The organism is Pseudomonas sp. 91RF (genome assembly GCF_003576265.1).
Taxonomy (GTDB): Bacteria; Pseudomonadota; Gammaproteobacteria; order Pseudomonadales; family Pseudomonadaceae; genus Aquipseudomonas; species Aquipseudomonas kribbensis.
Map to the genome: position 1 here is coordinate 115,344 of NZ_QWFC01000032.1, position 57,085 is coordinate 172,428.

General features: G+C 61.0%; 51 protein-coding genes (2 of these 51 only partly in view). 28 read left to right on the forward strand and 23 right to left on the reverse strand.

The window, feature by feature from the left end; genetic code table 11:
• Positions 1-643 carry the 3' portion of a type II toxin-antitoxin system HipA family toxin gene (locus tag DXT77_RS17555; RefSeq protein ID WP_119428573.1) on the forward strand. It extends 581 nt beyond the left edge of the window, so the window shows 643 of its 1,224 coding nt (coding positions 582-1,224); its start codon lies off the left edge, out of view; it ends in the stop codon at positions 641-643.
• Between the two features lie 15 nt (positions 644-658).
• Here the strand turns inward: DXT77_RS17555 and DXT77_RS17560 are convergent, their stop codons facing one another.
• A complete protein-coding gene (locus tag DXT77_RS17560; protein ID WP_085733379.1) occupies positions 659-1,663 on the reverse strand; it encodes an AraC family transcriptional regulator in 1,005 nt (334 codons plus the stop codon).
• A gap of 100 nt (positions 1,664-1,763) precedes the next feature.
• On the opposite strand from DXT77_RS17560, the gene DXT77_RS17565 reads away from it, so the two are divergent.
• Complete coding sequence (locus DXT77_RS17565) at positions 1,764-2,837, forward strand: fatty acid desaturase (protein ID WP_119428574.1); 1,074 nt, start codon at positions 1,764-1,766, stop codon at positions 2,835-2,837.
• A 53-nt stretch (positions 2,838-2,890) separates the two neighbouring features.
• Here DXT77_RS17565 and DXT77_RS17570 read toward each other — a convergent pair whose 3' ends face one another.
• Genes DXT77_RS17570 through DXT77_RS17580 form a run of 3 tightly spaced genes read right to left on the reverse strand, consistent with a single transcriptional unit; the run spans position 2,891 to position 6,926 of the window.
• A complete protein-coding gene (locus tag DXT77_RS17570; protein WP_119428575.1) occupies positions 2,891-4,501 on the reverse strand; it encodes an arylsulfatase in 1,611 nt (536 codons plus the stop codon).
• A gap of 14 nt (positions 4,502-4,515) precedes the next feature.
• Positions 4,516-5,331 carry an ABC transporter ATP-binding protein gene (locus DXT77_RS17575; RefSeq protein ID WP_119428576.1) on the reverse strand — a complete coding sequence of 272 codons (816 nt, stop codon included), beginning with the start codon at positions 5,329-5,331 and terminating at the stop codon, positions 4,516-4,518.
• Positions 5,328-6,926: an ABC transporter permease gene (locus DXT77_RS17580; RefSeq protein ID WP_119428577.1), complete on the reverse strand. Its 1,599-nt coding sequence runs from the start codon at positions 6,924-6,926 to the stop codon at positions 5,328-5,330. Before DXT77_RS17580 ends, DXT77_RS17575 begins: the two co-directional genes overlap by 4 nt.
• 304 nt (positions 6,927-7,230) lie before the next feature.
• Here DXT77_RS17580 and DXT77_RS17585 point away from each other — a divergent pair, with 304 nt between their 5' ends.
• Positions 7,231-8,244: an ABC transporter substrate-binding protein gene (locus tag DXT77_RS17585; RefSeq protein ID WP_119428578.1), complete on the forward strand. Its 1,014-nt coding sequence runs from the start codon at positions 7,231-7,233 to the stop codon at positions 8,242-8,244.
• Positions 8,245-8,340: 96 nt separating this feature from the next.
• Here DXT77_RS17585 and DXT77_RS17590 read toward each other — a convergent pair whose 3' ends face one another.
• The gene (locus tag DXT77_RS17590) at positions 8,341-9,261 is read right to left on the reverse strand and encodes a LysR family transcriptional regulator (RefSeq protein WP_039764497.1); all 921 of its coding nucleotides are present in this window, start codon (positions 9,259-9,261) and stop codon (positions 8,341-8,343) included.
• A 180-nt stretch (positions 9,262-9,441) separates the two neighbouring features.
• Between DXT77_RS17590 and DXT77_RS17595 the strand changes: the two genes are divergently transcribed.
• Positions 9,442-10,362 carry a TauD/TfdA family dioxygenase gene (locus DXT77_RS17595; protein ID WP_085712666.1) on the forward strand — a complete coding sequence of 307 codons (921 nt, stop codon included), beginning with the start codon at positions 9,442-9,444 and terminating at the stop codon, positions 10,360-10,362.
• A gap of 87 nt (positions 10,363-10,449) precedes the next feature.
• Here the strand turns inward: DXT77_RS17595 and DXT77_RS17600 are convergent, their stop codons facing one another.
• Both DXT77_RS17600 and DXT77_RS17605 read right to left on the reverse strand, forming a co-directional pair.
• On the reverse strand, positions 10,450-12,060 hold the full coding sequence (locus DXT77_RS17600) for an alkaline phosphatase family protein (RefSeq protein ID WP_119428579.1): 1,611 nt from the start codon (positions 12,058-12,060) through the stop codon (positions 10,450-10,452).
• A gap of 101 nt (positions 12,061-12,161) precedes the next feature.
• Entirely contained in the window at positions 12,162-13,106 is a 945-nt protein-coding gene (locus DXT77_RS17605) for a LysR family transcriptional regulator (RefSeq protein WP_039764502.1), read from the reverse strand.
• A gap of 165 nt (positions 13,107-13,271) precedes the next feature.
• Between DXT77_RS17605 and DXT77_RS17610 the strand changes: the two genes are divergently transcribed.
• The 13 genes from DXT77_RS17610 (at position 13,272) to DXT77_RS17670 (ending at position 26,024) form a co-directional block, all read left to right on the forward strand.
• On the forward strand, positions 13,272-15,632 hold the full coding sequence (locus DXT77_RS17610; RefSeq protein ID WP_119428580.1) for a TonB-dependent receptor: 2,361 nt from the start codon (positions 13,272-13,274) through the stop codon (positions 15,630-15,632).
• 23 nt (positions 15,633-15,655) lie between these two features.
• A complete protein-coding gene (locus tag DXT77_RS17615) occupies positions 15,656-16,999 on the forward strand; it encodes an aryl-sulfate sulfotransferase (RefSeq protein ID WP_119428581.1) in 1,344 nt (447 codons plus the stop codon).
• Between the two features lie 181 nt (positions 17,000-17,180).
• Positions 17,181-17,507 carry a hypothetical protein gene (locus DXT77_RS17620; protein WP_007952780.1) on the forward strand — a complete coding sequence of 109 codons (327 nt, stop codon included), beginning with the start codon at positions 17,181-17,183 and terminating at the stop codon, positions 17,505-17,507.
• A gap of 380 nt (positions 17,508-17,887) precedes the next feature.
• Positions 17,888-18,700 carry an energy transducer TonB gene (locus DXT77_RS17625; RefSeq protein ID WP_119428582.1) on the forward strand — a complete coding sequence of 271 codons (813 nt, stop codon included), beginning with the start codon at positions 17,888-17,890 and terminating at the stop codon, positions 18,698-18,700.
• Positions 18,701-18,745: 45 nt separating this feature from the next.
• The gene (locus DXT77_RS17630; protein ID WP_011331927.1) at positions 18,746-19,471 is read left to right on the forward strand and encodes a MotA/TolQ/ExbB proton channel family protein; all 726 of its coding nucleotides are present in this window, start codon (positions 18,746-18,748) and stop codon (positions 19,469-19,471) included.
• Between the two features lies 1 nt (position 19,472).
• Positions 19,473-19,874, forward strand: coding sequence for a biopolymer transporter ExbD (locus tag DXT77_RS17635; RefSeq protein WP_003220570.1), 402 nt, complete (start codon positions 19,473-19,475; stop codon positions 19,872-19,874).
• Positions 19,875-20,041: 167 nt separating this feature from the next.
• Entirely contained in the window at positions 20,042-20,623 is a 582-nt protein-coding gene (locus DXT77_RS17640) for an alpha/beta hydrolase (RefSeq protein ID WP_119428583.1), read from the forward strand.
• Positions 20,624-20,680: 57 nt separating this feature from the next.
• Positions 20,681-21,613, forward strand: a complete 933-nt coding sequence (locus DXT77_RS17645; RefSeq protein WP_119428584.1) for a sigma 54-interacting transcriptional regulator — start codon at positions 20,681-20,683, stop codon at positions 21,611-21,613.
• A 167-nt stretch (positions 21,614-21,780) separates the two neighbouring features.
• Entirely contained in the window at positions 21,781-22,578 is a 798-nt protein-coding gene (locus DXT77_RS17650; protein WP_007952772.1) for a MetQ/NlpA family ABC transporter substrate-binding protein, read from the forward strand.
• Positions 22,579-23,049: 471 nt separating this feature from the next.
• Positions 23,050-23,715 (forward strand): amino acid ABC transporter permease, encoded by a 666-nt coding sequence (locus tag DXT77_RS17655; protein ID WP_119428585.1) that lies wholly within the window; start codon positions 23,050-23,052, stop codon positions 23,713-23,715.
• Complete coding sequence (locus DXT77_RS17660) at positions 23,696-24,355, forward strand: amino acid ABC transporter permease (protein WP_119428586.1); 660 nt, start codon at positions 23,696-23,698, stop codon at positions 24,353-24,355. The genes DXT77_RS17655 and DXT77_RS17660 overlap by 20 nt, the downstream gene beginning before the upstream one ends.
• Positions 24,352-25,149, forward strand: coding sequence for an amino acid ABC transporter ATP-binding protein (locus tag DXT77_RS17665; RefSeq protein WP_119428587.1), 798 nt, complete (start codon positions 24,352-24,354; stop codon positions 25,147-25,149). The genes DXT77_RS17660 and DXT77_RS17665 overlap by 4 nt, the downstream gene beginning before the upstream one ends.
• Complete coding sequence (locus tag DXT77_RS17670) at positions 25,146-26,024, forward strand: transporter substrate-binding domain-containing protein (RefSeq protein ID WP_085733361.1); 879 nt, start codon at positions 25,146-25,148, stop codon at positions 26,022-26,024. Before DXT77_RS17665 ends, DXT77_RS17670 begins: the two co-directional genes overlap by 4 nt.
• Here DXT77_RS17670 and DXT77_RS17675 read toward each other — a convergent pair.
• Entirely contained in the window at positions 26,021-27,181 is a 1,161-nt protein-coding gene (locus DXT77_RS17675; RefSeq protein ID WP_119428588.1) for an AAA family ATPase, read from the reverse strand. The genes DXT77_RS17670 and DXT77_RS17675 overlap by 4 nt on opposite strands.
• A 144-nt stretch (positions 27,182-27,325) precedes the next feature.
• Between DXT77_RS17675 and DXT77_RS17680 the strand changes: the two genes are divergently transcribed.
• The 3 genes from DXT77_RS17680 to DXT77_RS17690 are packed head-to-tail and all read left to right on the forward strand — an operon-like array spanning position 27,326 to position 32,534.
• Positions 27,326-28,429, forward strand: coding sequence for an efflux RND transporter periplasmic adaptor subunit (locus DXT77_RS17680; RefSeq protein ID WP_119428589.1), 1,104 nt, complete (start codon positions 27,326-27,328; stop codon positions 28,427-28,429).
• The gene (locus DXT77_RS17685) at positions 28,426-29,490 is read left to right on the forward strand and encodes an efflux RND transporter periplasmic adaptor subunit (protein ID WP_119428590.1); all 1,065 of its coding nucleotides are present in this window, start codon (positions 28,426-28,428) and stop codon (positions 29,488-29,490) included. The genes DXT77_RS17680 and DXT77_RS17685 overlap by 4 nt, the downstream gene beginning before the upstream one ends.
• Positions 29,487-32,534: an efflux RND transporter permease subunit gene (locus DXT77_RS17690; protein WP_119428591.1), complete on the forward strand. Its 3,048-nt coding sequence runs from the start codon at positions 29,487-29,489 to the stop codon at positions 32,532-32,534. Before DXT77_RS17685 ends, DXT77_RS17690 begins: the two co-directional genes overlap by 4 nt.
• A gap of 33 nt (positions 32,535-32,567) precedes the next feature.
• Here DXT77_RS17690 and DXT77_RS17695 read toward each other — a convergent pair whose 3' ends face one another.
• On the reverse strand, positions 32,568-33,194 hold the full coding sequence (locus DXT77_RS17695; protein WP_119428592.1) for a bifunctional 2-polyprenyl-6-hydroxyphenol methylase/3-demethylubiquinol 3-O-methyltransferase UbiG: 627 nt from the start codon (positions 33,192-33,194) through the stop codon (positions 32,568-32,570).
• A gap of 274 nt (positions 33,195-33,468) precedes the next feature.
• On the opposite strand from DXT77_RS17695, the gene DXT77_RS17700 reads away from it, so the two are divergent.
• Positions 33,469-34,788 carry a hypothetical protein gene (locus DXT77_RS17700; protein ID WP_147407013.1) on the forward strand — a complete coding sequence of 440 codons (1,320 nt, stop codon included), beginning with the start codon at positions 33,469-33,471 and terminating at the stop codon, positions 34,786-34,788.
• 12 nt (positions 34,789-34,800) lie between these two features.
• Here the strand turns inward: DXT77_RS17700 and DXT77_RS17705 are convergent, their stop codons facing one another.
• From DXT77_RS17705 to DXT77_RS17755, 11 genes are all read right to left on the reverse strand, one after another.
• The gene (locus DXT77_RS17705; protein WP_065261159.1) at positions 34,801-35,445 is read right to left on the reverse strand and encodes a methionine ABC transporter permease; all 645 of its coding nucleotides are present in this window, start codon (positions 35,443-35,445) and stop codon (positions 34,801-34,803) included.
• The gene (locus tag DXT77_RS17710; protein ID WP_119428594.1) at positions 35,435-36,559 is read right to left on the reverse strand and encodes a methionine ABC transporter ATP-binding protein; all 1,125 of its coding nucleotides are present in this window, start codon (positions 36,557-36,559) and stop codon (positions 35,435-35,437) included. The genes DXT77_RS17705 and DXT77_RS17710 overlap by 11 nt, the downstream gene beginning before the upstream one ends.
• A 2-nt stretch (positions 36,560-36,561) precedes the next feature.
• Complete coding sequence (locus DXT77_RS17715; RefSeq protein ID WP_119428595.1) at positions 36,562-37,371, reverse strand: MetQ/NlpA family ABC transporter substrate-binding protein; 810 nt, start codon at positions 37,369-37,371, stop codon at positions 36,562-36,564.
• A gap of 13 nt (positions 37,372-37,384) precedes the next feature.
• The gene (locus DXT77_RS17720) at positions 37,385-38,749 is read right to left on the reverse strand and encodes an LLM class flavin-dependent oxidoreductase (protein WP_119428596.1); all 1,365 of its coding nucleotides are present in this window, start codon (positions 38,747-38,749) and stop codon (positions 37,385-37,387) included.
• Entirely contained in the window at positions 38,749-39,942 is a 1,194-nt protein-coding gene (locus DXT77_RS17725) for an SfnB family sulfur acquisition oxidoreductase (RefSeq protein WP_119428597.1), read from the reverse strand. The genes DXT77_RS17720 and DXT77_RS17725 overlap by 1 nt, the downstream gene beginning before the upstream one ends.
• Before the next feature lie 38 nt (positions 39,943-39,980).
• On the reverse strand, positions 39,981-41,222 hold the full coding sequence (locus DXT77_RS17730) for an SfnB family sulfur acquisition oxidoreductase (RefSeq protein WP_119428598.1): 1,242 nt from the start codon (positions 41,220-41,222) through the stop codon (positions 39,981-39,983).
• Positions 41,223-41,431: 209 nt separating this feature from the next.
• Positions 41,432-42,196: a hypothetical protein gene (locus DXT77_RS17735; protein ID WP_119428599.1), complete on the reverse strand. Its 765-nt coding sequence runs from the start codon at positions 42,194-42,196 to the stop codon at positions 41,432-41,434.
• Between the two features lie 475 nt (positions 42,197-42,671).
• Complete coding sequence (gene tcyN / locus DXT77_RS17740; protein ID WP_114881002.1) at positions 42,672-43,421, reverse strand: L-cystine ABC transporter ATP-binding protein TcyN; 750 nt, start codon at positions 43,419-43,421, stop codon at positions 42,672-42,674.
• Positions 43,422-43,425: 4 nt separating this feature from the next.
• Entirely contained in the window at positions 43,426-44,091 is a 666-nt protein-coding gene (gene tcyL / locus DXT77_RS17745) for a cystine ABC transporter permease (protein WP_119428600.1), read from the reverse strand.
• Positions 44,091-44,891, reverse strand: coding sequence for a cystine ABC transporter substrate-binding protein (tcyJ, locus tag DXT77_RS17750; RefSeq protein WP_119428601.1), 801 nt, complete (start codon positions 44,889-44,891; stop codon positions 44,091-44,093). Before tcyJ ends, tcyL begins: the two co-directional genes overlap by 1 nt.
• A gap of 246 nt (positions 44,892-45,137) precedes the next feature.
• On the reverse strand, positions 45,138-46,142 hold the full coding sequence (locus DXT77_RS17755; protein ID WP_119428602.1) for a D-cysteine desulfhydrase: 1,005 nt from the start codon (positions 46,140-46,142) through the stop codon (positions 45,138-45,140).
• Between the two features lie 190 nt (positions 46,143-46,332).
• On the opposite strand from DXT77_RS17755, the gene epsC reads away from it, so the two are divergent.
• Both epsC and betT read left to right on the forward strand, forming a co-directional pair.
• On the forward strand, positions 46,333-47,259 hold the full coding sequence (epsC, locus tag DXT77_RS17760; protein ID WP_085712695.1) for a serine O-acetyltransferase EpsC: 927 nt from the start codon (positions 46,333-46,335) through the stop codon (positions 47,257-47,259).
• 377 nt (positions 47,260-47,636) lie between these two features.
• Entirely contained in the window at positions 47,637-49,598 is a 1,962-nt protein-coding gene (gene betT, locus DXT77_RS17765) for a choline transporter BetT (protein ID WP_170931615.1), read from the forward strand.
• Between the two features lie 24 nt (positions 49,599-49,622).
• Here betT and DXT77_RS17770 read toward each other — a convergent pair whose 3' ends face one another.
• Positions 49,623-49,883, reverse strand: coding sequence for a hypothetical protein (locus tag DXT77_RS17770; RefSeq protein WP_114881008.1), 261 nt, complete (start codon positions 49,881-49,883; stop codon positions 49,623-49,625).
• Positions 49,884-50,151: 268 nt separating this feature from the next.
• Between DXT77_RS17770 and DXT77_RS17775 the strand changes: the two genes are divergently transcribed.
• Positions 50,152-50,334 (forward strand): type II toxin-antitoxin system HicA family toxin, encoded by a 183-nt coding sequence (locus tag DXT77_RS17775; RefSeq protein WP_065261145.1) that lies wholly within the window; start codon positions 50,152-50,154, stop codon positions 50,332-50,334.
• A gap of 59 nt (positions 50,335-50,393) precedes the next feature.
• Positions 50,394-50,795, forward strand: coding sequence for a type II toxin-antitoxin system HicB family antitoxin (locus DXT77_RS17780; RefSeq protein WP_085684410.1), 402 nt, complete (start codon positions 50,394-50,396; stop codon positions 50,793-50,795).
• A gap of 22 nt (positions 50,796-50,817) precedes the next feature.
• On the opposite strand, the gene DXT77_RS17785 is transcribed toward DXT77_RS17780, so the two are convergent.
• Positions 50,818-51,855, reverse strand: a complete 1,038-nt coding sequence (locus DXT77_RS17785) for a LacI family DNA-binding transcriptional regulator (RefSeq protein WP_119428603.1) — start codon at positions 51,853-51,855, stop codon at positions 50,818-50,820.
• Between the two features lie 206 nt (positions 51,856-52,061).
• On the opposite strand from DXT77_RS17785, the gene DXT77_RS17790 reads away from it, so the two are divergent.
• The 3 genes from DXT77_RS17790 (at position 52,062) to mgrA (ending at position 56,777) form a co-directional block, all read left to right on the forward strand.
• Positions 52,062-54,287 (forward strand): TonB-dependent receptor, encoded by a 2,226-nt coding sequence (locus DXT77_RS17790; protein WP_119428604.1) that lies wholly within the window; start codon positions 52,062-52,064, stop codon positions 54,285-54,287.
• Position 54,288: 1 nt separating this feature from the next.
• Positions 54,289-55,608, forward strand: coding sequence for an LLM class flavin-dependent oxidoreductase (locus tag DXT77_RS17795; protein ID WP_119428605.1), 1,320 nt, complete (start codon positions 54,289-54,291; stop codon positions 55,606-55,608).
• A gap of 131 nt (positions 55,609-55,739) precedes the next feature.
• On the forward strand, positions 55,740-56,777 hold the full coding sequence (gene mgrA / locus DXT77_RS17800) for an L-glyceraldehyde 3-phosphate reductase (RefSeq protein ID WP_119428606.1): 1,038 nt from the start codon (positions 55,740-55,742) through the stop codon (positions 56,775-56,777).
• A 48-nt stretch (positions 56,778-56,825) separates the two neighbouring features.
• Here the strand turns inward: mgrA and tauD are convergent, their stop codons facing one another.
• Positions 56,826-57,085, reverse strand: partial view of a taurine dioxygenase gene (tauD, locus tag DXT77_RS17805; protein ID WP_119428607.1) — the final stretch only. 583 nt of this gene lie beyond the right edge of the window; the window shows 260 of its 843 coding nt (coding positions 584-843); its start codon lies beyond the right edge, outside the window; its stop codon occupies positions 56,826-56,828.

Consider the following 57,085-nt stretch of genomic DNA (forward strand, 5'->3'; position numbering starts at 1 on the left):
GCGCGCCGCGGCGCTTAGCGGACTTGAAGTACCAAAGTTTGAATTGAGTGAGCGGGGCAAGTTTCTGGTGGTCGAGCGTTTTGACCTGTTTGAGCACGGCTATCTGGGTTTCGAAGACTTTTGTGTACTCAACGGCTGGCCTTCCAGAGCCAAATACGATGGTTCTTACGAAGGTGCTGCCCGACAGATCAAAGCCTTTGTTTCACCTGCGCTGTTGAGTCAGGCGCTGGAGGCTTTTTTCAAGATCGTGGCGCTGTCAGCGGGACTGAAAAACGGCGATGCGCACCTGAAGAACTTCGGTGTGCTGTATGACCATTGCGGTGCGCAGGCCTCGATCCGGCTCGCCCCGGCTTACGACATCATCACCACATCGGTTTACATCAGGAACGACAGCCTGGCGTTGCTGTTGGGCGGGTCGAAGGCATGGCCCAAGTACAAGGCACTCATCCGCTTCGGCCGTACGGCGTGCAATCTGACGGAAGGCCGGTGCAATGAACTGCTGCAGCAGGTTGTTCATGGCATGCAGGCGGCAATGGCGGAAATGCTTGAGCATTGCCGAACCCATGAGTCGTTCGCCGAGGTGGGTACGGCAATGATCGAGCAATGGAAGTCCGGGATTGAACGCAGCCTGACCAAGGGTTGAGCGCCCCCTGTGCGCTCAACGCAACTGATCCCGAAACTGCCCCGGCGTCATCCCCGTCCAGCGTTTGAACGCGCGGCTGAAACTGCTCGTGTCAGCAAAGCCCAGCAGATAACTGACCTCGCTCAGCGAGCATTGCGGATCGCGCAGGTGCAGCAGCGCGAGGTTCTCGCGGCTTTCATTCAGCAGCGTATCGAAGCGACAACCCTCGTCCGCCAGATGCCGTTGCAGGCTGCGCAGGCTCAGGTGCAGGGCCTGGGCGATGCGTTCGGCGCTGGGTTCGCCTTCGGGCAGTTGTTCTTCGATGGCGTCGCGTACCTTGCGCTCCCAGGTCAGCGGCTTGAGCTGGGCGAGGGTGCGTTTGAGCACGGCTTCGTTGTGCTCGGCCAGTTCCGGGTTGGCGTCGTCGAGATGGCTGTCGAAGTCGGTGAGGGCGAACTCGATGCGGTCTTCTTCGGCGGAAAAATGCACAGGCGAGCGGAACACCTTGTGCCATTGATGCGCATCGGCCGGTTCCGGGCGACGCAGGTACACCGCCAGCGGCGCGTAGTCGCGGCCCAGGCGATTGCGGCAGGTGCGCACGTAGATCGCGGCGAAGGCGTCGATGGCTTCGAAGGCCGGGGCCGGGTTGTCGGCCGGGATTTTCAGGCGAAACCGGTAGCGGTCTTCGCTGCGGGTCAGCTCCAGCTCCAGCGCGTCGCTGACCACCTGGTGATAACGCACGATCCGCTCGAACACTTCCCGCAGGCTGCCGCTGGCCACCAACGCATATCCCAACGCGTGAAACGTCGTGGGGCTGACGAACCGCGACACCCGCAAACCGATCGCCGGATCACCGCTGACCTGCACCGCGATTTCCCACAGGCGTGTGGTCGCGGACAACGGATAGCGCGCATTCGGGTCGTCCATCAGTTGCGGATCGAGCCCGGCCTGCTGGCACAGGGCAGTGCTGTCCAGCCCAAGCGCGTCGAGTTGCTTGCGCAGGGCACGGGTCCAGCTGGCGAGAGAAGTCGGTTCCTTCATGCTGATTGGCGCTTCCGGTCAACAGGTTGGCGTTCTCGGCTACCGCGTCCGGACCCTGCGGGGGACAGGATGCGAACATCAATAACCAGAGGATGGAAGCATGGACCGTACTTCTGCAAGTCCCCAGCGACACAATGCTGCCCAGCGATCAGCGCATATTCGCGAAGTAGTGCTGGCCAAAGGCGTCGAGCTGCGCGAGCGCTACCCGATTCTCAACCATCAGGACGCCCTCGGCGCGGGGATTCTGGCGTTTGCACTGGCCGGGATGATCGGTTCGGCGGCGCTCTACATCACCGGGCACATGGCGTGGTGGGCGTGCCTGTTGCTCAACGCGTTTTTTGCCTCGCTGACCCATGAGCTCGAACACGACCTGATTCACAGCATGTATTTCCGCAAACAGCGCGTGCCGCACAACCTGATGATGGGCCTGGTGTGGCTGGCGCGGCCGAGCACCATCAACCCGTGGATCCGCCGCCATCTGCACCTCAACCACCACAAAGTGTCCGGTACTGAAACGGACATGGAAGAACGGGCGATCACCAACGGTGAACCCTGGGGTTTTGCGCGGTTGCTGATGGTCGGCGACAACGTGATGTCGGCATTCATCCGCATGCTTCGGGCCAAGACCTGGGCGCACAAGTTCAGCATCATCAAGCGTTCGTTGAAGGTCTACGCGCCGCTGGCGCTGGTGCATTGGGGCGCGTGGTATGTGTTCCTCGGGTTCCATGCGGCCAACGGCATCGCTTACCTGATGGGCTCGCCGATTGAATGGTCAGCGACCACGTTGTCGGTGATGCAAGTGATCGACATAGCCGCTGTGGTCATCATCGGGCCGAACGTGCTGCGCACCTTTTGCCTGCACTTCATCAGCTCGAACATGCATTACTACGGGGATGTGGAGCCGGGCAATGTGCTTCAGCAGTGCCAGGTGTTGAATCCATGGTGGTTGTGGCCGTTGCAGGCGTTCTGCTTCAACTTCGGCAGCAGTCACGGGATTCATCATTTTGTGGTGAAGGAGCCGTTCTACATTCGCCAGCTGACGGTGCCGGTGGCGCACAAGGTGATGCGGGAGATGGGGGTTCGGTTCAATGATTTCGGGACGTTCGGGCGGGCGAACAGGTTTGTTCGCAAGGAAGAAGTTTTGCAGAAAGAAGTGCAGACGGCTCAGGCTTGAAGGTATCCGAAGCTATCGCCGGCTGACCGGCGATAGCCCTGCATCAGCCACCCTCAATCCGGCTGAAACGGCGACTCACTCAAAATTACCCCGGTCTCTTCCACATACTTCTGCCAGTGCCCGATCAAGGTGTTGAGCTTGTCCGGCTGACTCGACGCCAGGTCATGAATCTCCCCCGGATCACTCCCCAGATCATAAAGCTGCCAGGTCGCCGGCCCCACCGGACCGGGGATCCACACCGCCTTCCACTGCCCCTGCCGAATCGCCCGGCGCCCGAACAACTCCCAGCCAGTGACGGTATGTTCGTCATGCACCTGCGCCGTCTCGCCGGACAAGAACCCCAGCCACGATTTACCGCGCAACGGCGCCACCGGTTTGCCGTGCCACTGTTTGCCCGGATGCCGCACGCCGGCCAGATCGAGGATGGTCGGCGTGATGTCCATCACCGTGCCGAAACCATGACTGATCTGCCCTTTCAGCGACAGCTGCGGATAGTGCAGCAGCGCCGGAACGCGAATCCCGCCCTCGGTGGTGAACGCCTTGAACAGGCGTGACGGCGCGGTCGCCACCTGCGCCCAGTTCGGCCCGTACCAGACGTAGGAATTGGCGCGGCCGATGTTGTCGAGGCTGTTGTCGTAATGCTGGCTCAGATACGTCACCAGCTCCGGGCCGAATTTCGGGAAGGCCTCCAACAGCGCGCCTTCGGCACCGTTGTCGGACATGAACAGGATGAAGGTGTTGTCGAGCTGGCCCTGCTGGCGCAGATAGTCGACGACGCGGCCGATGTTCCAGTCCATGCGCTCGACCATTGCCGCGTAGACCTCCATCGCCCGGGCGGAGATCCGCTTTTGCTCATCGCTCAGCGCGCCCCATTGCGCGGTCAACTGGATCAGCGGATGCGGTTCGACATCCGGCTCGATCAGGCCCAATTCCTTGAGTTTTTCCAGACGCTCAAGGCGCAGCACTTCCGGCCCCGCGTCGTAGCGGCCGCGGTATTTTTCGACGATGTCGGCGGGCGCCTGCAACGGCCAGTGCGGCGCGGAAAACGGCAAGTAGGCGAAGAATGGCCGGCTCTGATCGCGCTCCTTGAGGTACTGCAACAGCTTGTCGCCGAACGCGTCGGAGGAATAGAAATCCTTCGGTAACTCGTCGATGAACGTGTCGTCCTCGATGTACAGCGCCGGGGTGGATTTCAGCAGGCCGGGCGTGTGTTCATCGTAGGTCGGTTCGAATCCGTAGTGGTTCGCCGCGCCGGGCAACAGCGAGAACGAACGCTCGAAGCCACGGGCGTGGGGCGCCAGTTCGGCGGTCAGGCCCAGGTGCCATTTGCCGCTCATCAAGGTCTGATAACCGGCCTCGCGCAGCAACTCCGGCAACGCGACGACACGGTCGTTGAGGTAACCCTCGTAACCCGGTTTGCCGATCAGCTCCGGGGTCAGGGTTTCGGCCATGGTGCCGATGCCGGCGATGTGGTGATCGGTGCCGGTGAGCAGCATCGAGCGGGTCGGCGAGCAGGTCGGTGCGGTGTGAAAGTCGGTCAGTCGCAGACCGTTGTTGGCCAGGGCATCGAGGTTTGGCGTGGCGATTTCGCCGCCGAAGGCACCGATGTCGGAGAAGCCGAGATCATCGGCCAGAATCACCAGAAAATTGGGACGTTGCGGCATCAACAGGCTCCTGTTCAGCAGGCAATGAACGACAACGGCAGATCACGGATCTGTACCGGCACGCTCGGTTGGTAATGGTCATCACTGGTCAATTCGTGCAGCAGTTCTTCGCGCAACTGGTGGAAGTCGAAACTGCTGCGCTGGCGCGGATGGGGCAGGGCAATGTCCACCACCTGTTTGATCCGGCCGGGACGCGGTTCCATGACCACCACGCGGTCGGCGAGGAAAATCGCTTCCTCGACATCGTGGGTGACCAGGATTGTGGTGATCTTTGCCCGCTCACGGATCGCCAGCAGTTCGTCCTGCATCTGCTGGCGGGTCAGCGCGTCGAGGGCGCCGAAGGGTTCGTCGAGCAACAGGATGCGTGGGCTCGCCACCAGTCCGCGAGCAATCGCCACACGCTGGGCCATGCCGCCGGAGAGTTGATGCGGGTAGGCGCGGGTGAAGTCGCGCAGGCCCACCAGTTCGATGAAATCGTTGACGCGCTGCTGCTTTTCAGCGGCCGTCAGCGGCTCGTTGACCAGGCCCAGACCGATGTTGTCGGCCACCGTCAACCACGGGAACAAACGGTGTTCCTGAAACACGATGCCGCGCTCGCCGCCAATGCCGCTGACAGCTTTGCCATCGACTGTGATCTGCCCGCGAAACTCCGTATCGAGCCCCACCAGCAAGCGCAGCAAGGTGGATTTGCCGCAGCCGCTGGAGCCGACGATGGCGACAAATTCGCCCTCGGCGATGTCGAGGTTGAATTCGCGGATCGCCTCCAGTTCGAAACCGTCGACGTCGAAGGATTTGCCTACGTGGGTGAAGCTGACAATCGGTGCGTTCATGCGTGTCTCCAGCGGGTGGCGCGGATTTCCAGGCGTTGGCCAATGAGGTTGAGCAGGGCGCCGGTGAGGCCGACCAGCAGCATCCCGGCCATGATCAGGTCCATGCGCAGCAGTTGTTGGGCGCCGATCATCTGGCTGCCGATGCCGCCGTTGGACGGCATGAAATATTCGGCGCCGATGGTGCCGAGCCAGGCGTAGATCAGGCTCAATCTGAGGCCGGCGAAAATCCCCGGCGCAGCGCCCGGCAACACCAGTCGACGCAGGCGTTGAACGAGGTTCAGGCGCAGCACCTGCGCGGCTTCGTTGAGTTGTGGCGAGAGGTTGGCGACGCTGCGTTGGGTGGCGACGAACAGCGGGAAAAACGCTGCAAGGGCGACGAACACCCATTTGGCCAGTTCGCCCAGACCGAACCACGCGGTGAGCAGCGGCACCCAGGCGAAAATCGCGATCTGCCGCAGGGCGGCGAGGGTCGGGCCGAGCACGCGTTCGCTGGTACGCGACAGCCCCAGCAGCAAGCCCAGCACGAGGCCGAGGCCGCCACCAATCAACAGGCCGCCGAGTGTGCGGCCGAGGCTCAGGGCCATCCCCGAAATCAACGTGCCGTCGAGCAATCCGTTTTTCGTCGCCTCAAGCACCACCCACGGGCTGACCAGAATGTTGGCATCGATCCATTGCTGATCGACCGCCAGTTGCCACAACGCAAACAACCCCAACGGCAACAGCCACGGCTGCACGCGCTGCCAGCCTTCGTAGCGCGGTCCGCGACGAATTTCTGCCGTGGCCGGATGCGGCCAGTGCACCAGTTTCCTGTCCAGCAGACCGATGCCGCGATCCATCGCCACGCCGATCAGGCCGATCACCACGATGCACACAAAGACGATGTCGAGCATGAACAGCTGACGCGCCCAGACCATCAGGTAACCGATGCCTTCGCTGGAGGCCAGCAGCTCGACGGCGAGCAACGAAGTCCAGCCAGCGGCCAATGCCAGACGCACACCGGCCATGAACGCCGGGAGCGCGGCGGGCAGCACCAATCGGCGGATCAACAGGCGTGGCGGCAGACGTAAAACAGCGGCGGCTTCACGCAGTTTCGGTTGCGCATCGCGCACGCCGACCAGGGTGTGCAGGGTCACCGGCACCACGATGGCCTTGACCAGTACCACCAGTTTCAGCGTTTCGCCGATGCCGAAAAACACCATGAACAGCGGAATCCACGCCAGCGTCGGCACCTGGGCCAGGCCGGCGAAAGTCGGGAAGATCAGGCGTTCGAGACGACGGCTGAAACCCAGCGCCGCACCGAGTACCGCGCCGGCGGTAACGCCCGCCAACAGGCCCCAGAACAACCGTTGCAGACTGATCCACAAATGACTCCACAACTCGCCCTGGGACAGCTCGATTGCGCTGTTCCACACCAGCGACGGCGCGGGAAGGATCTGCTCGCTCATCCATTGATTGCGCGCTGCCAGCCACCACAGGGCGAACAGTCCGAGCGGCAATATCCAGGGTAAAACGCGGTGGCTCAGGCTTGGCCAGGTGCGCCGGTTTTTCAACGGCGGTGCGGCCAGTGGCAGGCTGAGCAGGGATTCACGGGCCATGGGTGACCTCCGTTGTCGGGTTGGATCGTGTCAGCGGAATTAGCGGTGAACTTATCGTTATAAGTGAATTAAAAAATAATCATTTTGGAGATAAGCAGCGCCATTTAAGGCCTCCAGCCCTGCACGCATCCAATGCATTCGAAGAATATTTTCGATGCTCTCCATGCATATCGCTCTGCATGTCCCGACTTTGCTGGCTTAGCTTGAAAAGCTATAAAAATGTGCTTTTTAAGTATTTAAGTGCTGCTACGGATTGCGCCTACTTTCGGCTCCTCAATGCCCGTCGTGATCAGGAGCCGCACCCATGAACCTTCCCTTCAAACGTGTCATCAGTCTGTTTGCCGCGCCGGCACTGGCGGGTCTGCTGGCGTTCTCTGTCCAGGCCGACGAGCTCAAGGAAATCAGGATTGCCGTGCCTGATCTGAGCGCCGGCACCCAGCACAGCGGCGGGGGCATCGTGGACGTGCTGCGCGATCAGCAGATCTTCGAAAAGGCCTTCGCCGATCAGGGCATCAAGATTCAGTGGAGCTTCTTCAAGGGCGCCGGCCCGGTGATCAACGAGGCGTTCGCCAACGGCCAGGTGGATCTGGCTTATCTGGGGGATCTGGCGGCCATCATCGGCAAGTCCAACGGGTTGGATACGCGCTTGCTCAGCGCCAGCGCCCGGGGTGTGAAGCAATACTTGGGCGTGGTGCCGGGTTCGGGGATCAAGACGTTGCAGGATCTCAAAGGCAAGCGCGTGGCGATCTTCCGGGGCACCGCGACCCAGTTGTCGTTTGATGCCGCGCTGGCCAGCGTGGGCCTGAGCGAAAAGGACGTGAAAGTGATCAACCTCGATTTCAACGCAGCGGTTGCCGCGCTGGCGGCGAAGCAGATCGATGCATCATGGGGCAGCTCCGGGCTGACCGCCTTGCAGGCCAAAGGTCTGGCCGAGTTGCCTCTGAATACCAAGGACCTCGGTGGCGCCGGCAGTGTGCAGTCGGTGCTGGTGGGTACCGGCAAGTTTGTCGACGGGCATCCGGAAGCCGTGGCGAAGCTGCTCAAGGCGCAGCAACAGGCGGTGGAGTGGTTGACTCAGGACAGCAACAAGGACGCTTACGTGCAGTTGGTTTCTGGGCTGGCGAGTTATCCACCGGTGATTCTCACCCAGGATCTGAAGGATCAGAACCTGAGTGAAGTCTTCCCGTCGACTCTGGATCCGCTGTTCCTCGAAAACCTGCAGGGCAAGGTCGATCTGGCGGCGCAGCAGAAGCTGATCCGCAAGCCGTTCAAGGTGAACGAGTGGGTGGCGCCTGAACTGGCGGCTGCGAAGCTCTGAATTTTTAGCGTCAGAACAGACCTCATCGCCAGCAGGCTGGCTCCCACATTTGGAATGCATTTTCCTGTGTGAGCCAGCCTGCTGGCGATGACGACTTCAAACCGCGACACTGATTTCCTGTTTATCCACCGCCACCAACGTCTCGATCATCGCCCGCGCCGCCGGTGACAGCCTGAACCCCGTACGGCTCACAATCCCGCACCGCGCATTCATGCTCTCCAGGTTCTGCGGCAGGTTGCGCCAGTGCAGCAGCGCCAGCGAGCCCTGGGCGATGTCTTCGACAAACGCCTCTTCAGTGCCTACACCAATCGCGTTGGATTGCAGTACCACTTTCACCAGCGCGGGGAAATGCTCGGTCTCGATGGTCGGGGAAAAATCGATCCGCCCGCTGAGGTTCGCCAGCAGTTTGCGAATACCCGGCGGGATCAGCGTGGTCGCCAGCGGGTAGTCAAACATGTCGTTGGTCGACAGGCTTTCCTTGGCCAGCAGCGGATGCCCCGGCCGGCAGAAAAACACCCCGCGCTTGGGCGTCAGCGGCTGGGTCTGGAAGTTCGGGTCGGATTCGAAATGGCGGATGTCGGCGATGAAGAATTCGATCTCCTCGCGGCTCAGCGCGCGGCTGAGTTTTTCCCAGTTATCCACCTGAAAGCAGGTGCGCACTTTCGGGTGCGCGTTGATGAATTGCGCCACCGCGTCCGGCACCAGTTTCACCGCCGGCGCCGGGCCGCAACCGAAGTGCAGTTCGCCGGCGTCGAGCTTGGTCATCTGGGTCACTTCGGCGCTGAGCAATGCCGCGCCCTGCACCAGGGTCAGGGCGTGCTGGAGCACCACCTGACCTTCTGGAGTGGGGCGCAGATCCTTGTTGCCGCGATCCACCAGCACACAGCCGAACTCCTGCTCCAGCCCTTGAATGCTGCGGCTGAACGCCGGTTGAGTGATGCCCATGGCGTCGGCCGCGCGGACAAAACTGCGGTGTTCGTTGAGGGCGATGAAGTAGCGCAACTGGCGAAGATCCATATGCTTTTCCGGCATCCTAAAAATAGCTCGAAGGCATTTGCGACGAGGTTGCTTGAGGTTTTAAATGCAAGCTCTTATTCCGTCAACGAAGCATGTGAATATCTATTAGATGTAAATGGAATATAGATAGAGCGTTGTTTCGCTGCCGTCCAACCGCAAGCAGTCGATGAGGGTCTACCCATGAGCAATGCCGCACTCGCTGTAAAACCCGCTGTCCACGCGCTGGACATTCATCCGGTGGCCGGCCGTATCGGTGCCGAAATCCGTGGCGTGCACCTGTCCGGTGAACTGGATGCCGCAACGGTTGAAGCCATTCAACAGGCGCTGGTGCAGTACAAGGTCGTGTTCTTTCGCGAGCAGACCCAGCTCGACGATCAACGTCAGGAAGCCTTCGCCCATCTGCTCGGCGAACCGGTGGCGCACCCGACCGTGCCGTCCCGCGAGGGCACCCGGTACCTGCTGGAACTGGACGGCGCCGAAGGGCAGCGCGCCAACTCCTGGCACACCGACGTGACCTTCGTCGATGCCTACCCAAAGGCCTCGATCCTGCGTTCGGTGGTGGCCCCGGCATTCGGTGGCGACACGCTGTGGGCGAACACCGCGACCGCGTACAACGAACTGCCGACCGAGCTGCGTGAGCTGGCGGACAAACTGGTGGCCGTGCACAGCAACGAATACGACTACGCCGGGGCGAAGCCGGACGTCTCGGCGGAGAAGCTTGAGCGCTATCGCAAGATCTTTACCTCGACCGTCTACGAGACCGAACACCCGGTGGTCCGCGTACACCCGATCAGCGGCGAAAAAAGCTTGCTGCTGGGGCATTTCGTCAAACGCATCAAGGGTTACTCCCAGGCTGATTCGGCGCACCTGTTCGGCTTGTTGCAGAGTCATGTGATTCGTCAGGAAAACACCGTGCGCTGGCGCTGGAAGGCCGGTGATGTGGCGATCTGGGATAACCGTTCGACGCAGCATTATGCGATTGATGATTACGGCACTCAGGATCGGGTGGTGCGTCGGGTGACGCTGAAAGGGGAGGTGCCGGTCGGGGCGAATGGGCAGCGTAGTCAGACCATCAAAGGCGCCGAAATCGTCGGTGTCTGATCGGGCCTTATCGCGAGCAAGCTCGCTCCCACAGGTTTGCGGTGTACACAAATCCTGTGGGATCTGGCTTGCCAGCGATGCTTCAAATCACCACACGCCGATCTGCACCATCTTCTCCGTCTCCGGCTCCCCATAACGAAACCGCTGCCCACGCAAATCAATCTCCTGATGACTGATGGTCGTGCGCCGCTTCAAACCGCGCACCCACTCGAACAGATAGCCCGCATGCTCCTCGCGCACCGCCGCATATGCCGGGTCCGCGCCCAGATCCTGCAGCTCCTGCGGATCATTCAACAGATCGAAAAGCTGCGGCCGAAAGCCGTCGTACGCCAGGTATTTCCAACGCTCGCTACGCACCATGGTCATGCGGCAACGGTCGATCGGCTGGCCCAGTCGCTCCCGCGCCGGGGCCTGGAAGGCGTAGTCGTATTCGCTGATTGCATAGCGGCGCCATTCGGGATTCTCGCCGTGCAGCAGTGGAATCAGCGAGCGGCCTTCAAGTCGATGTTCGGCGCCCGTCACGCCCAGCGCTTCGAGAAAGGTCGGCATGCCGTCGATGGTTTCCGCCAGGCGCTCGTCCACCGTTCCCCGCGTGACATCCGCCGCCGCACGCGGGTCGCGCACGATCAACGGGACGCCCACCGCTTGCTCCAGCAAGAACTCCTTCTCTCCCAGCCAGTGATCGCCCAGAAAGTCGCCGTGATCGCTGGTGAACACGATCAGCGTGTCCTCCCAGCGGCCGTTGCTTTGCAGGAAATCGAACAGCCGCCCCAACTGATCATCGACCTGTTTGACCAGGCCCATGTACGTCGGGATCACGTTCAGTCGTACCGGGTCTTTGGAGAAGTTCAGGCTTTCCTCATGCTGGCGAAAGGCCTGATAGACCGGATGGTCGCTTGGAGAGGCATTACGTACCGGTTCGAGAATCGATTTCGTACTGTACAAAGTGTGGTACGGCGCCGGTACGATGTAGGGCCAGTGGGGTTTGATATAGGACAGGTGTAAAAACCACGGTTTTTCACCTTGCTCACCGATGAAGTCGATGGCTCGATTTGTAGTGTAGACAGTCTCTGAATGTTGCTCGGGAATTCGCGCCGGCAGATGGGCGTTGCGCATTTTCCAGCCGCTGAGGATTTCGCCGTTGTCGCCTTCAGCGGCGTTGGCCCAGTCGTGCCAGGGGTTTCGCCCTTCGAAACCCTGCTCGCGCAGGTAATGGGTATACGGCGCGGATTCGCGTTTGTCATCGAACAGCGGGTCGTCGGGGAAGATGCCGTCGTGACGAAAGTACGGCTCGAAGCCGACTTCGTTCAGCACTTCGGCCTGGGCGCTTTCAGGGTTGATCGCCAGCCGCTGCAAGGCATCCACGTTGGCCGTGGCGTGGGTCTTGCCGACCAGCGCAGTACGAATGCCGTGGGGCCGCAGGTAATCGCCGATGGTCAGTTCTTCCAGCGGCAGCGGCACGGCGTTCCATGCCACTTGATGGCTGCTGACATAACGCCCGGTGTAGGCCGACATCCGCGACGGTCCGCAGATCGTGCCCTGGGTGTAGGCGCGACTGAAGCGCACGCCGGTGGCGGCCAGGCGATCAATGTTCGGAGTGTGCAGATGCGGGTGGCCGTAGCACGACAGGTAATCGCGGCGCAGTTGATCGCACATGATGTACAGCACGTTGCGCACGGGGTTTTGCGGGTTGGACATGGGGTTCACCAGTCAGAAAGACAGGCGAGGTTTTTCGCTTTCGGCGAGGGTGTTCGGCAAGTGCATTCGGGGAATGCTTGTGATGCATGAAACGCATGGGCTCAGACGGCCAGGTTTGCCAGCGAGCACACCTCCTCATCCACCGCATCAATCGCCTTGATCTGCTCGATCATCGCCTCGGCCAACGGTGACAACCGATACCCGGCGCGGCTGACAATTCCGTAACGGGTGTAAAGCTCCTCCAGATCATCCGCCAACCCTTCTACCTTCAAACACACCAGCTCACCCCGGGCCTGATGCAGTGCATCCGAATAGGCGCCAACGATGCCGATCGCATCGGAGCGCAGCACCACGCCGAGCAGGCTGGCGCTGTTTTCACATTCCACATTCGGGACGAAATCCGGCCGGCCACTAAGGTCGACGATGACCTTGCGCAGGTTCGGCGGACGAATGCTCACGGCCAGTGGATAACTCATCAATTGCTCGGCCGTGACCCGATCCGATGCGGCCAGCGGATGCCCGGCGCGACAGCAGAAATGCCATTTGCGTGGCCGCAAACGGTGGGTCAGATAATCCGGATCCGCCTCGAAGTGACGGGTGTCGGCGACAAAGAATTCGAACTCTTCGCTCAGCAGTCGCTTGCTCAGGCTCTGCCAGTCATCGACCTGGTAATGCACCCGCGCTTTCGGGTAGCGGCCGATGAAGCTGCCGATCGCTCGCGGGATCAATCCTGCCGCCGGCGCCGGGCCGCAACCGAAGCGCAATTCCCCCGCCTCAAGCCCGTTGAACTGGCTGATCTCGTTGGCCATCTGCTGCGCACCGCTGACCAGCCGCCGCGCGTGCTCAAGCAGCACCTGACCCTGTTTGGTCGGCGGCAATTCCTTGCGCCCGCGATCCACCAACTGGCAACCGACGCTGTGCTCCAGCGCCTGAATGCTGCGGCTGAACGCCGACTGCGACAGGTTCACCGCCTGCGCGCCCGCGACGAAGCTGCGTTGTTCGGCGAGGGCGATGAAGTGTCTGAGCTGGCGCAAATCGATATGCATTTTTCACATAAAAAATATCCGGGAAATGCATTGGATATGCATTAGGTCGACTCCTTATAAAGGCAATCTCTTATGCAGTAAATCTTTGTAAAAACATAAATAAATAACTTAAAAGAATATGCGGCGTGAAAGATGTCTGCGTGTTTTTTGACCAGGAGCAGCCCCATGAGTCCGTTGAACCTCGCTTCACCGCCGCCGCCACGACGGCTCAAACGTCTGCCTCTGGCCCTGCTGCTGGCGGGGAGTGCCAGTTGGACCCACGGCAACGCCGCTGAAACGGAAACCCCTGTGCCGGCACCGGCAGGCAAGACCGCGACCGCCACTTCACAACTGGAAACCGTGACCGTCACTACCCGCCGTCGCGAAGAAAGTTCGCAGGATGTTCCAACGCCGATGAGCGTGGTCAGCGGTCAGACCCTGGAGACGCAACGGGTCTATCGCATCCAGGATCTGCAGCAGTTGGTGCCCAGCGTCAACGTCGCCTACATGCATGCGCGCCAGTCCAGCGTGTCGATTCGCGGCCTGGGTAACAACCCGGCCAGTGATGGCCTGGAAGGTAGCGTCGGCCTGTACATCGACAACGTTTATCTGGGCCGTCCGGGGATGGCGGTGTTCGACCTGATGGACATCGAACAGCTTGAAGTCCTGCGCGGTCCGCAGGGGACATTATTCGGCAAGAACACCACCGCCGGGGTGATCAACATCAGCACCCGCCCGCCGAGTTTTACCCCGGAGCACAGCATCGAAACCTCGGTCGGCGAGGACGGTTATTTCCAGACCAAGGGCACGCTTTCCGGGCCGCTCAACGATCAACTGGCCGGGCGAATTTCCGCCTATCGCACCCGCAGCGATGGCGACATCAAAAACGAATTCAACGGTCATGACCTGAACGGCGGTTCCCGCGACGGCTTCCGGGCACAGCTGTTGTTCAAGCCCAACGAGAATTTCAATCTGCGCTGGATCGGTGATTACAACGAAGAGGATTCCAGCGCCGGCACCCGCGTGCTGTACAACACCGGGCCGACCATCAATGGCGTCAACCTCTATCAGTCCCGGGCCAACGCCGCCGGCGCGACGCTGGTCAACGGCTCGCACCGCAAGGTCAATCTGGACAACGACCAGCACGTCACGGTGCATCAGGGCGGCACATCGGTGGAGGCCAACTGGACGTTGCCGAGCGACTTCACCCTGACCTCGATCAGCTCCTATCGCTACTGGAATTTCACCCCGGCCAACGATGATGGTCTCAACGTTGCGGCAACCTACAACGCCGGGGTTTCTGTCGAGGACAAACAGTATTCGCAGGAATTTCGTCTGGCGTCGCCCAAGGGCGAGTCCTTCGATTACGTGCTCGGCGCGTACTACTTTGGCTCGGACCTGGACAACAAGTCCTTCGCCTATTACGGCCCCCAGGCCGACATCTGGAACGGCACGCCACGGGGCGCATTGGCCAACGTCGGCAGTGTCGGTCGCGGCCACATCCAGACCGACAGTTTTGCGCTGTTCGCCCAAGGCACCTGGCACCTCACACCACGCCTGGATTTCACCGCCGGAGTGCGCGGCACCTATGAAGAGAAGAACGCCTGGGTCACTCGCGATGCACCGGTCGGCGGTGCCGCTGTCACCGGCGCAGCGGCCACTGCACGACGCGGACGTACCGGCGCTTACGATTCTGGCGATCTCAATCAGTACAGCTCCAGCCCATCCGGATTGCTCAACCTCAGTTATCGCATCACCGATGATCTGCTCGGTTACGCCACGCTGTCCCACGGCGAGAAATCCGGAGGGGTCAACCTTGTGGTCGGCTCGGCGCCGACCGCTGGCGCCGACTCGTTGCTGATCGGCACCGAACGCGCCAACAACGCTGAACTCGGCTTCAAGAGCACCCTGTGGGATCGGCGTTTGCAGCTCAACGCCAACGTGTTCTGGACGCAGGTCAACGCTTACCAGACCAACGCCTACGACGACGTCAACCGGGTGCAATACCTGACCAACGCCGGCTCAGTGCGCTCACGTGGCGTGGAATTCGAAAGCACCGTGATCCCGTTGCGCGGCTTGACGCTGAACTTCAACGGCTCGTTCAACGACGTCAGTTACCTCTCCTACAAAGATGCTCCGTGCCCACCTGAAGTCAGCCTTGCACCGCGTGCTCCGGCCTCTTGCGACCTCAGCGGTCACCAGGTTGTCGGCGCCTCGAAATGGATCGGCAACGCCAACGGCAAATACGAATGGAATCTGGCCAACGGGCTGCAACCCTATGTCACCGGCAGCTATGCATTCCGCTCCAAAGCGGTGGGTACGGTCGAGGATTCCGACTACGGCCAGATCCCGAGTTACGCGGTGGTCAATCTCTCCACCGGCCTGCGCGGCGATTTCAATCAGGGCCAGTGGGACGTCTCGCTGTGGCTGAAAAACGCCTTCGACAAAACCTACTACACGACCCTGTGGACCGGCGGCAACGGCGGTTATGAAGGCCTGCTCGGTACGCCGCGCACCCTCGGCGTCACCGGTCGCTACGACTTCTGATCGATCCTTCAAGGAGCTGCATCATGTTGCGCATCAAAACCGCTTTACCGGTGTTGTTGTCCGGCGCAGTGCTCAGTGCCGGAGCGCTCGCCGCGCCCAGCGTCTATCCCACCGGTGTCACCCGATACGACCCGGCCAAGGCCTTCAACCAATATGTGATCTTCAGCGGTGCCGACAAGCAGACGCACCTGATCGACATGAACGGCAACGAAGTGAAGAGCTGGCCTCAGGCCGGCTTCCCGTCAGCGATCATCGACCCGAAACTGGTCGGTGGTGAGCGTGGCCATGTGTTGCTGCAACTGAGCGAAAAGGATCCGGGCAAGCTCGGTTCTGCCGGCAACGGCCTGGGCAATCAGAGTGTCGGCGAGCTGGACTGGAACGGCAAAGTCGTCTGGCAGTGGGGCGACAAGGCACCCGGTGGCGCTGCGCAACAGCATCACGACCAGCGTCGCCTGAGCAACGGCAACACCGTGGTGCTGGCGAACAAGGTGCACAAGGTCAAAGGCTTCAAAGTGCCCGAGGTGATCGACGATGCGATCTACGAAGTCAGCTCTACGGGCGAGGTGAAATGGCAGTGGCTGGCGTCGGATCACTTGAACGAGTTCGGTTTCACCGCCGAACAATTGAAGCTGGTGCGGGCCAGTGAAAATCCGGATTACCTGCACATCAACAACCTCAGCCTGGTCGGGCCGAACAAGTGGTTCGATGCCGGCGACAAACGCTTCAACCCGGACAATCTGCTGCTCGATTCACGCAACGCCAACTTCATCGCGATCATCGACAAACACAGTGGCAAAGTGGTCTGGCGCCTGGGGCCGAATCTGCCGCTGACCAACCCGAAAACCGCTCAGAAAATACCGCGCCCGGTGGACCAGTTTGTTGGCCAGCATGACGCGCACATCATCCCGGCCGGACTGCCCGGCGCCGGCAATCTGCTGGTGTTCGACAACCAGGGTTCGGCGGGTTACCCGAACGTCACGCTGGGGCTGATTTCCGGCTCGCGGGTGCTGGAAATCGACCCGGTGAAAAACGAAATCGTCTGGCAGTACAGCGCCGCCAATTCGAAGCAGCCGGGGTGGGCGTTCTACAGCTCGTTCATCAGCAGCGCGCGGCGTTTGCCCAACGGCAACACGCTGATCGACGAGGGCATGAACGGGCGGTTCTTCCAAGTGACAGCCAGCGGTGAAAACGTCTGGGAATACGTCAGCCCCTATCTGGGCAAGGCACCGGGCAGCGACGCGATCAGCAACTGGGTCTATCGGGCTCTGCCTGTGAGTTATGACTGGGTGCCGGCCGGGACGCCGCGTTCGGAGACGGCCGTGATTGCGCCGGCCATTGGTGCGCAACAGACCCATGCCAGTCGTTAGTTATCAGGACTCTTACGAATCGAAATAAGTTATGAATGACATGAATAGTGCATATAGCAATATCGTTGAAAAGTCCCGTGGACAATAAGTGAATGGCGAACCATCCTGAGTGTCGTGAGTTTCCAGGAGGAAACTTGCTCTCATCGGAAGACACTTATCCAACGATAAAGGAAATCTCGTTATGTCGAGCATTAATGGCAACTATGTAAACGCTAACGCTGGCGCCAAACTGACGATTACCGATGGCAACGACTCCAACGGCACCTTCAGCGGAAAATTCAGCCAGAACGGCGTGAACTACGACATCGCGTACGGTCACTACCACTTCCAGAACAGCACCGGGCAGCCTACGATCATTACTTTCGCGGCTCTGAATGACGGCACTGGCTATCAGTCCTGGACCCTGTTCTCGCCGGATCACAACTACTCGAAAGTTCGTGCGGTGGGCTCGCGTACCAACTTTGACGGTGATGTAGTGGGTCTGGCCGGGGAGTTTGTGAAGCAATAAGAAATTCTGCAAGTCGAAGGCCGATGCATTAAACATGCATCGGCCTTTTTATTTGTCTCTTGAAAAGTTCGTCAACTATCACCTTGGAATTAGATGTCACCGGATCCCGGGTCATCGATAACCCGATGCCTTGGATGAATACTTTTTATGCCGGGAAAGCATGTCGATTCCGGCGAATCGCTGGAAGCCTTGCGGGCCGTGGCTTGGGTGGAAATGACCGTTTTGCATATTCCATAAATGTCTATTCATAACATGAAAGATTACTTTCGGAGATAAGCCTCCAACCCCAATGATTGACCCATCGATCACGCCGTGGGGGATTCAACAAGCGGCGAATCGGCTACGCGAAAAAACGCAAAGAGACCGCAGGGAGTAAATCAATGGGCAATGTCCAGACCGCCGCCAGTGCACAGGAGGTGCTGTGGCGCCAGGCGCCGAGCGGCGAGTTGGTCGATCTCGGCCGGCCCCATCGCGTGCCGTTGGGGCAGCTGCGTTTGCAGCGCGCGCCCAAGGGCATTCTGAGCCGCCGCGAAACGATTCTGCTCGGCGTTCTGGCGCTGGTGGTGCATGGCGCGGTGATCTACTGGATCAACCAGCATCCGACACCGGCGCTGCCGATCGTGCCGCCGGAAATTCCACCGATGACCATCGAATTTTCGCGCCCGGCACCCCCGGCGCCGCCAGAGGTTGTACCGCCGCCACCGGCACCTGTGGTCGAGCCTCCACCGCCGGTAGAGGACGAACTGGCAACCAAGCCGCCACCGAAACCGAAGCCGATTCCCAAACCGAAACCGGTCGCCAAACCGGTACCGAAGCCGGCGCCCAAAGCTGTCGAGCAACCGCCGGCTCCGCCACAACCGGCCGCTCCGGTCGCCGCGCCTGCGCCACCTGCACCACCGGCGCCTGCTCCGGTGACCCCGGCCTCGGCCAACGCCGCGTACCTGAAGAACCCGGCGCCTGAGTATCCGTCGCTGGCCCAGCGTCGCGGTTGGGAAGGCACGGTGTTGCTGCGAGTGCACGTTTTGGCCAGCGGCAAACCGGGCGAGATCCAGATTCAGAAAAGCAGTGGCCGGCAACAGCTCGACGACGCGGCGCTGGACGCCGTGAAGCGCTGGAGCTTCGTGCCGGCCAAGCAGGGTGATGTCGCCCAGGACGGCTGGGTCAGCGTGCCCATCGATTTCAAGATTCACTAAACCGAAACCAAATTCGCGCGAAATGTTTACACGAGGGAACACATCATGACGTTACTGGCATCTCCACTGGAATCCATCGAAAGCGCGGTGATCTGGCTGCTGGTGGTCTTCTCTGTCGCCACCTGGGGCCTGGCATTGCTCAAGGCTGTGCAGTTTGGTCGGTTGAAGGCGCAGGATCGCAAATTTCACAAGCGCTTCTGGGCGGCGTCGAGTCTGGACTCCGCCGCCGAGTTGAGCGAAACCCAGCCCGGCGCCGCAGCGCGGGTGGCACAGGCCGGTTACGCGGCGATTCAAGTGGGTGAGGCGCCGCAGGCCAATGACCTGAGCCAGGCGATCAACCATCAGGACCGCCTCGAACGTGCCTTGCGTCAGCAGATCGTCCGCGAGCGTCGTTCGCTGGAAACCGGTCTGGCGGTGGTCGCGAGTATTGGCAGCACCTCGCCGTTCATTGGCCTGTTCGGCACGGTGTGGGGAATCATGGAAGCGTTGAAGGGAATCAGCGCGGCGGGCTCGGCGAGCCTGGAAACGGTCGCAGGGCCCATCGGTGCAGCGCTGGTCGCCACCGGTGTGGGGATCGCGGTCGCGGTGCCGGCGGTGCTGGTTTACAACTACTTTTTGCGTCGTCTGAAACTGACGGCGGCGGATCTGGACGACTTTGCCCACGACTTCTACAGCCTGGCGCAAAAGAGTTCGTTCCGCGTGCTGATCCACCCGACCGCGCACAAGGCTGCGGCCCAGGGCAACGCGACAAAAGTTAAGGAGGCGTCCTGATATGGCCTTCTCCACGCAAGACAGCGACGAGGTGCTGAGCGAGATCAACGTGACGCCGCTGGTGGATGTGATGCTGGTGCTGCTGGTGGTGTTCATCGTCACCGCGCCGCTGTTGACCAACGCGATACCGATCAACCTGCCGAAGACCGAAGCGGTGGCGCCGGTCGAGCAGAAAGACCCGTTGGTGGTGAGCATCGACGGTGCTGGAAAACTGTTTATCAACAAGGACGAAATCCAGCCGGATCTGCTGGAGTTCAACCTCAAGTCGGCCAAGGCCAAGGACCCGGAAGTGCGCGTGCAATTACAGGCGGACGACGGGGTGAATTACGGCGAAGTGGCGCGAGCCATGGCATCGATTGAGCGGGCGGGCATCACCAAACTGTCGGTGATCACTGCACGATAAGGGTTTCACGTTTTTCCGGGGCCGTCTCCTTGGCAGGGTGCGGCCCCTTTTTTGTCTGAGACTTGATATTCATTTCAGGTCTTAATAAATAGCTTCTTATTCCTTAACGAATATAAATCCCATCCCTATACTCGATCAGGAACAGACACGACGCAGGAGAGCTCCCCATGCGCAACGAATCAATCCGCTATCTGATTGTGCCGGGCTGGCAAGGATCGCCAGAAGATCATTGGCAAAGCCACTGGCAGAACAGTCTGCCGAACAGCGCGCGGGTGGAGCAGGCCGATTGGCTGACGCCGCGTCGTGAAGACTGGGTCGCGGCGCTGGCCGAAGCGATTGCCGCCGACAGCACGCCGGTGATTCTCATCGCTCACAGCCTGGGTTGCATCACCGTGGCGCACTGGGCGGCTACCGCGCCGTTGCAGCATTTGCGTCAGGTACGCGGTGCGCTGCTGGTCGCGCCGGCGGATGTGGAGCGTCCGGCCTGCGTGCCGGCACTGCGCAATTTCGCGCCGATTCCCACCGATCTGCTGCCGTTCCCGAGCCAGGTCGTCAGTTCCGACAACGATGCCGCCGTCAGCGCGCCGCGTGCGCTGGAACTGGCGCGCAACTGGGGCGCCGAGGCGGGGATTCTCGCGGGCGCCGGTCATATCAACGTGAAGTCCGGGCATCAACGCTGGGAGCAGGGGTTCGCTTATTTGTATCGCCTGCAAAACCGCATGGAACAACACGCCCGGCGTCGTGCCTGACCACTTATATATTTTTCAACGCCCCCGTCTCCCGGCGATTTGGGGCGGGAGTCTGCCATGAGTTTCGAAACCTTCGGTCAGCCGTTGCTGACCTTTCCCGATGCGGAAAAAAGTCCCCTGAGCATTCGCGCCAAGGCGCTGGTGTTCGTTGATCCACGCTCTCGTCAGTTGCGCGAGGAAATGGCCCAGCTCGCACCGCGCTCGACGTCGGTGCTGATTCGCGGCGAGACCGGCACCGGCAAGGAATTGCTCGCCCGCCATATCCACCGCGCCAGTGATCGCAGCGGCTTGTTTGTCTCGGTCAATTGCGGGGCGATCAGCCCGACCTACGCCGATGCCGAACTGTTCGGCTACGCCGCTGGCAGTTACAGCGGTTCGGCCAGTAGCCGCGCCGGCTGGTTCGGTTCGGCCAATGGCGGCACCTTGTACCTGGACGAGATCGGCGATCTGCCGCTGCCGATCCAGATCAAATTGCTTTCCGCCCTGGAAAACCACGAAGTCACCCGCGTCGGTGCGCATCAGCCGAGCCCGGTGGACGTGCGACTGGTCGCTGCGACCAGCATCGATCTGGCGCAAGCAGTGGCGGCGGGGAAATTCCACGAGCGGCTTTATCACTATCTCAGCGAAGGGCATCTGGAACTGCCGGCGTTGCGGGCGCGGGTCGGTGACATTCTGTCGCTGGCCGAGTACTTCCTTGGCATCTACAGCCAGCGCCTGGATCTGCCGGTGCCGCTGATCAGCGAAGCGGCGCAGGAGGTGCTGGAGCAGCACAGCTGGCCGGGCAACACCCGGGAGCTGGAAAACGTCATTCACTTTGCACTTCTGGTGAGCACTGGCGATGAAATCCTGCCGGAGCACCTGAACCTGCCCGAGGTGTCTGGGTCGCCGGTTCAGATCGAACGTCAGGTGGCGAGCATCACTGTCAAAGGGACAGCCGGGGAACGTAAGGCATTGAAAGAATTACTGTTGAGCCTGAGTGAGGCTTTGTAACCATTTTGTTCAACATGAACAAAATGGAATATGAAGCTGAATAAACGTTATTGTCCGGGAATAAAAAATCCCGGTATTGTCCGACTCACGCCAGCAGTAGCACATCGCTGGCACACGTATTAATGCCGTCGTCGATGACGACCGTGATTTTCGACTAAGGACACTGCATGAAAAAGGTTCTGTTGTTTACCGCATTGGCGGCTGCTCTGACTGCTTCCCTGGCCCAGGCCGGCGAAAAACTGGTGGTCGCCGCGACCCCGGTTCCACACGCCGAGATCCTCGAGCTGATCAAGCCGACTCTCGCCAAAGAAGGCGTGGATCTGGAAATCAAGGTCTTCACCGACTACGTTCAACCGAACGTACAGGTAGGCGAGAAGCGTCTGGACGCCAACTACTTCCAGACCCTGCCGTACCTGAACAGCTTCAACCAGGGTAAATACAAGGACGACAAGGCCAAGTACCTGGTGACCGTGCAAGGCGTGCACGTTGAACCGTTCGGTGGCTACTCGAGCAAGTACAAGACCCTGGCCGAACTGCCGGACGGCGCCACCATCGCCATTCCGAACGAAGGCAGCAACAGCGGTCGTGCGCTGATCCTGCTGCAGAAGGCTGGCCTGATCGAACTGAAAGATCCTAAAAACGCTCTGGCCACGCCGAAAGACATCGCCAAGAACCCGCACAACTTCAAGTTCAAGGAACTGGAGTCGGCCCTGTTGCCGCGGGTTCTGAAAGAAGTCGACCTGGACATGATCAACACCAACTACGCGCTGGAAGCCAAGTTGAACCCGACCAAGGACGCCCTGGTGATCGAAGGTGCCGATTCGCCTTACGTGAACTTCCTGGTCGCCCGTGAAGATAACAAGAACAGCGATGCCATCAAGAAACTGGCCGCTGCCCTGACCAGTCCGGAAGTCAAAGCGTTCATCGAGAAGAAGTACAACGGCGCGGTATTGCCGGCGTTCTGATCTGACGCAGCAACACAACCCCTTCAGGTATGAAAACGCCGATGGCCAGTGATGGTCATCGGCGTTTTTGTGTGTACAGGTGAGGGTGTCTTTAAGCTCAGGCTATCCCGGTTTTCAACGCCCGGCGCAACGCCACCAACAATTTCACGATTTCCTGCGGATCCAGTCGCTGCGGCACTTTTACGTCCATGTTCTCTTCCTTGTTATGGGTTCGGCCGGGGGAGTCTGGCCAAAAGCTGTTCGTCCTTGGAGGGCTTTTATGCAAAAAAGATCCGTCCTACAGCGCTGGGGACAATAGCCTTCCTCCTTGTTCCCGGCAAACCCGCCGATTAGTTTTTTGCGTGATATCAATATGCTTTAACGGTATTTAAATTCTTTTTCTTATACCTTTAAAGTCGGTGCCTGCCGGACAGCTACCCGCTGTCCATGGACTGCACCACCGTCGCTTACCGAGCGGCGTCAGGATGTTTCATGACCTTCGATTACGCATTTATCCTCAGCACGTTGCCGGCGTTTCTCAAAGCCGTGGGCGTGACGCTGCAGGTCGGTTTGATCGCCATTGGCACCTCGTTGCTGGTAGCGCTGCTGAACGCGACGATTCTGGTGTTTCGCACGCCTTACCTGCAAAAACTGGTCGGGCTGTATGTGGAGCTGGCGCGCAACACGCCGCTGCTGATCCAGCTGTTCTTCGTCTACTTCGCCTTGCCGGCACTGGGGATCAGGGTTTCCGGCTTCACCGCCGCGATCATCACCATGACGTTCCTCGGCGGCGCCTACCTCACCGAAGTGCTGCGCGCCGGTGTGGATGCGGTGCCCCAGGCGCAGCTTGAATCGGGCCGCTCCATCGGCCTGTCTCACGGTCAGTTGCTGCGCTACGTGATCCTGCCGCAAGCGGGGATCCTCAGCCTGCCGTCGCTGTTCGCCAATTTCATTTTCCTGCTCAAGGAGACCACCGTGGTCTCGGCCGTGGCGGTGCCGGAGATTCTCTACACCACCAAAAGCTACATCGCGCTCTACTACAAAACCTACGAAATGCTCGCCGTGCTGACGCTGATCTGCGTGCTGTTGTTCCTGCCGCTGTCGCTGCTGTTGAGCCGTCTGGAAAGGAGGCTCCAGCATGGCCAGTTCGGGTCTTGAACTGCTCTGGGTGTCGTTGCCGCAACTGGCCAAAGGCGCCGGGCAAACCCTGTCGATCTCGTTCCTGAGCATCGCCCTCAGCACCGTCGGCGGTGTGCTCTACGGCGTACTGCGCACGCTCAACGTGAAGTGGCTGAACGCGGTGCTGCGGATCTATCTGGAACTGTTCCGGGCGATTCCGGTGCTGGTCTGGTTGTACCTGCTGTTTTTCGGCCTGCCGATTTTCTTCGGCCTGAGCCTGCCGAGCTTCTGGTGCGCGGTGCTGGTGCTGTCGCTGTGGGGCGCCAGTGAGGTCGGCGAAGTGGCGCGCGGTGCGCTGCATTCGTTGCCACGCGGGCAGCGTGAAGCGGGGTTGTCTATCGGCCTGAACGCGGCGCAGCTCTACGGCTACGTGCTGCTACCCCAGGCGCTGAAACGCATGACGCCACCGACCATCAACGTCTACACGCGGATCATCAAGACCAGTTCGCTGGCGGTGCTGATCGGCGTGGTGGATGTGATCAAGGTCGGCCAGCAGATCATCGAGCGCACCTACGAATCGGTGCTGATCTACGGCGCGCTATTCCTGTTTTTCTTTTTCATCTGCTACCCGCTGTCGGCCGCCTCGCGCGTGCTGGAGCGACGCTGGACGCAAGCATGAGCGCATTGATCGAGTTTCAGGGTTTCAACAAATTCTTCGGCGAACAGCAGGTGCTCAAGGGCATCGACCTGCAAGTGAAATCCGGCGAAGTCATCGTCATCCTCGGCCCCAGCGGCTGCGGAAAAAGTACCCTGCTGCGTTGCCTCAACGGTCTGGAAGTTGCCCATGGCGGCTCTCTGAAATTCGCCGGCCGCGAGCTGCTGGACAAGGCCACCGACTGGCGCGAAGTACGTCAGCAGATCGGCATGGTGTTCCAGAGTTATCACCTGTTCCCGCACATGAGCGTGCTCGATAACTTGCTGCTCGGCCCGCTCAAGGTGCAGAAGCGCCAACGCCGCGAAGCGCAGCAACAGGCCGAAGCGTTGCTCGAGCGCGTCGGCCTGCTGGAGAAACGCGATGCCTTCCCGCGCCAGCTCTCCGGCGGCCAGCAGCAACGTATCGCCATCGTCCGTTCGTTGTGCATGAACCCGCGAGTGATGCTCTTCGATGAAGTCACCGCCGCCCTCGACCCGGAGATGGTCAAGGAAGTGCTGCAAGTGATTCAGGACCTGGCCCGCGAAGGCATGACCCTGTTGATCGTCACCCACGAAATGGCCTTCGCCCGCGCGGTGGCCGACCGCATCGTGTTCATGGATGCCGGGCGCATCCTCGAACAGAACCCGCCCGAGCTTTTCTTTACGAACCCGCAAACCGCACGCGCGCAGCAGTTCCTGGAGAAGTTCTCCTACGTCGAAGCCCTGCCTTCAACGACTTCGTCCACAACGTCTCAAACCAAGGAACCGGAACTGCCATGAAAACTGCCAAAGCCCTGTTTGCATTACCGCTGATCAGCCTCGCGTTGCTGGCCGGCTGCAACAAGACCGAAGAACCGGCCAAGCCGAAAGTCGCCAGCGAAAGCACTGCGCCGGCGGGTTACCTGGACAAGATCAAGGCCCGCGACAAACTGATTGTCGGCGTGTTCACCGACAAACCGCCGTTCGGCTTCGTTAATGAAGCCGGGCGCTATGTCGGCTTCGATACCGACATCGGTCGTCAATTCGCCAAGGATCTGCTGGGCGATGAAAACAAGGTCGAGTTCGTGGCCGTGGAGCCGGCGAGCCGCATTCCGTTCCTGCAAAGCGACAAGGTCGACCTGATCCTCGCCAACATGACCGTGACTCCGGAGCGCAAGGAAGCGGTGGAATTCACCAACCCGAATCTCAAGGTCGCGGTGCAGGCGCTGGTGCCGCAGGGCAGCGACGTGAAGAAGCTGGATGACCTGGCGACCCGCACCACCATCGTCACCACCGGCACCACCGCCGATATCTGGCTGACCAAGAACCACCCGGACTGGAAACTGCTGAAGTTCGAGAAAAACTCCGAGTCCCTCCAAGCCCTGGCCAACGGTCGTGGCGATGCCTACGCCCAGGACAATCTGGTGTTGTTCAGCTGGGCCAAGCAGAACCCGGGCTACCGCGTGCTGGATGAAAAACTCGGCGCCGAAGCCCCGATTGCACCGGCGGTGAAGAAGGGCAACATCGAATTGCGCGACTGGGTGAATGCGGAGTTGGCCAAGCTTGGCGAAGAGAAATATCTGCTCAAGCTGTATGACCAGTATGTGCGTAAAGAACTGAGTGATGACACCAAGCCTGAGAGTGTGATCGTCGAAGGCGGGAAGTGGCAGGGCTAATCAGGCCAATTCCACGCCGGCTCATCCAGCACCCTCTGCCCGACAACGCCTGTCTGGCCGAGGGTCTTCTCCAGCACGATGCAATTGCATTCCTCATCTTCCTGCAACGCCGAAATCAATCGCCGTGCATGTGAAACCACCCATACCTGACACTCCTGCGATGCGCGAATGATCAACCGCGCCAGCGCCGGCAACAGATCCGGATGCAGACTGGTTTCCGGTTCGTTCAGCACCATCAGCGAAGGCGGGCGCGGCGTCAGCAGCGCGGCGACCAGCAGCAGATAACGCAACGTGCCATCCGACAATTCCGCCGCCGACAATGGCCTCAACAACCCTTCCTGAAAGAACTCGATGGCAAAGCGTCCGCCCGCCAGCGGCGCGATGTTCAGCCGTGCGCCGGGAAACGCGTCGCTGATCGCCGCCTGCAATGCCTCTGGATCACCGATCTCGATGATGGTGCGCAACGCCGCCGCCAGATCGCGGCCGTCGTGATGCAGCACCGGCGTGCGCGTGCCCAGTTGCGGCTGGCGCACCGGGGCGTCGGCGTCGCTGCGAAAGTGATCGTAGAAGCGCCAACGGCGGATGAACTCGCGCATCTGGAACACTTCCGGCGAAGTGCGCAGGCTGCCGACCTGATCGAACAGGCTGTCGAAGTTCGGCGTGTGCTGCGCCAGCACGTCCCAGCTGCGACCCTCGCGGGTACGGATCATCGGCCCGTCGCGATCCACCAGCAGACTGGCCGGCCGATACAGCGGCCCGGCCCAGATGCATTCCTTTTTGATTTCCGGGTCGAGGGAAAAGAACGAAAGGCTCGGTTCGGGCAAGCCCAGCGCAATCGAATAACTGAAATCCTCCCCGGCAAAACCCAGCCTCAGACGTTTCACGCCCTGGCGCACGGTGGACTGGATCGGCACCTCACCATTGCGCATGCGCCGGCTGATGGTTTCCGGCCCGGCCCAGAACGTCGACTCCAGCCCGCCTTCGCGAGCCAGTGCATTGACCACGCCGCCCTGAGCGGTTTCCGCCAGCAGGCGCAGCGCCCGGTAGAGGTTGGATTTGCCGCTGCCGTTGGGGCCGGTGATCAGGTTCAGCCGACCCAGTGGAATCACCAATTTATTGATCGAGCGGTAATTGGCCACCGCGAGGGTCTTGAGCATGAAAATCCTTCCTGGGTGCTCTGGAAACCGGCTCAGGATACCTGCTGCACATAAATGCATATATCGCCCGGACGAAGGTTGAACCCTGTTCTAAGCTCACAGTCGTATCGTCACTTGCACGTTCGTACACAGGAAGGAGTCTGCATGGCGAGTCCCGGATTGAAAACAGCCGCCCTGTTGGGCCTGCTCGCTTTGCTCGCCGCCTGCGGCGAAAAAAAGGCGCCCCAGGAGTATCTGCCGCGCGTCTTCGTGCAAGAGGTCAAGCCTGCGGACTTCGCGGCGTCGGTGACCCTCACCGGCGATGTTCAGGCCAGGGTGCAGACCGAATTGTCGTTCCGGGTCGGCGGCAAGATCATCCAGCGCATGGTCGATGTCGGTGACCGCGTCTCGGCCAAACAAGTGCTGGCCAAACTCGATCCCAAGGACTTGCAGACCAACGTCGACTCCGCCCAGGCCCAGGTGCTGGCCGAGCAGGCGCGGGTCAAACAGAGCGCTGCCGCGTTCGTCCGCCAGCAAAAACTGTTGCCCAAGGGCTACACCAGCCAGAGCGAATACGATTCCGCGCAAGCGGCATTGCGCAGCAGCCAGAGTGCGTTGAGCGCGGCTCAGGCGCAGTTGGCCAACGCCAAGGATCAACTGAGTTACACCGCGCTGATCGCCGATGCACCGGGCATCATCACCCAGCGTCAGGCCGAAGTCGGCCAAGTGGTGCAGGCCACGGCGCCGATCTTCAGCCTCGCCCGGGACGGCGATCGCGACGCGGTGTTCAACGTGTACGAATCACTTTTGGCAGAGCGGCCGGCAGAGCGTTCGATCGTCGTCAGCCTGCTCGACAATCCCGCCATCAAGACCACTGGCACCGTGCGCGAAATCACCCCGGCAGTGTCGGCGCAGTCCGGCACGGTGCAGGTCAAGGTCACCCTCGACAGCCTGCCCCAGGGCATGCAGCTTGGCTCGGTGGTCAGTGCCACCGCCAAGGGCAGCGGCAAATCGGCAGTGGAATTGCCGTGGTCGGCCCTGACCAAGAACATCAGCGAACCGGCGGTATGGATGGTCGACGACAAGGGTGAGGCGCAACTGCACAACGTCACCGTCGGCCGCTACCTGACCGGCCACGTGATCATCAGCGAAGGGCTCAAGGGCGGCGAAAAAGTCATCGTTGCCGGTGGGCAGTTGCTGCATCCGGGGATGAAAGTCGAGATCGCCGAGAACACCTACAAGGAACTGCAACCGGGAGCACAGCCATGAAGCCTTTGTGGGGGATGTCTGTCGGGCTGCTGCTGGTTGCCTGTTCCAAGAGCGAGCCACCGCCCGAACCGGTGCGGCCGGTGCTGTCGATCAAGGTCCAAGCGCTGAACGAGGAAACCCTCGGTCGTTTCGCCGGCAGCATTCAGGCGCGCTACGAGAGCAACACCGGTTTCCGCGTCGGCGGACGCATTGCCAGTCGTAACGTCGACGTGGGTGCCGAGGTGGAGAAGGGCACCTTGCTCGCCACCCTCGACCCGTCCGACCAGCAGAACCAGTTGCGCTCGGCCCAGGGCGATCTGGCGAAAGTCGAAGCACAACTGATCAACGCCCAGGCCAACGCCCGGCGTCAGCAGGCGCTGTTCGATCGCGGGGTCGGCGCCCAGGCGCAACTGGACATCGCCACCACCGATCTGAAAACCACCCAGGCATCCCTCGACCAGGCGCGGGCGGCAGTCAACCAGAGCAAGGATCAGCTCGGCTATACCGAACTGCGCTCCGACCACAAAGCCGTGGTCACCGCGTGGAATGCCGAGGCCGGTCAGGTGGTCACCGCCGGGCAGCAAGTGGTGACACTGGCGCAACCGGACATCAAGGAAGCGGTGATCGATCTGCCGGACACGCTGGTCGATCAGATTCCCAGCGACGTGGTGTTTCTGGTGGCCGCGCAACTTGATCCGAGCATCAACACCACCGCCGTCATCCGTGAGATCGAACCACAGGCGCAAAGCGCCACGCGCACCCGTCGTGCCCGCTTGACCCTGGCCAGCACGCCGCCCGGATTCCGCCTCGGCACGGCAATCAGCGTGACCCTCAGTTCGGCGATCAAACCGCGAATCGAATTGCCTGCGACAGCCTTGCAGGAGGCCGACGGCAAAACACGGATCTGGGTGATCGACCCGCAAAGCAAAACCGTTGCCCCGCGCGACGTCAGCGTGACCAGCCGCACCGACAGCACCGTGGTGCTGGCGGGCGGGGTCAAGTCCGGCGAGCGTGTGGTCAGCGCCGGCGTCAACAGCCTCAAACCCGGACAAGCCGTGAAACTCGACGAGGACAGTCAATGAAAGGGTCTTTCAATCTCTCGGAATGGGCCCTCAAGCATCAGTCGTTTGTCTGGTACCTGATGTTCGTCGGGCTGCTGATGGGGGTGTTCTCGTACTTCAATCTGGGGCGCGAGGAAGACCCGTCGTTCACCATCAAGACCATGGTGATCCAGACCAAGTGGCCGGGCGCGACCCAGGAGGAAACGCTCAAACAGGTCACCGACCGCATCGAGAAAAAACTCGAAGAGCTCGATTCCCTCGACTACGTGAAAAGCTACACGCGCCCCGGCGAATCCACGGTCTACGTGTACCTGCGCGACACCACCAGTGCCAAGGACATTCCGGAAATCTGGTACCAGGTGCGCAAGAAGATCGATGACATTCGCGGCCAGTTTCCCCAAGGGATTCAAGGGCCGGGATTCAACGATGAGTTCGGTGACGTGTTCGGCTCGGTCTACGCGTTCACCGCCGACGGCCTGACGATGCGGCAACTGCGCGATTATGTGGAACAGGCGCGCGCCGAGATTCGCAACGTGCCGGGGCTGGGCAAGATCGAGATGGTCGGCCAGCAGGATGAAGTGATCTACCTGAACTTTTCCACCCGCAAACTGGCGGCGCTGGGCATCGATCAACGGCAAGTGGTGCAGAGCCTGCAATCGCAGAACGCCGTGACCCCGGCGGGTGTGATCGAGGCCGGACCCGAGCGGATTTCGGTGAGAACCTCCGGGCAGTTTGCCTCGGAAAAGGACCTGGCCGAGGTCAATCTCAAACTCAATGACCGCTTCTATCGTCTGGCCGACATCGCTGAAATCAGCCGGGGTTACGTCGACCCGGCGACCCCGGAGTTCCGCTTCGACGGCAAACCGGCCATCGGCCTGGCAATCGCCATGCAGAAGGGCGGCAACGTCCAGGCCTTTGGTAAGGCGCTGCACGCGCGCATCGATCAACTGACCGCCGACTTGCCGGTAGGCGTTGGCGTGCACACCGTTTCCGATCAGGCAGTGGTGGTGGAAGAAGCCGTCGGCGGCTTCACCAGCGCGCTGTTCGAGGCAGTGGTGATCGTGTTGGTGGTGAGCTTTATCAGCCTCGGCGTGCGGGCCGGGCTGGTGGTGGCGTGCTCGATCCCGTTGGTGCTGGCGATGGTGTTCGTGTACATGGAGTACAGCGGCATCACCATGCAGCGGATTTCCCTCGGAGCACTGATCATCGCCCTCGGGCTGCTGGTGGACGACGCGATGATCACCGTGGAGATGATGGTCACGCGCCTGGAAATGGGCGAGACCAAGGAGCAGGCGGCGACGTTCGCCTACACCTCCACGGCGTTCCCGATGCTCACCGGCACGCTGGTGACCGTGGCCGGTTTTGTGCCCATCGGACTCAACGCCAGCTCCGCCGGTGAGTACACCTACACGTTGTTTGCGGTGATCGCGGTGGCGATGATCGTGTCATGGATTGTGGCGGTGTTCTTCGCGCCGGTGATCGGCGTGCACATCCTCAGCACCAACGTGAAGCCCCACGAAGCCGAGCCGGGGCGTATCGGGCGAGCGTTCAACGGCGGTCTGCTGTGGTGCATGCGCAATCGCTGGTGGGCCATCGGCATAACGGTGCTGTGCTTTGTCCTGGCGGTGTTCTGCATGCGTTTCGTGCAGAACCAGTTTTTTCCGTCTTCCGACCGCCCGGAAATCCTGGTCGACCTGAACCTGCCGCAAAACGCCTCAATCGATGAAACACGCAAGGCCGTCGACAAGCTCGAAGCCACGCTCAAGGGCGACCCGGACATCGTGCGCTGGAGCACTTACATCGGTCAGGGTGCAATCCGTTTCTACCTGCCGCTGGATCAGCAACTGCAGAACCCGTACTACGCGCAACTGGTGATCGTCAGCAAAGACTTCAAGGCCCGCGAAGCCTTGAGTCAGCGCCTGCGTGATCGCCTGCGCAAGGATTTCGTCGGCATCGGCAGCTACGTGCAGGCCCTGGAAATGGGCCCGCCGGTGGGGCGCCCGATCCAGTACCGGGTCAGCGGCAAGGACATCGATCAGGTGCGCAAACACGCCATCGACCTGGCCACCGAACTGGACAAGAGCCCGCACATCGGCGAGATCATTTACGACTGGAACGAGCCCGGCAAAGTCCTGCGTATCGACATCGCCCAGGACAAGGCGCGTCAGCTCGGTCTGTCCTCGGAGGATGTGGCCAACCTGATGAACAGCATTGTCAGTGGCTCGCCGCTGACCCAGGTCGATGACGATATCTACCTGGTCAACGTGGTCGGGCGGGCGGTGGATTCCGAACGCGGTACACCGGAAACACTGCAGAATCTGCAGATCGTCACGCCCAACGGCACATCGATTCCGCTGCTGGCCTTCGCCACCGTGCGTTATGAACTGGAGCAGCCGCTGGTGTGGCGTCGCGACCGTCTGCCGACCATCACCATCAAGGCTTCGGTGCGCGACGAAATCCAGCCGACCGATCTGGTGAAAGTCCTCAAGCCGACCATCGATGACTTCGCCGCCAAACTGCCGGTGGGTTACAAGGTCGCTACCGGCGGTACGGTCGAGGAAAGCGGCAAGGCCCAGGGGCCGATTGCCAAGGTCTTGCCGCTGATGCTGTTCCTGATGGCGACCTTCCTGATGATCCAGTTGCACAGTGTGCAGAAGCTGTTTCTGGTGGCCAGTGTCGCGCCGCTGGGGCTGATCGGCGTGGTGCTGGCGCTGGTGCCGACCGGTACGCCGATGGGCTTCGTGGCGATCCTCGGGATTCTGGCGCTGATCGGTATCATCATCCGCAACTCGGTGATCCTCGTGACACAAATCGAGGAGTTCGAGCACAAGGGCTACTCGCCCTGGGATGCGGTGGTGGAAGCCACCGAGCACCGGCGCCGGCCGATTCTGCTGACTGCTGCGGCGGCGAGCATGGGCATGATCCCGATCGCCCGGGAGGTGTTCTGGGGGCCGATGGCCTACGCGATGATCGGCGGGATTGTGGTGGCGACCTTGCTGACGCTTCTGTTCCTGCCGGCGCTGTATGTGGCCTGGTACAAGATTCGCGAGCCGAAGAAAAACTAGATCAAAGCTTCCCTCACCCTTGGGTGAGGGGAGTCAGATCTTGCGCCAGACACTCGCCAGCCACGGCTGCTGCTCCCGCGGCAGCCCCGCCGGCCGGAAGTAATGCTCCAGCTCGACGAACCCGGCAGCGGTCAACAACCCGCGCCACGCCTCCAGATCGTGATACGAGCCATAACGCGGCCCGTTCCAGCCTTCACGGTTATCCCCACGCGGGTTGGAACTGAACAACACCCCACCCGGCTTCAGTGTCCCGTGCAACTGCTTCAAAACCCGTGGCAATTCCTGCAACGGCACATGGAACAGTACCGCGTTGGCGAAGATCCCGTCGAAGCGTGCTGTCGGCAGATCCAGCTTCAGAAAATCCTGGCACCACACTTCACAGCCACTGTCCTCCCGGGCCATCTGCGCGAATTTTTCCGCACCGTCGAGGCCGACAGCGACATGGCCCATACGGGTAAAGGTCTGCAAATCCCGGCCCGGCCCACAGCCGAAATCGAGAATGGAAAACGGCGCTTCGCCCTGAATATGCCGCAGCAGGGCGTCGATGTTCTGGCTGACATCGTGGTCGCGGGTGCCTTCACGAAAGTCCTCGGCCACCGAGTTGTAGTGGCCGAGGGTGGTGGCGGTGATTTGCTCAAGGTCGGTGGGGGTCTGTTTCATGGTCGGGGCGCGGTGGGAGGTGGGTCTGGCCAATATACGCCATACCGGATCAGTCCCGTGCGCGGGTGGTAACCATTTACCGCACCGAGCGATCCGGTAACAGTTGAAATAGCGACTTTGCGACAGACGACTGTCGCCATACCGACCCATTCAGCACGGCTTCTTCAAAGCAGGATTTCCTATGGTCAACGGTCGTAAGTCACCTCTCACTTCATCACCCAATCGTCTTGCGACAGACCCGGTGCCGAGCCTCAAACGGCCCGGTGACATAGCCATGACTCAAGCTCCAGAGATCAAGGTCGCGCGGCTTGTTCTGTCGTTGGAACAGGCAATGCCGTTAACTTCCGATGTGGGCATCACTGTCACCGGAATGCCCGCGATAGAAAGTGCTTCCATCCGGTCCGTGGTGAGGTCGCTTGAAAACTATCGCCTGAGGCTGCCTCTCCATCTGCCGGTCGCGGATGGCCATGGCATCAGGCGATTCAAGGGACGCGAATTCGTTGACGTCGCTCCGGGCGAGATCGTGCAGGTCCGGCAGGATGCGACCACGGGTGAGTACCGGGCGACGCTTCCAGTCGAGTCGACTGCGTCGGGGCCGACGCTGGTCCTGGATCCCCGGACGATGCTGTGGGGAGCCGAACAGATGTCGATTCCGGGAGAGATCGATAACGTCATGAGTGCTCGACCCCATCCGGATCTGACTGATCACAAGCCCTCAATGGCCACGGAGGCTGCAATTGAGCCCGGTAGGCTTTACGAAGGCCGGGATGATGTGTTCGAACGTCGAGCTTCACGCACCGTGGAGATCGTTGCACGTGGAATAAGTCAATTTGGTCCACAGCACTCGGCCATACTGCGTGCGGAACTGAGCGCCACGCACCGGATCTTCTCCGATGCAGGCAATGGACTCGCTGCGAACTACGTTGAGGCCGGAAGCATTTTCCAGGGATATTTCGGCAAGCATCATGCGCTCGTCAGAGCGCAGCTCGCCGATTGCCTGTCGCGAGGCGAGGCGCTCTCAACGGAGTATCAGGGACCGTGGGGACAGGACAAATTCGTGGGAGTGAAATTTGACCAGGATCGCAGGGCGTGGATGTACTCGATCGATTTTCATGGTCGGTTCTTTATCAGTTTGAATCACCTTGAGGAGGGTAATTTTGCGGCCGTTCTGGGTCATGAAATGCTCCATACGAACAGAATCAACCGATTCAAGAGCGTTGGGCCCGGCGCACTGGATTTCTTCTATCTGGATGCGCGTATGGGAAATGCACTGGATCGTCCTGTGCCTGTTTACGACATCCCTGAGCGAGGTGTTTCCGAAGCCATCATGCAGGGAGGCATGACGGTGGCCTATCTGGAGGGATTCACGAGCGACCACAGCAGTTTCACGAACGGAGTCAGAGACGGTCTGGGGCTCTCCGGAAAGCTGGATGTCCAGGCGGCCGTCGACCTGTTCAACGTCATCCCGTCCCTTCGGACATGGATGGCCTCGAGAAATGCCGACAGCATCATTTATGCCGCGAAAAGCATGCAGGCGCTGCACCAGGCCAGAACAGCCGATAGCCAATTGCTGATCGGTCTGTTGGAGAGCTGATACAGGGCCCGGTTATCGCTTGTTCAACCCTCGCGCCAGACGGTCGCCGCCCAGCTGAATCACCGCCACCAGCGCCACCAGCAGCACGATCACAGTCAGCATGATCTGGCTGTCGAAGCGCTGATAGCCGTAGCGATAGGCAATGTCGCCCAGACCGCCGGCACCAATCGCTCCGGCCATCGCCGATGAGTTGATCATCGTCACCAGCGTGATGGTGAACCCGCCAACGATGCCCGGCAGCGCTTCGGGCAACAACACGTGCCAGACGATGTGCCAGCGCCGGCAGCCCATGGCTTGCGCGGCTTCGATCAAGCCGTGGTCGACTTCGCGCAGGCTCACTTCGGCAATCCGCGCGAAGAACGGCGTAGCCGCGATGGTCAACGGCACGACCGCCGCCCACACACCGTATGTGGTGCCGACGATCAGCCGGGTGAACGGAATCAGCGCAACCATCAGGATCAGAAACGGAATCGAGCGAAACAGGTTCACGAACGCCCCCAATGCACGATTCAGCACCGGCGCTTCGTAGATGCCGCCCTTGTCGCTGGTGACCAGAATCACCGCCATGGGAATCCCCGCCAGCAGCGCGATCAGCGATGACACGCCGACCATCAGAAACGTGTCGATAAACCCCTGCAGCAAGCGATCAAACCACATAACCCAGCACCTCCGTGCGTTGTGCCCACTGGCCGGCACGCTGACGCAACTCCTCGGCGTTCAGCTTTGATCCCGCCACTGCCAGCAGCAATTGCCCAAGCGCGTGGCCCTGAATCCGTTCCACGCCGCCCTGGAGCAATTTCACCCGGCCACCGAGGGCGGCGAACAGTGCGGCCAGATCCGGTTCGTCCTGCTGGCTGCCGGTGAACTGCAAACGCAGCACCACGGCTGTATCGGACGACGACGGTTGTGCCTGCAAACGGTTTTGCAATTCTTCGGGCAAGGTGTGTTGCAGCGGCGCGAGCAAGGTCTGGCTGACCTCATGCTGCGGATTGCCGAACACTTCCCAGACCGGGCCCTGTTCGACGATGCGGCCATGTTCCAGCACGACGACGCGGTCGCAGATCTCGCGGATCACGGCCATCTCATGAGTGATCAGCACGATGGTCAGGCCCAGGCGTTTGTTGATCTCGCGCAGCAGGCCGAGGATCGACTGTGTGGTTTCCGGGTCGAGAGCCGAGGTGGCTTCGTCGCAGAGCAGAATGTCCGGGTCGTGTACCAGCGCGCGGGCAATGCCGACGCGCTGTTTCTGCCCGCCGGACAATTGCGCCGGATAGGCCTTGTGCTTGGCTTGCAGGCCCACCAGTTCCAGCAGTTCGCTAACCTTTTTCTCCCGCTGCTCCTTCGGGACGCCGGCGACTTTCAGCGGCAGTTCGACGTTCTGCCACACCGTTTTTGCCGACATCAGGTTGAAGTGCTGGAAGATCATGCCGATCCGCCGACGCAGGGCGACGAGGCGATCCTCGTCGTACTCGCCGATGTCCACTTGATCGATCAGCACCCGGCCCGAGGTCGGTTGTTCGAGGCGGTTGATGGTGCGGATCAGCGACGACTTGCCCGCGCCGCTGCGACCGATGATGCCGAACACTTCTCCGTGCTGGATCGCCAGGTCGATGCCCTGCAGGGCGGCGACCGGGCCTTGCTTGCCTTCGTAGGTTTTGCCGAGGCCGACGAAGCGCACATGGGCGCGGTTCAGTTCGGGATGCAGCTCGGTGCGCTGTGCAAGCGCGGGTGGCTCTGGAAGATCCAGTCGCCGTTGGATAGCAGCGGTCATCCTCAGCTTTCCCAACCGGCCTGGTACAGCTTGCCGTGGGCCTTATCCAGCGCGGCGCGAACGGCCGGCGAATGCTGGTAGATGTCGACGAACTTGATCAGGCGCGGATCGGTTTTGCTCTTCGGCTGGATCACGAACTGGATCACGTATTCCTTGTGATCCAGGCCATCGAACAGCAGGGCGGAGCCGGCATCGAACGTCTTCGCCAGACGAATGTAGGCCGGGTAGCCCTGGACCAGGTCGGCATCGTCATATGCGCGCACCAGTTGCACGGCTTCGACCTGGAGGATCTTGATCTTCTTCGGATTGGCGACGATGTCGTCTTCGGTGGCCTTGTAGCCGACGCCCGGTTTCAGGGTTATCAAACCGGCCTTGGCCAGCAGTTGCAGACCGCGTCCGCTGTTGATCGGATCGTTGGCGATGGCGACGCTGGCGCCTTCCGGCAACTCGTCGAAGCTTTTGTATTTCTTCGAGTACAGGCCGACGTTGTTGATGATCCCCGGGGCGAACGGCACCAGGTCGAAACCGGAGGCGGCCTTGGCGTTTTCCAGGAACGGGATGTGCTGGAAGTAGTTCACGTCGATGTCGCCGGCGGCGAGGCTGACGTTCGGCGCGATCCAGTCGGTGAACTCCACCAGCTCGACTTTCAGGCCTTGTTTGGAAGCCTCTTCGACGGCCGCTTCCAGCGGGATCGCGAAGGCGGCGGTGGTGCCGATTTTCAACGGCGCGTCGGCGGCGAACACTGCCGAGCTGAACAGGCCGAAGGCCAGGGCCAGTGCTTTGACTGGGTGGGACAGGAACTTCTTGGTCATGGTGGTTTTCCAGTCAGTGCGAGGAGGTGTGTCGGTAGTGGGCGCCGGTGTGTTGCTGCGGCAGATGCGCTTCGCCGTGAAACAGTTTTTCCCGCAGGCTGCCGGTGTCGTACGCGGTCTTGTACGACCCGCGCCGTTGCAGTTCCGGAATCACCCGATCGATGAAATCCACATAGCTTTCCGGGGTGACGATTCGGGTCAGGTTGAAGCCGTCGAGGCCGGTCTCGGCGATCCACGATTCCAGTTCATCCGCCACTTGCTGCGGCGAACCGACCACGGTGATGTAGCGTCCGCCCAAGGCGTGCTGGTCGAGCAATTTGCGCCGGGTCCAGTCGTTGTTCTGCAGGTTTTTGGTGGCGGACTGGATCGCGTTGCTCTTCACGTACTGGATCGGTTCGTCGATTTCATATTGGGAAAAATCGATCCCGGTGGACGCCGAGAAATGCGCCACGCCGGCTTCGGCACTGGCGTAGCTGAGGTACTCGGCATGCTTGGCCCAGGCCGCTTCCTCGGTCTCGCCGACGATCACGTTCAGGCCCATGAACACCTTGATGTCTTCGGGATTGCGCCCCGCCTCGACGGCGCTGGCGCGGACCTTGTCTACCTGAACCTTGGTCGACGGCTTGTTCTGACCGCTGATGAACACGCATTCGGCATGACGCCCGGCGAACAGCAGACCGCGCTCCGAACTGCCGGCCTGGAACAGCACCGGCGTGCGCTGCGGCGACGGCTCGCACAGGTGATAACCCTCGACCTGATAGAACTCGCCCTTGTGCTCGACCTTGTGCACCTTGCCCGGCTGCGCGTAGATCCGCTGCTGCGGATCGTTGAGCACCGCACCGTTTTCCCAGCTGCCTTCCCAGAGTTTGTAGAGCACTTCGAGGTACTCGTCGGCCTGGTCGTAACGCCGGTCATGCTCGACCTGCTCACTCAGGCCCATGGCCTTGGCGGCGCTGTCCAGGTAACCGGTGACGATGTTCCAGCCCACCCGCCCACGGCTCAGGTGATCGAGGGTCGACATGCGCCGGGCGAACAGATAGGGCGGCTCGTAGGTGAGGTTGGCGGTCAGGCCGAAACCCAGATTTTTCGTCACCGCGGACATGGCAGACACCAGCAACAACGGGTCGTTGACCGGCAGCTGGATCGACTCTTTCAGGGTGACGTCCACCGAGTTCTGATAGACGTCGTACACACCGACGATGTCGGCGATGAACAGCCCGTCGAACAGCCCGCGCTCCAGCAACTGCGCCAGTTCGGTCCAGTATTCGATGGTTTTGTATTGGGTCGAGGTGTCGCGAGGATGTGTCCACAACCCGTGGTTGATGTGGCCGATGCAGTTCATGTTGAACGCATTGAGCAGAATCTTTTTCTTGCTCATCAGATGGTCCCTCGCAGCGGAGGGTTTTCATCGTTGAGGTAGTAATTGCCCACTGCGTGATATTTCCAGCGCACCGGGTCGTGCAGGGTGTGCACCCGGGCGTTGCGCCAGTGACGGTCGAGGCCGTGTTCGATCAGGGTGGCCTGGCTGCCGGCCAGTTCGAACAGGGTGCTGCCGGCGGCCAGGGAGATTTCGGTGCTGATCGCCCGTGCTTCGGCGACGGCAATCGAGGCTGCCGCCACCGTTTCGGCGGTGGTCTCGGCCTGGGCTGCATCGAGGAATTCGCCGGCGCGCTCGAGCAAGGCTTCGGTGGCGTGCAGGCGGATACTCAGGTGGCCGAAGCTCTTGAGGGTCAGCGGATCTTCGGTGGCCTTGTCGTTACCCGAATCGATCCACGGCCGGGTCTTGCTGCGCACGAAGTGCAATGCATCTTCGTAGGCGGCGCGGGCGATGCCGGTGTCGATGGCGGCGTGAAGAATCTGCGCCAGCGGGCCGACGGTGGTCGGACGCTCGAAAGCGCTCTGGAACGGGATCACGTCTTCGGCGGTGACATATACGTCTTCGAACACCACCGAACCGCTGCCGGTGGTGCGCTGACCGAAGCCGCTCCAGTCGTCGATCACGGTCAGGCCTTTGCTGTCGCGAGGGACGAAGGCCAGTTGCTGTACGCCGTCTTCATCGACCACCGAAGTCGGGATGCGCTGCGCGTAAATCGCACCGGTTGCATAGAACTTGCGGCCGTTGATGCGATAACCGCTGCCGTCACGTCTGAGGCTGGTGACGCGGTCGTGGGCAGTCTTGGTGCCCAGTTCTGCCAAGGCGTTGCCGAAGCGCTGACCGGCGAGGACTTCGGCGTACAGACGTTGTTTCTGCTCGTGGCTGCCGTTCACCCGCAGCACTTCGAGGGCATAGAAATGGTTCTGCGGAATCTGCCCGAGCGAGCCATCAGCCCGGGCGATCAGGGCGATGACTTTGGCCAGGGTCACGTTGGACACGCCGGCGCCGCCGTACTCCTTGGGGACGCTGATGCCCCACAGGCCGGAGCGGGAAAACACGTCGAGCTCCGGCAGCGGCAAGCGGCGTTCACGGTCGCGCAGGTTGCTGTCGCGCTGGAAGTCTTCGGCCAGGTCGCTGGCGACGATCAGGGCTTGCTCGTCGCTGGTGATGACCGCGACGGGATGGGAAAGAGTCATGTGTTTCTCCAGAGATCTGGTCAAAAGTGTTCTGGTCGTCAGATCCAGGAATGGCGAGCCGGAAGTTTTCCGTTCAGGCGGTAAGCGCCGACCGCGTGGTACTTCCAGCGCACCGGGTCGTGCAGGGTGTGGACCCGGGCGTTGCGCCAGTGGCGGTCGAGGTTGAATTCGGCGAGGGTGGCGCGGCTGCCGGCCAGTTCGAAGAGTTTTTCGCTGGCCAGCAGCGAGATCTCGGTGGTCAGCACCTTGGCTTCAGCCACGGCAATCGAGGCGCGGGCGGCGGACTCGGCGGTCAGTGGTGCGGCGTGCACCTGATCCAGCACTTGCCCGGCCTTGCGCAGCAGCGCTTCGGCGGCGTGCAGTTCGATTTTCAGTTTGCCGATGTCGGCGATCACGTAGAGATCGTCACTGGCGCGCTCGACCTTGGCGTCGATCCACGGCCGGGCGCGGGTCTTGACGAATTCGATGGCGTCATCGATGGCGCCACGGGCGATGCCGGCGTCGATGGCCGCTTGAATCAGCTGCGAAACCGCGCCCTGGGTGTTGGGCTTTTCGTTGATCTTCCAGTTATCCACCACGAGGCCTGCATCGACCCGCACGTTGTGCAGCAGGATCGTGCCGCTGGCGGTGGTGCGCTGGCCGAAACCCGACCAGTCATCGACGATGCGCAATCCCGGCGTGCCGCGACGGACGAAGGCCAGCACTTGCTTGCCGTCATCGTTGAGTGCCTTGACCGCGACCCAATGGGCGAAAAGGGCGCCGGTGGAGTAGAACTTCTGGCCGTTGATCACGTAGTCATCGCCGTCGGCGGTGATGCGCGCTTTCAGTTCCAGGGTGTCTTTGGTGCCGCGTTCAGGCCCGGCATTCCCGATGCGCCAGCCTTCGAGCACGCTCTGCAGCAGTTGCTGTTTCTGCTCTTCAGTGGCGCTGCCGAGGATCAGGTTGATGATGCCGAACTGGTTCTGCGGGATCTGCCCCAGTGCCGGGTCGGCCGCGGAAATGATCGCGAACACCTCGGCCAGGGTCACGAAGGAAACCTGCGGGCCGCCGTACTCGCGCGGAATCGCGATACTGCCCAGGCCGCTGCGGGTGAACTGTTCGATCTCCGACCACGGCAGCTTGCGCTGGCGGTCGCGTTTGGCAGCCTGCACGCGGGCGACTTGCGCCAGTTCATGGGCAGCCTTGATGGCTTGAGCGTCGTTGCGCAGCACTTGCGCGGGCAACAACAACGGGGCGATGTCCAGGTCACTCTGGACGTTTGCGTCTGCCAGACTGGACATCAGTACCACTCCTTGGCTGCACGCAATGCCCTGGCGATCTGCACTGGGGTGATTGAGTTCCGGACCATGTTACCTACCTCACATCTCATGAAAAACGCCGCAAAAGTGCGGCGAACGAAAGAATGTCCGGTGGTCCGGTTCATATACCCTAAGCGCGTATAAAATTTAAATAAACTAACTTTTAGGAATATGTATAGAAGATCGAAAGCTCACCTGGCTTTGCGCTCCGCAGCCATGGGAGTCTGCCTCGGCTGTGCTCTCAGATAAGGATTCACGCAGCCAATCTTCAGTGTGCGTGGCGGTGCCCAGCGCGAGTTGTTGCCGACCCGGTCGATGATGCAATAGGTCACGTCAAGCCGCAGGTCTTCACCCGCTTCGACGATGACTGCCGGTGGCACCCAGACCTGGATTCCCTGGCCGACATCGGCTTGCGTGACAGGGGGCAGATCCATTCGTGCATCACCCCAGCGCAGGGTGATTTCGTCACCCTCGGCCATGTTCAGGTAAGGCTCGATGGTCAGCGGGACGCCGCGTCTGATCTGGTTCGGGTTGATTCCGCGCCGGCGAATGATCTCGGGCAGGCTGACCGGCAGTAGATACTGGTTTTCCTCTGCGCTGCCTGTTGCGAATTGCCCGCCCGGGCAGTCGAGCTTCACCTGGAACCGGGCGCCGGCCGACAGCACCGGGTTCCTCCCGACCTGCATGACCCGATAGTGCACGCAGGGTGAACCGTTGACGATGAAGCTCTCCGGCACCCTGAGGCTGACCGAGCTTCCGATATCAGCTGCAGTCAGCACACGGGAAGCGACATAGCAGTCATCCCAGAACAGCTCGATCAGATCGCCGCTGTCCATATCGTCATAAGGTCCGATTTCGACCGACAGGTTGGCGGCCGCCATAAGGTTGATTCCAGTCCCGTGGGTTTGCTCCAGGGTCGGTGGTGGCAGTAGCGGGATGTTTGAAATGCAGGTCATCGGTTTCTCTCCTTGAAGCCTTGCAGCGAAGTCCGTATCTGAAAGAACGAATGGCGTGAATTAACCGGCAATAAAACTTCAGAGTTGAGCGCAACTTTCAAAGTGTCTTGTTGAACTGGCGTGCGCCGGTTGTTGACTAGATAAGAGTTCGCCGGAAGAGGTGTCAAGCGAGTGGGGTTAGTTAATCCGTGAATTACGGATTAATCAGAAGGTTCCTACGCTGTTGTAGCAGTCGGACTAGGCAGGGAAAGGAAAGAGGCTACAGGTTTTCGCGGTTTTCAGCGTGTTTGACTGTGCGTTCTGGTGAAGGTTGGAATCAAGGCGCGGCGAATTCTATGCGCAGGGAGTTGTTGCAGGACATATATATGTACTGCCTTTGCAAGGGGCGGGTAGTTTATGTTTTGAGAGTAATTTTTTATGTCGGGGAAAACACTACTTCCATCCATGGAAGTGAGTGATGGTGCAATCGAAGTTATCAGCCGTTGTTGCGAAACTTGCTGAGAAACTGTCGTGTGCGTTCTTCTTTCGGATTGGCAAACAACGCCTTGGCTTCGCCTTGTTCGACGATCACGCCCTTGTCGAAAAACACCACGCGGTTGGCCACGTCACGGGCAAATGCCATTTCGTGGGTCACGATCACCATGGTGCGTTTTTCTTCGGCCAGACCGCGAATGGTCGCCAGTACTTCGCCGACCAGTTCCGGGTCGAGGGCCGATGTAGGCTCGTCGAACAGGATCACCTCCGGCTCCATCGCCAGCGCCCGGGCAATCGCCACGCGCTGTTGCTGGCCGCCGGACAGGCGCCGTGGGTAGGCGTCTTCCTTGCCCGCAAGGCCGACCTTGGCCAGCAGCTTCTTGCCCAGGGCAATGGCTGCGTCACGGGGCGTCTTCTTGACCACGATCGGGCCTTCGATGACGTTCTCCAGAGCGGTGCGGTGGGGGAACAGGTTGAAGTTCTGGAACACGAAGCCTACGTGCTGGCGCAAGGTGCGCACCAGATTCTGCTGCTGGTTCAAGGGGCGGCCGGTATCGATCTCGATATCGCCGACCTTGATCCGGCCACTGGTGGGTTGTTCGAGGAAGTTCAGGCAGCGCAGGAACGTGGTCTTGCCCGAGCCGCTGGGGCCGATGATCGCCACGACCTCGCCTTCCTTCACTTCAAGATCGATGCCGTTGAGCACGACTTGACCCTTGAACTGCTTTGTCAGTTTTTCCACGACAATCATGGGGTCAGGACTCCTGGTCGTGCCGATTGACCCGCTCTTCCAGCTTGTTCTGGAAGTGCGACAGCACTGTGGCCAGAATCCAGTAGATCAGCGCGGCGGCAAGATACATGGTGAAGACTTCGAAAGTCCGGGCGGTAATCAGTTGCGCCTGGCGGAACAGCTCCGGCACCTGAATGGTGGCGGCCAGCGCGGTGTCCTTGACCAGTGAAATGAAGCTGTTGCCCAGCGGCGGCAACGCCGTGCGCATGGCTTGCGGCAGGATGGCCCGGCGCAGGGTCTGCGCGCGGGTCATGCCGATGCTTGCTGCCGCTTCCCACTGACCGCGTTCGATCGAACCGATCGCGGCGCGCAGGATTTCACAGGCATAGGCAGCCATGTTCAGCGAGAAACCGATCAGGGCTGCCGGCAACGGGTCGAGTTCCAGCCCCAGTTGCGGCAGGCCGTAATAGATCACGAACAGCTGCACCAGCAACGGCGTGCCGCGAAAGAACGACACGTAGATGCGGGCCAGCCAGCTGACCGATTTGAAACGCGACAGGCGCATCAGCGCCAGGCCAAAGCCCAACAGCAGGCCGAAGAACATGCCGCCCAGGCTGAGGATTACCGTGTAGTACGCGCCCTTCAACAGGAAGGGCGCGGAGTCCAGCGCGAGTTGGAAAGCTGCTTCCATTATTTGGTGACGTCAGCTTGGAAGTACTTTTCCGAGATCTTGGCCAGGGTCCCGTCGGCACGCAGCTCGTCGAGGGCCTTGTTCACGGCCGCCAGCAGCTCAGGCTCGCCTTTGCGCAGGGCGATACCGGATTCCTGACGGGAGAACGCCTGACCGGCCGCTACGGTTTTCGGTGCTTTCTTGGCGTACTCGAGGGCGGCCAGACGGTCGATCAGAATCGCATCGGTACGGCCGTTGTTCAGGTCGGCGAACTTGGTCGGATCATCGTCGTAGGTACGCACGTCGGCACCCGGTACGTTGGCGCGAACCCACTGCTCGTAGTTGGTGCCCAGGCCTACGCCGACTTTCTTGCCGGACAGGTCAGCGGCAGTCTTGATGTTCAGCGCAGCTTCCTTGTCCTTCAGCACCAGCGCCTGAATCCCGGAGATGGTGTACGGCTCGGAGAAGTCATACTTCTTCTTGCGCTCGTCGGAGATGGTCACCTGGTTGACTACAACGTCCAGACGCTTGGATTCCAGCGCGGCGAGGATACCGTCCCACTTGGTTGGCTGGATCTTGGCCTTGACGCCCAGCTTCTTGGCCAGGGCTTCGGACAGTTCGACTTCGAAGCCCGACAGCTTGCCGTCGGCATCGACGAAGCTGAACGGTGGGTAAGTGCCTTCCAGGCCGACGTTGATAACGCCTTTGTCCTTGATCTGTTGCAGTTGCTCACCGGCAACGGCGTTGCTGATCAGACCGGCGCTCAGCGCCAGGCCCAGCGAACCTACCAGCAGATTTCGACGTAGTGCGGAAAGAATCATGACAAGCCCCTGTGTTTTCTTATGGAAGACGCTTAAGGAAAGTTGGCGAATCCGGGAATTGGACGACAGCGCTATCCTGCCTTAAAGCAGCTTATGCGTCTCTCGCGATATTCGCCTGCGGCGAGACTATAAGACTGTTCTTTTAGAATGGAAAATAATGAATTTTCCATTTGTTATTCATTTAATGAATATTAATTCGGGCCGGCGCTTAGCGTTCCCACGCAGGGCGCGGGAACGCGCTCAGGCCTACAGAAAATCCTTGTAGGCAAACAACGCCGGGGCGCCGCCGGTGTGCAGGAAGATGATCGGGCCGTCGTCGAAACGCCCGCGCCCGATGCCGTCGAGCAACCCGGCCATGGCCTTGCCGGTGTAGACCGGATCAAGCAACACGGCGTCCTGACTCGCCAGCAGTTTGACCGCCGCCAACGTACCGGCATTCGGCTCGCCGTAACGCGGGCCGAAGTATTCGTCCCACAGCTCGACCTTGAAACTCTCCGGCAACGCCACGCCCAACAGATCGGCAGTGCGCTCGGCCAGGCCTTGCACTTTCGGGCGTTGATCTTCTTCGCTGCGCGATACCGTCACGCCGATCACCGGCAATTGCGGCAGCACTTCGCTCAAGGCCAGTGCCAGGCCGCTGTGAGTACCGGCGCTGCCCGAAGCCAGGACCACGGCAGAAAATTGCAAGCCGGTGTCCTCGATCTGCTGCGCCAGTTCCAGACCGGCCCGTACATAACCCAGTGCGCCGATGGCGTTGGAGCCGCCAATCGGCACCAGATACGGCTTCTTGCCGTTACTGCGCAGGCGCACGGCGAGGGCGGCCAGTTGTTCGTCGGCGTTGTCGAGGTTATCGACCAGCTCGACTTTGGTGTCGAACAGGTCCAGCAGCAGGCGGTTGCCGTTGCCGGTGTAATTGGCGTCGTCGGTGCCCAGCGGATTTTCCAGCAGGGCCACGCAGCCCAGGCCCAGTTTCGCGGCCAGCGCAGCGGTCTGGCGGACGTGGTTCGATTGCAGTGCGCCGGCGGTGATCAGGGTGTCCGCGCCTTGGGCGAGGGCATCGGCGGCGAGGTATTCGAGCTTGCGCAGCTTGTTGCCGCCCATGGCCAGCGGCGTCAGGTCATCACGCTTGATGTAGACGTCGCGGCCGAGCCAGGCGGACAGGCGTTCGAGTTTTTCCAGTGGGGTCGGTTGGCCAAGCAGGTCGAGGCGGTTAAAGCGGTCCAGCTGTTGTTTGATCGGTTGTGTGGACATGGTTCCGTACTGGCGGAGGAAGATCACAGGACTATAGGCACGCCGATTTACCGGGGCAACCGCCAATCGCTTATAGCCAAATGTGCTTAGGCCAGCACTATCGGTTCTTAATTCGCCTCCGGGGCGTTGCCGTAAAGTAGTGGCCGTTGACGCGGCCAGACAGTCCGGCCGCCCGTGAGGAGTCTTTACCGTGAGCGAGCGTTCCAGCCATTGGCAATTGCAGACCATCGTCAGCCAGCTGCGTACCGCGCGGGATCAGTGGCGTACGCAAAATGGCCGCGCCAGCGGCGAGCAGGGCGGGCGCGAACTGCCGTCCCGTGATGCGATGGCGCAGATTCTCGAAGCCCTGTGCGGCGCGTTGTTCCCGATGCGTCTGGGGCCGGTGGATCTGCGTGAAGAAAGCGAGGATTTTTACGTCGGCCACACCCTCGATGTTGCGTTGAATGCGTTGCTGGCCCAGGCACGACTCGAACTGCGTTACGTCGCCCGCCACAGCGCCCGGGATGACAGCGAAGTCGAGGCGCAGGCCATCCGGATCATTCAGGATTTCGCACTGGCGCTGCCAGGCCTGCGCAGTCTGCTCGACACCGATGTGCTGGCCGCGTATCACGGCGACCCGGCGGCGCGCAGCGTCGATGAAGTGCTGCTGTGCTATCCGGGGATTCTGGCGGTGATCCACCATCGTCTGGCCCACCATTTGTATCGCGCAGGCTTGCCACTGCTGGCGCGGATCAGTTCGGAAATCGCCCACTCGGCGACCGGCATCGATATTCATCCGGGCGCGCAGATCGGCCGCAGTTTCTTCATCGACCACGGGACCGGCGTGGTGATCGGCGAGACCGCGATCATCGGTGAGCGCGTCAGGATCTATCAGGCGGTGACCCTCGGCGCCAAGCGCTTCCCGGCGGACGAGGACGGCCAGTTGCAGAAGGGCCATCCGCGGCATCCGATCGTCGAGGACGACGTGGTGATTTACGCCGGGGCGACGATTCTCGGGCGTATCACCATCGGCAAGGGCTCGACCATCGGCGGCAACGTGTGGCTGACCCGCAGCGTGCCGGCCGGGTGCAACCTGACCCAGGCCAACCTGCAGCATGATGACGGGACGCAGAAGTAGCCTTTGGATCTCCTTCGACTGATCTGGCCCCATCGCGAGCAGGCTCGCTCCCACAGTGAACCGCATTCCAAATGTGGGAGCGAGCCTGCTCGCGATGGGCGTCCACACAAAACCGATAACTGAACGAATCCTTCCAAACCCGCGTCATACCCCTCCCTGAGCCAGCGTACGAAAGCGACCGCTGAGCCCTGCGATTAGTCCTGAGCGTACTATCCATGTTTAACTTGAACGTTCATTCAAGTTAAACCGGTAGCTCGCTGCCCGCTCACAACAGGAGGCTTGCCTTTGCTGAGTCCGATCATTTCAGCCATTTTCCAACCCCTTGAGGTGCACCGTTCATGAGTGCATCGTCCACCCCCGCCAGCGGTCTGGTACGCATGAATCCGCCGGTGTTCTGGTTCGCCGCGACGGTGATCCTGCTGTTCGGCCTGACCGTTATCGCCATGCCGGAACAGGCCGGTGCCTGGCTCCTCGAAGCACAAAACTGGGCGGCCAATACGGTCGGCTGGTACTACATGCTCGCGATGACCCTGTATCTGGTCTTCGTGGTGGTCACCGCGTTATCGGGCTACGGCAAGATCAAACTCGGTGCCGACCACGACGAACCCGAATTCAGTTACCTGTCCTGGGCCGGCATGCTGTTCGCCGCCGGGATCAGCATCACGCTGTTTTTCTTCTGTGTGTCCGAACCGCTGACCCACATGCTCCAGCCGCCGCAAGGCGAGGCCGGCACGGCGGATGCGGCGCGTCAGGCGATGCAGATCCTGTTTTTGCACTGGGGCCTGCACGGCTGGGGCGTGTTCGCCTTTGTCGGCATGGCGCTGGCGTATTTCGCCTATCGGCACAACCTGCCGTTGGCCCTGCGTTCGGCGCTGTACCCGCTGATCGGCAAACGCATCAACGGGCCTATCGGCTACGCGGTGGACGGCTTCGGCATCATCGCCACGGTGTTCGGCCTCGGTGCGGACATGGGCTTCGGCGTGCTCCATCTCAACTCCGGTCTGGACTACCTGTTCGGCATCGCCCACACCCAGTGGATTCAGGTCGGTTTGATCACACTGATGATGGGTGCAGCGATCATCGTCGCCGTCTCCGGAGTGGATAAAGGCGTGCGAGTCATGTCCGACATCAACATGCTGCTGGCCTGTGCGCTGCTGCTGTTCGTGTTGTTCGCCGGCCCGACCCAGCATTTGCTCAACACCCTGATCCAGAACCTCGGTGACTACCTCGGCGCATTGCCGACGAAGAGTTTCGACCTCTACGCCTACGACAAACCGAGCGACTGGCTCGGCGGCTGGACGGTGTTCTACTGGGCCTGGTGGATTGCATGGTCGCCGTTCGTGGGCCTGTTCATCGCACGGATTTCCCGTGGCCGGACCATCCGCGAATTCGTCTTCGGCGTATTGTTGATCCCGCTCGGTTTCACCCTGGCGTGGATGTCGATTTTCGGCAACAGCGCCATCGATCAGGTGCTCAATCACGGCATGTCGGCACTGGGCATGTCGGCCCTCGACAACCCGTCGATGACCCTTTACCTGCTGCTGGAAACCTACCCGTGGAGCAAAACCGTCATCGCGGTGACGGTGTTCATCAGCTTCGTGTTCTTCGTCACCTCCGCCGACTCCGGCACCGTGGTGCTCTCGACCCTGTCGGCCAAGGGCGGCAACCCGGATGAAGACGGGCCGAAATGGCTGCGGGTGTTCTGGGGCGCGATGACCGCACTGATCACCAGTGCGCTGCTGTTCTCCGGCAGCATCGATGCATTGAAATCAGCGGTGGTGCTGACCTCGCTGCCGTTCTCGTTGATTCTGCTGCTGATGATGTGGGGGCTGCACAAGGCGTTCTATCTGGAATCACAGAAGCAGATCGCGCAGCTGCATTCGCTGGCGCCGGTCTCCGGCTCACGACGCGGCAAGGGCGGCTGGCGCCAGCGCCTGAGCCAGGCCGTGCACTTCCCGTCGCGGGACGAGGTGTACCGCTTCATGGACACCACGGTGAAACCGGCCATCGAAGAAGTGACGGCGGTGTTCGTCGAGAAGGGGCTGAATGTCGTTACGCAACCCGATCCGGCTCACGACAGCGTCAGCCTGGAAATCGGTCATGGCGAGCTGCACCCGTTCATCTATCAGGTGCAGATGCGCGGCTACTTCACGCCGTCGTTCGCCCGTGGCGGCATGGGCTCCAAGCAGCTCAACAACCGTCGCTACTACCGCGCCGAAGTGCATCTGAGCGAGGGCAGTCAGGACTACGATCTGGTCGGTTACACCAAAGAACAGATCATCAACGACATCCTCGACCAGTACGAACGGCACATGCAGTTCCTGCACTTGGTCCGTTGATCGGAGCAGGGCGCCGGGACGGTTTCAGGTCTCGGCGCTCAGCACCATGAACAACACCATCGCCGCGATCGGCACGCCAAACACGGCGCTGCCAATCGCAATCTCCGACCCCAGCGGCTGCCCGGCGTGCACCACGCCGACCGCGCCGTTGATCACCGTCAACGCCAGCCATAGCGCCGCGAAACCATAGGCCATGGTCTGACGGCTGAAGCCAATGCGCTCGCCGATGTAGAGCATCAGCGCCAGGAGGATCAGGCCGAAGAAGATGATGATTGCGGTGTGCATGGTCGGGATCTGCCTGTGGATGGGAGTCGTCCTGGCTTTGCTCATGTTGAGCATAGGTCAGCTGTCGGGCTCATGCTGATCGACACATTTCGCCACGTATACATCTGTTTATGAGAGCTGTGTGCCGGGGCGCGTCCACCGCCGATCTGGCGATTAAACACGCGCCTGTCCACTAGGCTAATATTTCTCCAGGTGTGTATGGTGTGTATTGATGAAGAAGGACAGCTCTTAAAGTACGCAGCTCTTGCTGTCGAACAGGGCGAAGGAAATGCGTAGTCGGGAAATGATCAGGATGATCGAGGAGGATGGATGGTACCTAGTCGCCGTCAAAGGCAGTCACCACCAATACAAACATCCGGGCAAGCCAGGGAGGGTGACGATCAAGCATCCGGATTCAGATCTTCCCAAGGGAACGATCAACAGCATCTTGAAACAGGCGGGTTTGAAATGAAGCCCGTCATTGGAAACGAAAGTCCCTTAATGGACATGTCAGAGGAAGGATTCACTTACATGAAATTCCCGGTCGTTCTGCACAAGGATGCCGACTCAGACTACGGAGTGATTATCCCGGATGTACCCGGGTGCTTCTCCGCAGGCACTACGGTAGCCGAAGCTTTTGACAACACTCAGGAGGCACTGGCCTTGCACTATGAGGGATTGGTCGCTGATGGCGCGCCGTTGCCTCGGGTTCAGGACATTGATGCCCATCTCGAGAATCCGGATTACGCCGGCGGTATCTGGGGTGTGGTCGAGTTTGATATCACTCCCTATTTCGGCAAGTCGGTGCGCTTCAACGCGACGCTGCCGGAGCAGTTGCTGGAGCGTATCGATCAGACGGTTCGGCGTGACCAACGCTACAGTTCTCGCTCCGGATTCCTGGCGGCTGCGGCCTTGCGCGAATTGTCGGCTTAGGGCCGACTTACAGGATTTTGGGTCAGGTGCTTTCCCGCTCGATGACTTGGCATTGCAGCAAATTAAGTCGCTGCACCTCATCACTCGGCAGCACGCCCAAACTTTCCAGCACCCGCGTCGCCGCCAGTACACCGATCTCCAGCGCCGGCGGTTTGATGGTGCTCAGGCTCGGCAGCAGCATCTCGGCGAACGGGTAGTCGCCGAAGCCGAGGACGGCGCAGTCGTCGGGGATCTTGAGGCCGGCGCGTTGCCCGGCGAGCAGGCCGCCGGCGGCGAGGTTGTCGTTGGCGAAGATGATCGCGTCAGGGCGGGGTGAGGCGTTCATCAGTGCTTCCATCGCTTGCTTGCCGGCCTCGAACGGGGCGCGATCGGCGTCCGGTGCGAATACCCACGGTTCCAGGCCCAACTCACGCACGGTCGCGGCGTAACCGTCGCGGCGTTCCAGTGCGCTGAAGTCGCCGGGTGCGCTGTTTTGCACAAATGCGATTCGCCGATAGCCCTTGCCGTGTAGAAAACGGGCGGCGCTGACACCTACCTCGAAGTGCGAAAAACCGATCTGCATCGGCTCGCGATCCGGTTGGTAATCCCAGGTTTCGATCACTGGAATATCCGCCTCGGCGAGCATCTTTTCCGTGCCCGTGCTGTGGAAGTGGCTGGTGACTACCAGCGCTGCCGGCGACCAGCCGAGGAAGGCCCGTACCGCGTTTTCTTCTTGCTCAGTGCTGAAGTAACTCGATGCCAGAAGAAGCTGATATCCGTGACGGCTGAGGGTGTCGCTGAAGCCTTGAATGGTGTTGGCGAAGATCGGCCCGGAGATGTTCGGGATCACCATGCCGACGATTTTTCCCCGCGCCGAGGCGAGCCCGCCGGCCACCAGGTTCGGCACATAACCCAGCTCGGCGACCACCGCCGCGATCCGCTCGCGGCGTTCGGGCGAGACCTGCTCCGGCTGATTGAAGTAGCGCGACACGGTGATCGCCGAAACACCGGCCTGGCGCGCCACCGCGTTGAGGGTCACGCGACCGGCGCCACGGCGTTTGCGGGGCTTTTCTTCGCTCAAGGCTCGATCCTTCTTAAAAACAAAAACGCATATAAAAGTAATTTTTCAGTATTGGACGCTCTATGTCCGGCTTGCCAATACTGGCGATGTTAGCGCTAACAAAGCGCGTTGTCTGCTACTCGCTCGAGCGAATGCCCAAGACACCGAGACAGGCGTTGTCGTCGCAGAACGACAGCGGTTCAGGGCAACTTTTCGAGCGGGCAAACATGCACAATATTCCTGGGGCGACACACAAACTGGCGCAATCGATCCGCGCTGCGGGCTGGTTACTCACCGGGCTGGCCGCGCTGCCGCTACCCGCCGCGTTCGCCGCCGACAGCACCGATCAGGAGCCGACACTCAAGTCCGTCACAGTCACCGCCACCCGCCGCGAAGAGTCGCTGCAAAAGGTGCCGGTGGCGGTGTCGGTGATCGACGGCGAGCAACTGGAGCGCGACAACCGCAACAGCGTGGCGAGCATCGTCCAGCAAGTGCCGTCGCTGAACTTCCGCACCGGCGCATCGAACAAGGACACCTCGCTGTTCGTGCGTGGCGTGGGGACGATTTCCACCTCGCCGGGCGTCGAGCCGACCGTGGCCACGGTGATCGATGGCGTGGTCTACGCCCGTCCTGGTCAGTCGACTCTGGATCTGTTGGATCTGGAGCGCGTCGAAGTCTTGCGCGGTCCGCAAGGTACGTTGTTCGGCAAGAACGCCTCGGCCGGCGTGCTGAACATCACCAGCAAGGCACCGACCGCGGAGACCCACGGTTACATCGATCAGTCGTACTACAGCGGCAACGAAAGCCGCACCCGTTTCGGCATCGGCGGCAGCCTGATCCCGGACACGCTCAAGGGCTCGATCAGCACCTTGTTCGGCACTTACGACGGCAATGTCGATAACAAGCACAACGGCCAGGAGGTCAACGGTTACAACCATCGTGGCGTGCGCGGCAAACTGGAATTCACCCCGAACGACGACGTCACCTTCACGCTGATCGCCGACTACATGCAGTCCCACGATGACGGCCCCAATGGCGTCGTCACCAAGTCTCTGACCCCGGCCTTCGCCAATGCACTGAGCCCGGTCAGCGCCACCAGCCATAACCGCGACATCAACACCGACACCCGCACCCACGTCGAAGACACCAACAAGGGCCTGTCCGGCCAGCTCGACTGGCAACTCGGCGATTACACCCTGACGTCGATCACCGCGTGGCGCGGCTGGGACAACACCCAGTATCAGGACGGCGACCGCCTCGGAACAGTAACGGCGGCGTTTCCCGGCACGGCGGACAAGGGCGACCTGGCCTTCGACCAGTACTCGCAGGAGCTGCGTTTGGCGTCGCCGAAAGGCGGGTTCCTCGAATACGTCGGCGGCCTGTTCTACATGCACGGCAAGGATGACGAGACCTATCAGCGCACGCTGACCACCACCACGCGCACCGATCGCGGCGTCGCTGACTACAGCACCACCAGCGACAGCTACGCGGTGTTCGGCGAAAGCACGCTGAACTTCACTTCGGACTTCCGAGGCATCGCCGGCCTGCGCTACACCCACGACGATCTCGAATACGATCACCGTCGCGTCTCCACTTCCGCCACCACCGTCAGCGGCATTCAACCAGCCACCCGCAGTTCCGGTTCGGTGGACGAGGACGGCTGGTCCGGCCGGCTCGGTTTGCAGTACGACCTGAGCGATACCGTCACCACGTATCTGACCTATTCGCGCGGCTACAAAGGCCCGGCCTACAACGTGTTCTTCAACATGCAGCCGCGTGATACCGAGGCGCTGAAACCGGAAACCTCCAATACCTGGGAGGCGGGGATCAAAGCCTCGGCCTGGAACAATCGCCTGACCACCAACCTCGCGGTTTTCCACAGCGACTACGACAACTACCAGGCGAACTTTTTCGACACCGTCGCCGGGCAAGTGGTGACGCGCCTGATCAACGCCGGCAGCGTCAGCACCGAAGGCGTGGAACTTGATTACGCCCTGCAGGCGACCCAGCAACTGAAGTTCTCCGGTGCACTGGCCTACACCCGCGCCCGCATCGACCAGTTCGCCTGCCCGGCGGGCGCGGCGGCGTCGTGCAACGTTAACGGCAAGCCGTTGCCGTTCAGTCCGGACTGGAAAAGCTACGTGCGGGCCGACTACACCATCCCGCTGGAAAACGGCCTGGATATCGAACTCGGCACCGACTACAGCTGGCAGAGCGAAGTGCAGTACGACCTCAGCCAGAACGCCGACACCAAGCAGGGCGCCTACGGACTCTGGAATGCCAGTGTGGCCTTGGCCGATTACACCAACGGCTGGCGCGTGGCATTGCTGGGCAAGAACCTCACCGACAAGTCCTATTCGCCGTTGCTCGCCAGCGGCGGCAACTACATCTACCGCGCCGTTCCCCGCGACGACGAGCGCTACTTCGGCGTGCAACTGCGCAAGGACTTCTGAGATGAGCAGACAGTTGAAACTCGGCGCGTTCCTCATGGCCACCGGGCACCACGTCGCCGCGTGGCGTCATCCGGACGTACCGGCCAACGCCGGACTGGATTTCGCCCATTACAAACGCCTGGCGCAGATTGCCGAGGCGGCGAAGTTCGACACGTTGTTCGTCGCCGACAGCGTCGCCGCGCCAACTCACGACATCGCCAGCCGCATGGCCCGTTCGGATCACTTCGAGCCACTGACCTTGCTCTCGGCGTTGAGCGCAGTGACCGAGCACATCGGCCTGATCGCCACCGCCACCACCAGCTACAACGAGCCGTACCACGTGGCGCGTAAATTCGCGTCCCTCGATCACCTGTCCGGCGGGCGAGCGGGGTGGAATCTGGTGACTTCGGACAATGCCGCCGAAGCACAGAATTTTGGCCGCGAGGAACACATCGGCCACGCCGAACGCTACAGCCGCGCCCGGGAATTTCATCAGGTGGTGACCGGGCTCTGGGACAGTTGGCAGGACGATGCCTTCCTCCGCGACAAGACCAGTGGCGCGTATTACGACCCGGAAAAGCTGCACGTGCTGAATCACGTCGGCGAGCACTTCAAGGTCAAAGGTCCGCTGAATGTCGCGCGTTCGCCACAGGGTCAGCCGGTGATCGTGCAAGCCGGCTCGTCGGAAACCGGGCGTGAACTGGCGGCGCAGACGGCCGAAGTGGTGTTCACCGCGCAAACCTCGCTGGCCAGCGCTCAGGCGTTCTACGCCGACCTCAAGGGCCGCTTGCCGAAGTACGGGCGCAGCGCCGATTCGCTGAAAATCATGCCCGGCGTGTTTGTCGTGGTCGGACAGACGGAAGCCGAAGCGCAGGAAAAATGTGAAACGTTTCAGCAATTGGTCGAACCCGAGGTTGGCGTCGCTCTGCTTGGGCGTATGCTGGGTAACTTCGATCTGTCGAAGTACCCGCTGGACGGGCCGCTGCCGGACTTGCCGCTGACTGAAAGCGGCCAGCAGAGCCGACAGAAACTGCTGACCGAACTGGCCGGCCGCGAACATCTGACGCTGGCCGAACTGGGTCGCAGAATCGCTGGTGGTCGCGGGCATTACAGCGTCGTCGGTACGCCGGCGCAGATTGCCGATCGTTTGCAGGAATGGTTCGAGCAGGGCGCGGCGGACGGCTTCAACGTGCTGGTGCCGCACCTGCCCGGCGGGCTCGAAGACTTCGCCAACGGCGTGGTCCCGGAACTGCAACGGCGCGGGCTGTTCAGAACCGGATACGAGGGCCGGACCTTGCGCCAGAACCTTGGCCTCGCCCGGCCCGGCAACAGATTTGCCTGACCGCTTTGCGATCAATCGCCAGCAGGCTGGCTCCCACAGGAGAACGCATTTCCATGTGGGAGCCAGCCTGCTGGCGATAAGGTCGGAGCGACCTTCAGAGTTTTCAGACAAGACCGACAAGAGAGGATTCGATGACTTACACCGCTGCCGAAAACCGCTATGACTCCATCCCTTACCGCCGCGTCGGACGCAGCGGTCTGGTATTGCCGGCGCTGTCCCTGGGCCTGTGGCACAACTTCGGCGACAGTACGCCGATCGACACTCAGCGCGCGTTGCTGCGCACGGCGTTCGATCTGGGCATCAACCACTTCGACCTGGCCAACAACTACGGCCCGCCCTACGGCAGCGCCGAGACCAATTTCGGTCGCCTGCTGCGCGAAGACTTCAAGCAGTACCGCGATGAGCTGATCATCTCCAGCAAGGCTGGTTGGGACATGTGGCCCGGCCCTTACGGCCAGGGCGGCGGTTCGCGTAAATACGTGCTGGCGAGCCTCGACCAGAGCCTGCAACGCCTCGGTCTGGACTATGTGGATATCTTCTATTCGCACCGCTTCGACCCGGACACCCCGCTGGAAGAAACCGCCAGCGCTCTCGCCACGGCGGTGCAGCAGGGCAAGGCGCTGTACATCGGCATCTCGTCGTACTCCGGGGTGAAAACCCGTGAAATCGCCGCGCTGCTCAAAGAGTGGAAAGTGCCGTTGTTGATTCATCAGCCGGCCTATAACCTGCTCAACCGTTGGGTGGAAAAGGACCTGCTCGACACTACCGACGAACTTGGCACCGGCGTGATTGCATTCACCCCGCTGGCGCAAGGTCTGCTTACCGACAAGTACCTCAACGGCGTACCGGCGGATGCGCGGGTCAATCGGCCGGGCGGTGGTTCGTTGCTGTCTTCGCACTTGTCCGAGGCCAACATCGCCCACGTGCGGGCGTTGAATGAAATCGCCAAACGTCGTGGCCAGAGCCTAGCGCAACTGGCATTGGCGTGGACGCTGCGGGATCCGCGAGTGACCTCGGCGCTGATCGGCGCGAGCCGGCCGGAGCAGATTGTCGAGAACGTCGGGGCGTTGAAAAATCTGAGTTTCAGTGCGCAGGAGTTGGCGGAGATTGACCGGTTTGCCCAGGAGGGTGGGATCAATCTTTGGGAAAAGCCTTCGACGGCGGAATAACAGAACGCTGATCGTTCCCACGCGGAGCGTGGGAACGATCAAAAAGGCTCAACGAAAAAACGGCACATCCCCCAACACCGTCGCCCGCTGCATCACCCGCCGCGCCGGGCGGTAATCATCCACCGCGTAATGCTGCGTCACGCGGTTGTCCCAGAACGCGATGTCATCCTTCTGCCAGCGCCAGCGAATGGTGAATTCCGGCCGCGTCGAATGGGCGAACAGAAACTTCAGCACCGCTTCACTCTCGGTCTCCGACAGCTCATTGATCTTCGACGTGAAGCCTTCGTTGACGAACAGCGAGCGGCGCC

Coding starts and splice junctions, on each gene's coding strand:
- DXT77_RS17695 (WP_119428592.1), bottom strand. CDS start 33,194: ATGAAACAGACCCCCACCGACCTTGAGCAAATCACCGCCACCACCCTC.
- tcyN (WP_114881002.1), bottom strand. CDS start 43,421: ATGATTGTCGTGGAAAAACTGACAAAGCAGTTCAAGGGTCAAGTCGTG.
- DXT77_RS17615 (WP_119428581.1), top strand. CDS start 15,656: ATGTTGCGCATCAAAACCGCTTTACCGGTGTTGTTGTCCGGCGCAGTG.
- DXT77_RS17660 (WP_119428586.1), top strand. CDS start 23,696: ATGGCCAGTTCGGGTCTTGAACTGCTCTGGGTGTCGTTGCCGCAACTG.
- DXT77_RS17595 (WP_085712666.1), top strand. CDS start 9,442: ATGAGCAATGCCGCACTCGCTGTAAAACCCGCTGTCCACGCGCTGGAC.
- DXT77_RS17715 (WP_119428595.1), bottom strand. CDS start 37,371: ATGACCAAGAAGTTCCTGTCCCACCCAGTCAAAGCACTGGCCCTGGCC.
- DXT77_RS17640 (WP_119428583.1), top strand. CDS start 20,042: ATGCGCAACGAATCAATCCGCTATCTGATTGTGCCGGGCTGGCAAGGA.
- tcyL (WP_119428600.1), bottom strand. CDS start 44,091: ATGGAAGCAGCTTTCCAACTCGCGCTGGACTCCGCGCCCTTCCTGTTG.
- DXT77_RS17560 (WP_085733379.1), bottom strand. CDS start 1,663: ATGAAGGAACCGACTTCTCTCGCCAGCTGGACCCGTGCCCTGCGCAAG.
- DXT77_RS17635 (WP_003220570.1), top strand. CDS start 19,473: ATGGCCTTCTCCACGCAAGACAGCGACGAGGTGCTGAGCGAGATCAAC.
- DXT77_RS17675 (WP_119428588.1), bottom strand. CDS start 27,181: ATGCTCAAGACCCTCGCGGTGGCCAATTACCGCTCGATCAATAAATTG.
- DXT77_RS17735 (WP_119428599.1), bottom strand. CDS start 42,196: ATGACCTGCATTTCAAACATCCCGCTACTGCCACCACCGACCCTGGAG.
- DXT77_RS17610 (WP_119428580.1), top strand. CDS start 13,272: ATGAGTCCGTTGAACCTCGCTTCACCGCCGCCGCCACGACGGCTCAAA.
- DXT77_RS17770 (WP_114881008.1), bottom strand. CDS start 49,883: ATGCACACCGCAATCATCATCTTCTTCGGCCTGATCCTCCTGGCGCTG.
- DXT77_RS17680 (WP_119428589.1), top strand. CDS start 27,326: ATGGCGAGTCCCGGATTGAAAACAGCCGCCCTGTTGGGCCTGCTCGCT.
- DXT77_RS17580 (WP_119428577.1), bottom strand. CDS start 6,926: ATGGCCCGTGAATCCCTGCTCAGCCTGCCACTGGCCGCACCGCCGTTG.
- DXT77_RS17755 (WP_119428602.1), bottom strand. CDS start 46,142: ATGTCCACACAACCGATCAAACAACAGCTGGACCGCTTTAACCGCCTC.
- DXT77_RS17600 (WP_119428579.1), bottom strand. CDS start 12,060: ATGTCCAACCCGCAAAACCCCGTGCGCAACGTGCTGTACATCATGTGC.
- DXT77_RS17590 (WP_039764497.1), bottom strand. CDS start 9,261: ATGGATCTTCGCCAGTTGCGCTACTTCATCGCCCTCAACGAACACCGC.
- DXT77_RS17585 (WP_119428578.1), top strand. CDS start 7,231: ATGAACCTTCCCTTCAAACGTGTCATCAGTCTGTTTGCCGCGCCGGCA.
- DXT77_RS17565 (WP_119428574.1), top strand. CDS start 1,764: ATGGACCGTACTTCTGCAAGTCCCCAGCGACACAATGCTGCCCAGCGA.
- DXT77_RS17655 (WP_119428585.1), top strand. CDS start 23,050: ATGACCTTCGATTACGCATTTATCCTCAGCACGTTGCCGGCGTTTCTC.
- DXT77_RS17670 (WP_085733361.1), top strand. CDS start 25,146: ATGAAAACTGCCAAAGCCCTGTTTGCATTACCGCTGATCAGCCTCGCG.
- DXT77_RS17625 (WP_119428582.1), top strand. CDS start 17,888: ATGGGCAATGTCCAGACCGCCGCCAGTGCACAGGAGGTGCTGTGGCGC.
- DXT77_RS17645 (WP_119428584.1), top strand. CDS start 20,681: ATGAGTTTCGAAACCTTCGGTCAGCCGTTGCTGACCTTTCCCGATGCG.
- DXT77_RS17620 (WP_007952780.1), top strand. CDS start 17,181: ATGTCGAGCATTAATGGCAACTATGTAAACGCTAACGCTGGCGCCAAA.
- DXT77_RS17730 (WP_119428598.1), bottom strand. CDS start 41,222: ATGTCCAGTCTGGCAGACGCAAACGTCCAGAGTGACCTGGACATCGCC.
- DXT77_RS17690 (WP_119428591.1), top strand. CDS start 29,487: ATGAAAGGGTCTTTCAATCTCTCGGAATGGGCCCTCAAGCATCAGTCG.
- DXT77_RS17795 (WP_119428605.1), top strand. CDS start 54,289: ATGAGCAGACAGTTGAAACTCGGCGCGTTCCTCATGGCCACCGGGCAC.
- betT (WP_170931615.1), top strand. CDS start 47,637: ATGAATCCGCCGGTGTTCTGGTTCGCCGCGACGGTGATCCTGCTGTTC.
- DXT77_RS17720 (WP_119428596.1), bottom strand. CDS start 38,749: ATGAGCAAGAAAAAGATTCTGCTCAATGCGTTCAACATGAACTGCATC.
- DXT77_RS17605 (WP_039764502.1), bottom strand. CDS start 13,106: ATGCATATCGATTTGCGCCAGCTCAGACACTTCATCGCCCTCGCCGAA.
- DXT77_RS17775 (WP_065261145.1), top strand. CDS start 50,152: ATGCGTAGTCGGGAAATGATCAGGATGATCGAGGAGGATGGATGGTAC.
- DXT77_RS17630 (WP_011331927.1), top strand. CDS start 18,746: ATGACGTTACTGGCATCTCCACTGGAATCCATCGAAAGCGCGGTGATC.
- DXT77_RS17780 (WP_085684410.1), top strand. CDS start 50,394: ATGAAATTCCCGGTCGTTCTGCACAAGGATGCCGACTCAGACTACGGA.
- DXT77_RS17710 (WP_119428594.1), bottom strand. CDS start 36,559: ATGACCGCTGCTATCCAACGGCGACTGGATCTTCCAGAGCCACCCGCG.
- DXT77_RS17700 (WP_147407013.1), top strand. CDS start 33,469: ATGACTCAAGCTCCAGAGATCAAGGTCGCGCGGCTTGTTCTGTCGTTG.
- DXT77_RS17725 (WP_119428597.1), bottom strand. CDS start 39,942: ATGACTCTTTCCCATCCCGTCGCGGTCATCACCAGCGACGAGCAAGCC.
- DXT77_RS17665 (WP_119428587.1), top strand. CDS start 24,352: ATGAGCGCATTGATCGAGTTTCAGGGTTTCAACAAATTCTTCGGCGAA.
- DXT77_RS17790 (WP_119428604.1), top strand. CDS start 52,062: ATGCACAATATTCCTGGGGCGACACACAAACTGGCGCAATCGATCCGC.
- DXT77_RS17705 (WP_065261159.1), bottom strand. CDS start 35,445: ATGTGGTTTGATCGCTTGCTGCAGGGGTTTATCGACACGTTTCTGATG.
- DXT77_RS17685 (WP_119428590.1), top strand. CDS start 28,426: ATGAAGCCTTTGTGGGGGATGTCTGTCGGGCTGCTGCTGGTTGCCTGT.
- DXT77_RS17650 (WP_007952772.1), top strand. CDS start 21,781: ATGAAAAAGGTTCTGTTGTTTACCGCATTGGCGGCTGCTCTGACTGCT.
- tcyJ (WP_119428601.1), bottom strand. CDS start 44,891: ATGATTCTTTCCGCACTACGTCGAAATCTGCTGGTAGGTTCGCTGGGC.
- DXT77_RS17570 (WP_119428575.1), bottom strand. CDS start 4,501: ATGCCGCAACGTCCCAATTTTCTGGTGATTCTGGCCGATGATCTCGGC.
- DXT77_RS17575 (WP_119428576.1), bottom strand. CDS start 5,331: ATGAACGCACCGATTGTCAGCTTCACCCACGTAGGCAAATCCTTCGAC.
- mgrA (WP_119428606.1), top strand. CDS start 55,740: ATGACTTACACCGCTGCCGAAAACCGCTATGACTCCATCCCTTACCGC.